This is a genomic window from Paenibacillus sp. Y412MC10, assembly GCF_000024685.1.
Taxonomy (GTDB): Bacteria; Bacillota; Bacilli; order Paenibacillales; family Paenibacillaceae; genus Paenibacillus_AQ; species Paenibacillus_AQ lautus_A.
In genome coordinates this window covers 4665420-4723090 of the sequence record NC_013406.1, presented here as the reverse complement: position 1 = coordinate 4723090, position 57671 = coordinate 4665420, and the positions used below count along the sequence as shown (strand labels likewise).

At 51.5% G+C, this 57671-nt stretch carries 55 protein-coding genes and 1 pseudogene (2 of these 56 cut by a window edge); 53 read left to right on the top strand and 3 right to left on the bottom strand.

Annotated elements, in window-relative coordinates:
- The 19 genes and pseudogenes from infB to GYMC10_RS20375 form a co-directional block, all read left to right on the top strand.
- Positions 1-976: the 3' portion of a translation initiation factor IF-2 gene (gene infB, locus GYMC10_RS20465; protein WP_015736303.1), read on the top strand. It extends 1706 nt beyond the left edge of the window; the window shows 976 of its 2682 coding nt (coding positions 1707-2682); its start codon lies beyond the left edge, outside the window; its stop codon occupies positions 974-976.
- 19 nt (positions 977-995) lie between these two features.
- Entirely contained in the window at positions 996-1349 is a 354-nt protein-coding gene (gene rbfA, locus GYMC10_RS20460) for a 30S ribosome-binding factor RbfA (protein ID WP_009594729.1), read from the top strand.
- 30 nt (positions 1350-1379) lie between these two features.
- Positions 1380-2357: a DHH family phosphoesterase gene (locus GYMC10_RS20455; protein ID WP_015736302.1), complete on the top strand. Its 978-nt coding sequence runs from the start codon at positions 1380-1382 to the stop codon at positions 2355-2357.
- Complete coding sequence (truB, locus tag GYMC10_RS20450; RefSeq protein ID WP_015736301.1) at positions 2354-3265, top strand: tRNA pseudouridine(55) synthase TruB; 912 nt, start codon at positions 2354-2356, stop codon at positions 3263-3265. Before GYMC10_RS20455 ends, truB begins: the two co-directional genes overlap by 4 nt.
- A 35-nt stretch (positions 3266-3300) precedes the next feature.
- Positions 3301-4254, top strand: coding sequence for a bifunctional riboflavin kinase/FAD synthetase (locus GYMC10_RS20445; protein ID WP_015736300.1), 954 nt, complete (start codon positions 3301-3303; stop codon positions 4252-4254).
- A gap of 166 nt (positions 4255-4420) precedes the next feature.
- Positions 4421-4690, top strand: a complete 270-nt coding sequence (rpsO, locus tag GYMC10_RS20440) for a 30S ribosomal protein S15 (protein ID WP_006211281.1) — start codon at positions 4421-4423, stop codon at positions 4688-4690.
- Between the two features lie 405 nt (positions 4691-5095).
- Positions 5096-7201 (top strand): polyribonucleotide nucleotidyltransferase, encoded by a 2106-nt coding sequence (pnp, locus tag GYMC10_RS20435; RefSeq protein ID WP_015736299.1) that lies wholly within the window; start codon positions 5096-5098, stop codon positions 7199-7201.
- A 216-nt stretch (positions 7202-7417) separates the two neighbouring features.
- A complete protein-coding gene (locus GYMC10_RS20430) occupies positions 7418-8410 on the top strand; it encodes a polysaccharide deacetylase family protein (RefSeq protein ID WP_015736298.1) in 993 nt (330 codons plus the stop codon).
- Between the two features lie 94 nt (positions 8411-8504).
- Entirely contained in the window at positions 8505-9773 is a 1269-nt protein-coding gene (locus GYMC10_RS20425) for a M16 family metallopeptidase (protein ID WP_015736297.1), read from the top strand.
- The gene (gene dut / locus GYMC10_RS20420) at positions 9748-10194 is read left to right on the top strand and encodes a dUTP diphosphatase (RefSeq protein WP_015736296.1); all 447 of its coding nucleotides are present in this window, start codon (positions 9748-9750) and stop codon (positions 10192-10194) included. Before GYMC10_RS20425 ends, dut begins: the two co-directional genes overlap by 26 nt.
- Before the next feature lie 246 nt (positions 10195-10440).
- Positions 10441-11337 (top strand): dipicolinate synthase subunit DpsA, encoded by an 897-nt coding sequence (gene dpsA, locus GYMC10_RS20415; protein ID WP_015736295.1) that lies wholly within the window; start codon positions 10441-10443, stop codon positions 11335-11337.
- Complete coding sequence (locus GYMC10_RS20410) at positions 11338-11928, top strand: dipicolinate synthase subunit B (protein WP_009594715.1); 591 nt, start codon at positions 11338-11340, stop codon at positions 11926-11928.
- A pseudogene (locus GYMC10_RS20405) lies at positions 11921-12097 on the top strand (Asd/ArgC dimerization domain-containing protein); the annotation flags it as partial. The gene GYMC10_RS20410 and the pseudogene GYMC10_RS20405, both read left to right, overlap by 8 nt.
- 161 nt (positions 12098-12258) lie before the next feature.
- Complete coding sequence (dapG, locus tag GYMC10_RS20400; RefSeq protein WP_015736294.1) at positions 12259-13473, top strand: aspartate kinase; 1215 nt, start codon at positions 12259-12261, stop codon at positions 13471-13473.
- A 109-nt stretch (positions 13474-13582) separates the two neighbouring features.
- Complete coding sequence (gene dapA / locus GYMC10_RS20395; RefSeq protein ID WP_015736293.1) at positions 13583-14464, top strand: 4-hydroxy-tetrahydrodipicolinate synthase; 882 nt, start codon at positions 13583-13585, stop codon at positions 14462-14464.
- A gap of 225 nt (positions 14465-14689) precedes the next feature.
- Positions 14690-16369 (top strand): ribonuclease J, encoded by a 1680-nt coding sequence (locus GYMC10_RS20390; protein ID WP_009594732.1) that lies wholly within the window; start codon positions 14690-14692, stop codon positions 16367-16369.
- Positions 16370-16638: 269 nt separating this feature from the next.
- Positions 16639-17415, top strand: a complete 777-nt coding sequence (locus tag GYMC10_RS20385; protein WP_015736292.1) for a ClpP family protease — start codon at positions 16639-16641, stop codon at positions 17413-17415.
- Complete coding sequence (locus tag GYMC10_RS20380; RefSeq protein WP_015736291.1) at positions 17412-17654, top strand: YlzJ-like family protein; 243 nt, start codon at positions 17412-17414, stop codon at positions 17652-17654. The genes GYMC10_RS20385 and GYMC10_RS20380 overlap by 4 nt, the downstream gene beginning before the upstream one ends.
- A gap of 61 nt (positions 17655-17715) precedes the next feature.
- A complete protein-coding gene (locus GYMC10_RS20375; protein WP_015736290.1) occupies positions 17716-20361 on the top strand; it encodes an FtsK/SpoIIIE family DNA translocase in 2646 nt (881 codons plus the stop codon).
- Positions 20362-20442: 81 nt separating this feature from the next.
- Here the strand turns inward: GYMC10_RS20375 and GYMC10_RS20370 are convergent, their stop codons facing one another.
- Positions 20443-21306, bottom strand: coding sequence for a helix-turn-helix transcriptional regulator (locus GYMC10_RS20370; RefSeq protein WP_015736289.1), 864 nt, complete (start codon positions 21304-21306; stop codon positions 20443-20445).
- Positions 21307-21496: 190 nt separating this feature from the next.
- On the opposite strand from GYMC10_RS20370, the gene uxaC reads away from it, so the two are divergent.
- The 27 genes from uxaC to GYMC10_RS20240 all read left to right on the top strand — a co-directional run bounded on the left by uxaC (position 21497) and on the right by GYMC10_RS20240 (position 49851).
- On the top strand, positions 21497-22921 hold the full coding sequence (uxaC, locus tag GYMC10_RS20365; protein WP_015736288.1) for a glucuronate isomerase: 1425 nt from the start codon (positions 21497-21499) through the stop codon (positions 22919-22921).
- Between the two features lie 3 nt (positions 22922-22924).
- The gene (locus tag GYMC10_RS20360; RefSeq protein ID WP_015736287.1) at positions 22925-24439 is read left to right on the top strand and encodes a tagaturonate reductase; all 1515 of its coding nucleotides are present in this window, start codon (positions 22925-22927) and stop codon (positions 24437-24439) included.
- Entirely contained in the window at positions 24436-25950 is a 1515-nt protein-coding gene (locus GYMC10_RS20355; RefSeq protein ID WP_015736286.1) for a UxaA family hydrolase, read from the top strand. The genes GYMC10_RS20360 and GYMC10_RS20355 overlap by 4 nt, the downstream gene beginning before the upstream one ends.
- 45 nt (positions 25951-25995) lie before the next feature.
- Positions 25996-27108 (top strand): glycoside hydrolase family 105 protein, encoded by a 1113-nt coding sequence (locus tag GYMC10_RS20350; protein ID WP_015736285.1) that lies wholly within the window; start codon positions 25996-25998, stop codon positions 27106-27108.
- Positions 27109-27301: 193 nt separating this feature from the next.
- Positions 27302-28114, top strand: a complete 813-nt coding sequence (sleB, locus tag GYMC10_RS20345; protein ID WP_009589318.1) for a spore cortex-lytic enzyme — start codon at positions 27302-27304, stop codon at positions 28112-28114.
- A 123-nt stretch (positions 28115-28237) separates the two neighbouring features.
- On the top strand, positions 28238-29518 hold the full coding sequence (yfmF, locus tag GYMC10_RS20340; RefSeq protein WP_015736284.1) for an EF-P 5-aminopentanol modification-associated protein YfmF: 1281 nt from the start codon (positions 28238-28240) through the stop codon (positions 29516-29518).
- Between the two features lie 3 nt (positions 29519-29521).
- On the top strand, positions 29522-30802 hold the full coding sequence (gene yfmH, locus GYMC10_RS20335) for an EF-P 5-aminopentanol modification-associated protein YfmH (RefSeq protein ID WP_015736283.1): 1281 nt from the start codon (positions 29522-29524) through the stop codon (positions 30800-30802).
- Positions 30802-31572, top strand: coding sequence for an elongation factor P 5-aminopentanone reductase (gene ymfI, locus GYMC10_RS20330; RefSeq protein WP_036659259.1), 771 nt, complete (start codon positions 30802-30804; stop codon positions 31570-31572). The genes yfmH and ymfI overlap by 1 nt, the downstream gene beginning before the upstream one ends.
- 108 nt (positions 31573-31680) lie before the next feature.
- A complete protein-coding gene (locus GYMC10_RS20325) occupies positions 31681-31935 on the top strand; it encodes a DUF3243 domain-containing protein (protein WP_009589302.1) in 255 nt (84 codons plus the stop codon).
- Positions 31936-32139: 204 nt separating this feature from the next.
- Positions 32140-32907, top strand: a complete 768-nt coding sequence (locus GYMC10_RS20320; RefSeq protein WP_009589314.1) for a DUF3388 domain-containing protein — start codon at positions 32140-32142, stop codon at positions 32905-32907.
- A 49-nt stretch (positions 32908-32956) separates the two neighbouring features.
- Positions 32957-33979: a helix-turn-helix domain-containing protein gene (locus tag GYMC10_RS20315; RefSeq protein ID WP_015736281.1), complete on the top strand. Its 1023-nt coding sequence runs from the start codon at positions 32957-32959 to the stop codon at positions 33977-33979.
- 76 nt (positions 33980-34055) lie between these two features.
- Complete coding sequence (locus tag GYMC10_RS32600) at positions 34056-34229, top strand: hypothetical protein (RefSeq protein ID WP_009589315.1); 174 nt, start codon at positions 34056-34058, stop codon at positions 34227-34229.
- Positions 34230-34380: 151 nt separating this feature from the next.
- On the top strand, positions 34381-34872 hold the full coding sequence (locus GYMC10_RS20310) for a YajQ family cyclic di-GMP-binding protein (RefSeq protein ID WP_009589306.1): 492 nt from the start codon (positions 34381-34383) through the stop codon (positions 34870-34872).
- A 264-nt stretch (positions 34873-35136) separates the two neighbouring features.
- Positions 35137-35724 carry a CDP-diacylglycerol--glycerol-3-phosphate 3-phosphatidyltransferase gene (pgsA, locus tag GYMC10_RS20305; protein ID WP_009589313.1) on the top strand — a complete coding sequence of 196 codons (588 nt, stop codon included), beginning with the start codon at positions 35137-35139 and terminating at the stop codon, positions 35722-35724.
- A 103-nt stretch (positions 35725-35827) separates the two neighbouring features.
- Positions 35828-37090: a competence/damage-inducible protein A gene (locus tag GYMC10_RS20300; RefSeq protein WP_015736280.1), complete on the top strand. Its 1263-nt coding sequence runs from the start codon at positions 35828-35830 to the stop codon at positions 37088-37090.
- A gap of 288 nt (positions 37091-37378) precedes the next feature.
- Positions 37379-38440 (top strand): recombinase RecA, encoded by a 1062-nt coding sequence (recA, locus tag GYMC10_RS20295; RefSeq protein ID WP_015736279.1) that lies wholly within the window; start codon positions 37379-37381, stop codon positions 38438-38440.
- Positions 38441-38579: 139 nt separating this feature from the next.
- Positions 38580-39317, top strand: a complete 738-nt coding sequence (locus GYMC10_RS20290) for a regulatory protein RecX (protein ID WP_015736278.1) — start codon at positions 38580-38582, stop codon at positions 39315-39317.
- A gap of 365 nt (positions 39318-39682) precedes the next feature.
- The gene (gene rny, locus GYMC10_RS20285; protein WP_009589303.1) at positions 39683-41224 is read left to right on the top strand and encodes a ribonuclease Y; all 1542 of its coding nucleotides are present in this window, start codon (positions 39683-39685) and stop codon (positions 41222-41224) included.
- A 139-nt stretch (positions 41225-41363) separates the two neighbouring features.
- The gene (locus GYMC10_RS20280; protein WP_015736277.1) at positions 41364-42167 is read left to right on the top strand and encodes a TIGR00282 family metallophosphoesterase; all 804 of its coding nucleotides are present in this window, start codon (positions 41364-41366) and stop codon (positions 42165-42167) included.
- 129 nt (positions 42168-42296) lie between these two features.
- A complete protein-coding gene (locus GYMC10_RS20275) occupies positions 42297-42557 on the top strand; it encodes a stage V sporulation protein S (protein ID WP_006211249.1) in 261 nt (86 codons plus the stop codon).
- An 89-nt stretch (positions 42558-42646) separates the two neighbouring features.
- Positions 42647-43618 (top strand): dipeptidase, encoded by a 972-nt coding sequence (locus tag GYMC10_RS20270; protein ID WP_015736276.1) that lies wholly within the window; start codon positions 42647-42649, stop codon positions 43616-43618.
- Positions 43619-43781: 163 nt separating this feature from the next.
- Positions 43782-44354: a phosphate propanoyltransferase gene (gene pduL / locus GYMC10_RS20265; protein ID WP_015736275.1), complete on the top strand. Its 573-nt coding sequence runs from the start codon at positions 43782-43784 to the stop codon at positions 44352-44354.
- Between the two features lie 302 nt (positions 44355-44656).
- Positions 44657-46216 (top strand): tRNA (N6-isopentenyl adenosine(37)-C2)-methylthiotransferase MiaB, encoded by a 1560-nt coding sequence (miaB, locus tag GYMC10_RS20260; protein ID WP_015736274.1) that lies wholly within the window; start codon positions 44657-44659, stop codon positions 46214-46216.
- Positions 46217-46317: 101 nt separating this feature from the next.
- Complete coding sequence (locus tag GYMC10_RS20255; protein WP_015736273.1) at positions 46318-46767, top strand: RicAFT regulatory complex protein RicA family protein; 450 nt, start codon at positions 46318-46320, stop codon at positions 46765-46767.
- Positions 46768-46928: 161 nt separating this feature from the next.
- Positions 46929-47714 carry an NUDIX hydrolase gene (locus GYMC10_RS20250; RefSeq protein WP_015736272.1) on the top strand — a complete coding sequence of 262 codons (786 nt, stop codon included), beginning with the start codon at positions 46929-46931 and terminating at the stop codon, positions 47712-47714.
- A 67-nt stretch (positions 47715-47781) separates the two neighbouring features.
- Entirely contained in the window at positions 47782-48339 is a 558-nt protein-coding gene (locus tag GYMC10_RS20245; protein ID WP_015736271.1) for a cysteine hydrolase family protein, read from the top strand.
- A gap of 57 nt (positions 48340-48396) precedes the next feature.
- Positions 48397-49851 (top strand): nicotinate phosphoribosyltransferase, encoded by a 1455-nt coding sequence (locus GYMC10_RS20240; protein WP_015736270.1) that lies wholly within the window; start codon positions 48397-48399, stop codon positions 49849-49851.
- A 78-nt stretch (positions 49852-49929) separates the two neighbouring features.
- Here GYMC10_RS20240 and GYMC10_RS20235 read toward each other — a convergent pair whose 3' ends face one another.
- Positions 49930-50730, bottom strand: coding sequence for a PepSY domain-containing protein (locus tag GYMC10_RS20235; protein WP_015736269.1), 801 nt, complete (start codon positions 50728-50730; stop codon positions 49930-49932).
- Positions 50731-50942: 212 nt separating this feature from the next.
- Between GYMC10_RS20235 and GYMC10_RS20230 the strand changes: the two genes are divergently transcribed.
- Both GYMC10_RS20230 and GYMC10_RS20225 read left to right on the top strand, forming a co-directional pair.
- Positions 50943-51941 carry an NADPH:quinone oxidoreductase family protein gene (locus GYMC10_RS20230; RefSeq protein ID WP_015736268.1) on the top strand — a complete coding sequence of 333 codons (999 nt, stop codon included), beginning with the start codon at positions 50943-50945 and terminating at the stop codon, positions 51939-51941.
- A gap of 89 nt (positions 51942-52030) precedes the next feature.
- Positions 52031-52558, top strand: a complete 528-nt coding sequence (locus GYMC10_RS20225; protein ID WP_036661614.1) for a hypothetical protein — start codon at positions 52031-52033, stop codon at positions 52556-52558.
- 64 nt (positions 52559-52622) lie between these two features.
- Here GYMC10_RS20225 and GYMC10_RS20220 read toward each other — a convergent pair whose 3' ends face one another.
- Positions 52623-53141: a molybdenum cofactor biosynthesis protein B gene (locus tag GYMC10_RS20220; protein WP_015736266.1), complete on the bottom strand. Its 519-nt coding sequence runs from the start codon at positions 53139-53141 to the stop codon at positions 52623-52625.
- A 108-nt stretch (positions 53142-53249) separates the two neighbouring features.
- Between GYMC10_RS20220 and GYMC10_RS20215 the strand changes: the two genes are divergently transcribed.
- From GYMC10_RS20215 to GYMC10_RS20195, 5 genes are all read left to right on the top strand, one after another.
- Positions 53250-54320: a CobW family GTP-binding protein gene (locus GYMC10_RS20215; protein WP_015736265.1), complete on the top strand. Its 1071-nt coding sequence runs from the start codon at positions 53250-53252 to the stop codon at positions 54318-54320.
- 127 nt (positions 54321-54447) lie between these two features.
- A complete protein-coding gene (locus GYMC10_RS20210) occupies positions 54448-54786 on the top strand; it encodes a four-helix bundle copper-binding protein (RefSeq protein WP_009590455.1) in 339 nt (112 codons plus the stop codon).
- Positions 54787-54954: 168 nt separating this feature from the next.
- Positions 54955-56196 (top strand): ROK family protein, encoded by a 1242-nt coding sequence (locus GYMC10_RS20205; RefSeq protein ID WP_015736264.1) that lies wholly within the window; start codon positions 54955-54957, stop codon positions 56194-56196.
- Positions 56197-56201: 5 nt separating this feature from the next.
- Positions 56202-57092 (top strand): ATP-binding cassette domain-containing protein, encoded by an 891-nt coding sequence (locus GYMC10_RS20200; RefSeq protein ID WP_015736263.1) that lies wholly within the window; start codon positions 56202-56204, stop codon positions 57090-57092.
- On the top strand, positions 57089-57671 hold the 5' portion of the coding sequence (locus GYMC10_RS20195) for a hypothetical protein (RefSeq protein WP_015736262.1). The gene runs 149 nt beyond the window's last position; only the first 583 of its 732 coding nucleotides appear in the window; it begins with the start codon at positions 57089-57091; the stop codon falls past the right edge of the window. Before GYMC10_RS20200 ends, GYMC10_RS20195 begins: the two co-directional genes overlap by 4 nt.

Genomic DNA, 57671 nt, shown 5'->3' with positions numbered 1-57671 from the left:
ACGCGCGCGCGGTACCGTGATTGAAGCTGAGCTTGATAAAGGCAGAGGACCGGTAGCACGCATCCTCGTTCAGCATGGTACGTTGAAAGTGGGCGACGCCTTCGTAGCCGGCAACTGCTTTGGACGTATTCGCGCCATGGTGAACGATAAAGGCCGTCGTTTAAAAGAAGCCGGACCATCAACGCCGGTCGAAATTACCGGTTTGACTGAAGTTCCGGGCGCCGGCGATCCGTTCATGGTGTTTGAGGATGAGCGTAAAGCGCGTAATATCGCGGATAAGCGTGCGATTACCCATCGTCAATCCGAATTGAACACGAATACGCGGGTGACGCTGGATGATCTCTTCCAGCACATTAAAGACGGCGAGATCAAGGATCTTAACGTTATTATCAAAGGTGACGTGCAAGGTTCCGTCGAGGCGCTGAAAGGCTCCTTGAACAAAATCGAAGTGGAAGGCGTTCGTGTCAAGATTATCCATAGCGGTGCCGGTGCCATCACCGAATCCGATATTATTTTGGCAGCTGCCTCCAACGCGATCGTAATCGGGTTTAACGTTCGTCCTGACGTTCAAGCGAAGCAAACCGCCGAGCAGGAGAAGGTTGATATCCGTCTGCACCGTGTAATATATAATGTAATCGAGGAAATTGAGCAAGCTATGAAGGGGATGCTCGATCCGGAGTATAAAGAATCCGTGATCGGTCATGCGGAAGTCCGCAACACCTTTAAAGTGAGCAAAGTGGGTACGATTGCAGGATGTATGGTGACATCCGGTAAAATTACGCGTAACGCAGAAGCTCGCTTGATCCGTGACGGCATTGTCGTTCATGAAGGCAAGATCGATTCCCTCAAGCGCTTTAAAGATGACGCTAAAGAAGTGGCACAGGGTTACGAGTGCGGTATTACCTTGGTAGGCTATAGCGACGTCAAAGAAGGGGACGTAATCGAAGCCTTCATCATGGAGACGGTAGAGCGCTAACGAATGAGGTGATCAGACCATGGCAAAAATCAGAACTGGGCGCGTAGGCGAGCAGATTAAAAAAGAGCTCAGCCAACTGATCCAAACGGAATTGAAAGACCCGAGAATCGGTTTTATTACCGTGACCGGCGTGGATGTAACTAACGATCTGTCCCAAGCGAAGGTATACCTGAGCGTGCTCGGGGACGACGAGCAGAAGGCGGCTTCCTTGAAAGGGCTGGAGAAGGCAAGCGGCTTTCTCCGTTCTGAGCTGGGCAAGCGGATTCGTCTCCGGCATGTTCCGGAGCTGATCTTCAAATTCGACGATTCCATTGCGTATGGCAGCCATATTGAGAAGCTGCTGACCGAAATCGTGGATCGCGAAGAGAAATAGAGTAGTTTTTGTTTATAAAGGAGAGGGCGAATGCAGACCTATGAACAAGAGCTGCAGCAGGTGAAATCGTTTCTGCTGGAGCACGATGATTATTTGGTTGTGTCGCATGTTCAGCCCGATGGAGATGCAGTCAGTTCCACCCTTGCGGTGGGCTGGCTTCTCTCATGTCTGGGCAAGAAATTCACGATGATCAACGAAGGGCCCATCCCGAAGCGTATGAAAAATCTGTGGCATGCAGAAGAGATTCTCAATCTGTCCGAACAGCAGCCGGGAAGGACGTTTTCAAACGTCATTTGCGTGGATTGCGCGGATTTTGCGAGAGTAGGTTATACGCAGCAGGTGTTTGCCGATCATGCAAGCATCGTTAATATTGACCATCATCCAACGAATGATCGTTACGGAGCCGTTAACCTGGTTGTGCCCGAGGCGGCTGCAACCGCAGAAATCCTTTATGATTTGCTGAATTTGTTTGAAATCGATTGGGATGCCGAAATCGCTACTGCGATTTATACCGGATTGTTAACGGATACTGGCGGTTTTCGTTATTCCAATACGTCGCCCAAGGTCATGAGCATGGCTTCCGATCTGTTATCCTATGGTGTGAACGGCCCTGAAATTGCGGAAACGCTGCTGGAGGAAATGACGCTGCCGCAGATGAAGGTGCTGGTTCAGGCGTTAAACACGTTGAGTCTGTCGGATGACGGTAAAATAGCCTGGGTGTACGTAACCCCCGAGCATATGGAACTATGCGGTGCCGTTAGCGAGGATCTTGAAGGGATCGTCAATTATCCCCGAAACATTCAGGGAGTCGAAGTCGGGATTCTGTTCAAATCGCTGAAATCTGGAATGGTCAAGGCGAGTTTGCGTTCAGCCGGCAAAGTGGATGTTGCCGCATTGGCCCAAATTTTTGGCGGCGGTGGCCATGTCCGGGCGGCAGGGTGCAGCATGGAAGGCTCCCTTCAAGACATCATCCCTAAAGTAGTAGAGCAGGTGAGATTAAAGCTATGACGCAATTAGAAGGCATCTTGGCCGTTCACAAACCGGCCGGATGGACCTCCCACGATGTGGTAGCCAAAGTTCGGGGAATGGTTCGTTTGAAGCGGATTGGACATACCGGGACGCTGGACCCTGAAGTGACGGGCGTGCTTCCGTTATGCTTGGGGAGAGCCACGCGGGTCGTCGAATATCTGCAGGAGCTGCCTAAAGAGTATCATGCGGTCCTCCGCCTTGGATACTCGACCGATACCGAGGATATTACCGGGAATGTGGTGGAGACTGCGGATGAAGTCCGCGTGACCAGAGACGAGGCGCTTGAAGCGCTGCAATCTTTTAGAGGCCAGATCTCTCAGGTTCCTCCTATGTACTCCGCCGTCAAAATCAACGGCAAACGATTGTACGAGCTTGCCAGAGAAGGCAAGACGGTGGAGCGCAAAAGCCGTACCGTAACGATTCATGAAATCGAGATGACGGACTTTGATGCGGAAGGGGAGTATACGGAAATTTCTTTCCGTGTACTGTGCTCCAAAGGTACATACATCCGCACGCTTTGTGTGGATATCGGGAGGAAGCTCGGCCTGCCGTCCGTCATGGTTAAGCTGGTACGTACGATATCGGCGGGAATCACCGAGGCGCAGTGCTTGACACTAGAGCAAATTGAGCAGTTCATGAAGGATGAAACGCTGCAAACCCGGCTTATTCCGGTGGATCAGGCGATTCATCATCTAGCAAAGCATACGGTTTCCGAAGAGAAGGCGGAGGCCGCGCTGAAGGGGCAACGTTTGTCCTCCAGGGCGGTAGAACCGGCCGTCGACAGTTCGGAGCCTATCCGTTTGTACGATATAAAGGAAAACTTTCTGGGCATCTATAAGCGTCAGGAAGAGACGGGCGCTATCGTTCCCGTGAAAGTATTTTCCTAAGCATGACTGGATTTAGTGAGTGGAGGTGAGAAATCATGAGGATTGTTTCATTATCTTATCCTGTATCTTCCGACATCGTACGAGAAGCTGCCGAGCCCAAGGTAGCGGCAATCGGCCAGTTCGACGGTCTTCACCTGGGACATGCCAGCGTGCTTTCGACCGCTGTCAACATTGCTCGGGAGAATGGAGTGCCGGCCGCGCTCATTACCTTCTATCCGCATCCGAAGGACGTGATCGGTAAGGGGAGCTATGAAGGCTATCTGACACCCCAGCCTGACAAGCAGCAGCTGCTCGAGCAGATGGGCATCGATATTCTGTACGTCGTCGAGTTCAATAAAGAATTTTCCCAAGTAAGTCCGGAAGCGTTTGTTGAAGAAATGCTCTTTCCCTTAAATCTTCAAACGGCGGTAGTCGGATTTGATTTCCGGTTCGGCCATAAAGGCGCAGGAGACGCAGTTAAACTTCAGGAACTCGGCGAAGGCAAAATGTCGGTCGTTACGGTACCGCCATTCCTGGTCGATGGCGAGAAGGTAGGAAGTTCATCCATACGGATTGCCTTAAAAACTGGACAGCTGTCGGACGCAAACCGCTGGCTCGGACGGAATTACCACATCCGGGGTACGGTCGTTCACGGGGAGAAGCGGGGAAGAAAGATCGGTTTCCCTACCGCGAACCTGGAATTGACGGACCCGTTCGTGGCGCCTGCATTGGGCGTCTATGCCGTCCGTGCCCGCACGGATAAGCATTACGACTGGATACCGGGCGTCATGAACGTCGGCGTGAAGCCGACGTTCCACGAAGGGATTACTGAACCGATCTTCGAGGTCCATCTGTTTGATTTCGAAGGGGATCTGTACGACCAGATCATGACGGTGGATATCGTTCAATATATCCGCAAGGAGCATAAATTCGAATCGGTTCAGGAGCTTGTGGAATGGATTCAGCGGGATGCCGTCGAGGCCCGCAAAATATTGAATGTCAGCGAATAAAACGTTTTGGGACAAATTGTTCGCAAACGGATTTTCTTTTTCAGGTAAAGTATGCTATACTCTTAGAGGTTGCCCGAGGATCGGGCAATTCTAACCTTGGCTTGGATGTTCGATCTCACCGTCGGTACCTGGGCCAACGGCGATTATAATGAGGGAGGTGAACAGGATGGCATTGACTCAAGAACGTAAACAACAACTGATTGACGAGCACAAAACTCATGAGTCCGATACAGGATCCCCAGAGGTGCAAATCGCTATCCTAACGGAAAACATTACGAACTTGACTGACCACTTGCGTACGCACAAGAAGGATCATCATTCCCGTCGCGGATTGTTGAAAATGGTCGGCCAACGCCGTAAGTTGCTTGCATACTTGAAAAACAAGGATGTTAAACGTTACAGTGCTTTGATCGAGAAGCTTGGATTGCGTCGCTAATCATCCATAAGATGTGCCGAAAACAGCCTGGTTGTCCACTGTCCTTCTTGGAACGACAGCGGCACAGCCGGGCTCTTTTCTAAGTATTGTACAATTTACCGTTACGAAAGCTTCCCCACAAAGTACTGCGTACGCTTCATAGCCTAAACTCCACTTTGTGGGGTTATCTTAATATAGATTCTTGATAGATGGTAGGCGTGGTCTGTTCGCTAATTTTCACTTCATGGTATAACCGGGGCAATCTATACGGAGAATGTTTTCTATACGGTTCGGGTTGTTCCTGTACATAGGTTCGTGATATTCGACCGCTTCGATGACTCTGGTTAGGAAATGTGGACAGCGTTTGGCAAAAACATGCTGATGATTAGGATTTCAAAAAAATTTATCCCCATGAGGAGGGATTACATGGAAACACGTGTTGAAATGCAGCTTGGCGGAAGACCCCTCGTGTTCGAAACAGGGCGCCTTGCGAAGCAGGCTAATGCGGCTGTTATGGTTCGTTACGGCGAAACGGCAGTCCTGTGTACGGTGACGGCTTCCAGTGAACCGAAGGATCTGGATTTCTTTCCATTGACGGTCAACTATGAGGAGCGCTTGTACGCAGTCGGTAAAATTCCGGGTGGATTCATCAAACGCGAAGGCAGACCAAGCGAGAAGGCGATTCTTGCCAGCCGTCTGACAGACCGTCCGATTCGTCCGCTGTTTCCGGAAGGATTCCGGAATGACGTTCAAGTTCTGAATCTGGTGATGAGCGTTGATCAGGATTGCGAGCCGGAAATTGCGGCCATGATCGGTACCTCCGCTGCCTTGAGCATCTCGGACGTGCCTTTTAACGGTCCGATCGGCGGCGTCGCGGTGGGTCGCGTTGACGGCAACTTTGTCGTGAACCCGAACATTGCGGAACAGGAAGCAAGCGATATTTATCTGGTCGTCGCCGGCACCAAAGATGCGATCATGATGGTCGAGGCCGAAGCGAACGAAGTTCCTGAGGAAGTCATGCTGGAAGCGATCATGTTCGGGCATGAGGAAATCAAGAAAATCGTAGCCAAGATCGAAGAGCTGGTGGCAGCTTGCGGCAAAGAGAAAATGGCGGTTAAGCTTCATGCGGTCAATGAAACCGTGAATCGCGAAGTGCGCGAATTTGCGGAAGCCCGTCTTGTTGAAGCCGTTCGCATTGAGGAGAAACACGCTCGCCAAGATGCGATTGACGCTATCAACGACGAAGCATACACCGTGTTCGAAGAGAAATACATCGAGACACCCGAGTTGTTGAAGGATGTTAAAGAGGTCCTTCACGATATCGTGAAAGAAGAAGTTCGCCGTTTGATCACGCACGATAAAGTTCGTCCGGACGGCCGCGGTCTGTCTGAGATCCGTCCTATCGATTGCGATACCAGCCTGCTGCCTAGAACGCATGGCTCCGGTCTGTTTACGCGTGGACAAACCCAGGCTCTTAGCGTATGTACACTAGGTGCTCTAGGCGATGTACAGATTCTCGATGGAATCGATCTGGAAGAGACCAAGCGCTTCATGCACCATTATAACTTCCCGCCGTTCAGCGTTGGGGAAGCGCGTCCGCTTCGCGCTCCGGGCCGTCGTGAAATCGGTCACGGTGCACTGGGTGAACGTGCATTGTCGAAGGTCATTCCGAATGAAGTGGATTTCCCGTACACGATTCGCCTCGTGTCCGAGGTGATTGAATCGAACGGTTCGACATCCCAAGCTAGCATTTGCGCAAGCACGCTTGCCATGATGGACGCAGGGGTGCCGATCAAAGCGCCTGTAGCCGGCGTGGCGATGGGCTTGATTAAAGACGGAGACCACGTTTCCATCTTGACGGACATTCAAGGGATGGAAGACCATCTCGGCGACATGGACTTCAAAGTGGCAGGTACGCCTGACGGGGTTACCGCCATTCAGATGGATATCAAGATCGACGGCATCGACCGCGCGATTTTGCAGGAAGCGCTGCAGCAGGCAAAAGAAGGACGCATGCACATCCTTGGAAAAATGGCGGAAGCCATTCAAAAACCAAGAGAAACGCTGTCCCAATATGCGCCTAAGATCATTACGATGCAGATCAACCCGGATAAAATCCGCGATGTTATCGGGGCCGGCGGCAAAATCATCAACAAAATCATCGAAGAGACCGGCGTGAAGATCGATATCGAACAAGACGGCCGCGTATTCATCGCATCGTCCAACGATGAGATGAACAAGAAGGCTCTTTCGATTATCGAAGGCATCGTGCGTGAGGTGGCTGTTGGCGAAATCTATACAGGTACTGTAAAACGGATTGAGAAATTCGGTGCATTTGTTGAAATCCTGCCTAACAAAGACGGGCTTGTGCATATCTCCCAACTCTCGACTGAGCGCGTAGCGAAGGTAGAGGACGTGGTTGCAATCGGTGACGTCATTACCGTGAAAGTTACCGAAATCGACCAGCAGGGACGGATTAACCTGTCTCGCAAAGCCGTGTTGACAACCGAAGCCAGCAAGAGCGGATCTTAATTCGCGCTTGCAGGTTTAACCGCATATCGATAGAAGGAAAAGAGGCAGAACCTATCATTCTGGCTCTTTTTTGCTCATCAGACGCCGGACTTCCTATGTTCTTGCTTCGGAATAAGCATCGGGTCAGGCTTTCACGGCTTAAGGCCTCATGTTTCGGTACATATTTCCGTCAGATCGCACATAAAATGGGACAAAGCTTCTCTAGGGAGGATGGATATGCCCATGAATGGAAAAAAGATGGCCGTGCTGCTGACCGGTGCCGCAATGGTGTCGGCTGTTGCTGTGTTCAGCGGGGCTTGGAAATACGTATCGGGGCTGGAGAACAAACCGGAGGCGCATCTCGTCAGTGGTTCAGAGACGGCAGTGGATCTGGATTTATTGGGTCAAATTGAAGCCGCTGCGGCTAAATCGCGTATCGAGCCGGTGGATGCCAGGGTGGACTCGGTGTGGAAAGCGATTCCCGGATACAATGGACTCGAAGTCGATATCGAAGCTACATATCAAGCAGCATCGTCGAAGAAACGTAAAGCCGGCGATGCCATTCCCTATGTTTACCGGCAGATACCGGCTAAAGTCACGCTCGATGATCTGGGGGAACAACCGATCTATCGAGGGAACCCCAACAAGCCGATGGTATCGATGATGATTAACGTGGCGTGGGGGAATGAATTTCTGGTGCCGATGCTGAATACGCTCGATGCGGAGAAGGTGAAAACTACGTTTTTCCTGGATGGCAGCTGGCTGAAGAAAAACCCGGAGCTGGCCGCCGAGATCGTGAAACGAGGCCATGAGGTGGAGAATCATGCCTTTACGCATCCGAACATGAGCCGTCTCAGCAGGGAACGGGCGGAGATGGAAATCGCAAAGACGCAGGATCTGCTTAAAGAAAGCCTGGGCGTAGTAAATAAGTGGTTTGCACCGCCTTCCGGCGATTTCAATCAGCAGACCGTATCCATCGCGCATGCAAGAGGATTGAAGACGGTGCTGTGGACGCTTGACACGGTCGACTGGAAGCATCCGGCGCCGGATGCCGTCGTCCAGAAAATTACGTCGAAGGTGGAGCCGGGATTTTTGATATTGATGCATCCAACGGACTCCTCTTCCCAAGCATTAAAAGGAATGATTGACGGAATACGGGCCAAGGGACTGGAGATCGGGACCGTCAGCCAGACGCTTTCACCGGAGCGAATCATGCCAAAGGGAAGTTGAGCCGCATGGTAAAGTTTGATAGAATGAATGGATGGCATGAGGCTGATTGTCAGCCGAAGTGAGCCTTTGATGGAACAGTTAGGGGGGCCTATTCGTGAAAAAAATACAATTGTCTAACGGCCTGAGAGTGGTTATGGAGCAAATCCCGACAAGTCGTTCGGTTTCATTCGGCATTTGGGTGAAAACCGGATCCCGCAATGAATCGGAAGACATCAACGGGATTACGCATTTTATAGAGCATATGATGTTCAAAGGGACGGAGCGCTTTGACGCCCGTGCCATTGCTGAAGAATTTGATGCCATCGGCGGTAACGTCAACGCTTTTACGTCCAAGGAATATACGTGTTATTATGCCAAGGTGCTGGATGAGCATTTTCCTATTGCCGTTGACGTGCTGTCCGATATGTTCTTCAATTCGAAGCTGGATCCGGGCGAGTTAGCCAAGGAGAAGAATGTCATTCTTGAAGAGATTGCGATGTATGAAGATACGCCGGATGATCTGGTTCATGATCTAATGTCGTTGTCAGTGTACGGTGACCACCCGCTTGCTTATCCGATTCTCGGCACGAAGGAGCGGCTGGAATCGATGGATTCGCAAGCGCTGAGATCCTACATGGACCGGCACTATACCATTGAGAATACGGTGATTGCCCTGGCCGGCAACATCAATGATGAAGTGATTGCGTTATTGGAGCGCCATTTTGGCGGCTTTGCTAACCATGGAACGTCAGAGCCGCTGGCGGTACCGGCCTTTTTGGACGGCGTGCAGTTCCGCAAGAAGAAAACGGAGCAGAATCATATCTGCATGTCGTTTCCCGGCTGCTCGATCGGCGACGAGCTTCAGTATGCGATGGTTTTGCTGAATAACGCCATTGGCGGCGGCATGAGCTCACGCTTGTTTCAGGAAATTCGGGAGAAGCGCGGGCTGGCGTACTCGGTATATTCATACCACAGTTCCCACGCGGATAACGGCATGTTTACCATCTATGCAGGCACTGCGCCCAAACAGACAAAAGAAGTGCTTCAGCTGACCACGGAAATGCTTCATGATTTGGCACAGAACGGGATGACGGAGGAAGAGCTGCGCAAAGGAAAGGAACAATTGAAGGGCAGTCTCATCCTAAGTCTGGAGAGCACGAGCAGCCGCATGAATCGCTTGGGCAAGAACGAATTGATGCTGGGCCGCCATTTCAGTCTGGACGAGATCATTAAACGGATCGAACAGGTCGACATGAAGGATGTCAACGCCGTTCTTGACCGTATGTTTGGGACTCCATATGCACTAGCGATGGTAGGAACTTCGGATAAAGCACTGAATGTACTTAGGAGGAATGAATTTGTTGCACTACGTTCAAATCAATAGATTGCCAGGAAATGAAGATGTGAAACTTCCGGTGAAAATGTCCGAGCTGGCCGCGGGTTTCGACCTGCACGCTGCCGTTCAAGAGCCGGTGGTGCTAAACCCGGGTGAACGCAAATTAATCCCGACCGGTTTTGCGATTGCCATGCCGGCCGAGCTTGAGGCGCAAATCCGTCCGCGCAGCGGTCTTGCCTACAAACATGGCATTACTTGCCTGAATGCTCCGGGTACGATTGACGCCGATTATCGCGGGGAAGTCAAGGTGCTGCTTGTCAATTTGGGACAGGAGCCTTTTGCGATTGAGCGTAATGAGCGGATTGCCCAAATGGTGTTCAAATCCGTGCCTGCCGTAGAATTTACGGAAGTTGACGAACTGTCCGATACGGTACGCGGGGCGGGCGGATTCGGTCATACCGGCAAATAAACCATACCATGGAAGCTTAAAGGTATCATCAGGATCATGATATCAGCATGAACACCGCTCCGGTTGAAACGGAGCGGTGTTTTTTTTCGTTGGTCTTCAAGCAGGATGGACATGGAGCCGGACTTATCTCTCCTAACGTTATTTACTGCGTTAAGGCGGTAGTTTAAGGGAAATGCGCTCACCTCCCCATAGGCGGCAGCATAAGATGCTTTATACGTTGGTTTGAAGAAAGGAGCGAGGCCTTCCATGCTGACTGGAGTCCGGACCGTCTTTGTTGGAGGAGACGCAAGGCAAATTGAAGTGATTCGCAAATGCGCTGAGATGGATGCCTCCGTCATGATCGCCGGGTTTGAGAAACTGCAGGATTCTTTTCAGGGAGTGACTCGCGAGCCGCTTACGCCAGAGCTGTTATCGGACGCCGATGCTCTGATCCTGCCTGTAGTGGGATGTGATGATGAGGGACGTGTCAGCGCGCTATTCTCGGAAGGGCCGCTGCGACTGCAGGAAGAACATATCGCGGCGATGCCCGGACATGGAGTGATCTATACAGGCATGGCGAAACCCTATTTGCGCTCGCTATGTGACAAATATAAGATCAAGCTGGTAGAGATATTGGAGAGGGACGATGTGGCTATTTATAATTCCATTCCGACCGCCGAAGGCGCACTCATGATGGCGATCCAAAACACGGATTTTACGATCCACGGATCTACAAGCATGGTGCTCGGCATGGGACGGACCGGATTTACAATGGCTCGCAGCCTGCAGGGACTGGGTGCCAAAATTCGGATGGGGGTACGTAAATCGGAGCACTACGCAAGAGCTGAGGAAATGGGCTGGAAGCCCTTCCTGGTAAGGGATCTGGGTTCTTATGTGTCGGATATTGACTTGCTTTTTAACACGATTCCAACTATGATAGTCACAGCACAAATCATCTCGAAAATGCCTCGGGAGGCTGTCATTATTGACCTTGCCTCCGCACCCGGCGGATGCGATTTTCGCTATGCCGAGAAACGGGGTATCAAAGCCATGCTCGCACCCGGACTACCCGGAATCGTGGCTCCAAAAACAGCCGGCATCATCATGGCCAACACGCTGGTGGAGCTGATTTCTGAAGAAATCAAGATTCGGGGGGATGCGTAAATGAATTGGAATGGAATTACAGTGGGTTATGCCCTGACAGGATCGCACTGCACACTCGAAGAAGTGATGCCGCAGATCCAGCGATTCAAAGACGGGGGAGCGAATGTGGTGCCGATTGTATCGAGCACCATTATGACGACCGATACCCGATTCGGCACATCGGAAAATTGGCAGAAACAGTTGAAAGATATAACCGGGAATGATATTATTTCTACAATTGTGGAGGCGGAACCGCTGGGCCCATCCAAGCTGCTTGACGTCCTGGTTATCGCCCCTTGCACGGGAAACACGACCAGTAAGCTGGCCAACGCGATGACTGACAGTCCTGTCTTAATGGCAGCCAAGGCGCAGATGAGAAATTGCAGACCGCTGGTGCTGGCGATCTCAACGAATGACGGCCTTGGACTGAATGCGGCCAATATCGCGAAGCTGCTGGTTACCAAAAACATATATTTCGTCCCTTACGGACAGGATAATCCGCAGCAGAAACCGAACTCGCTGGTCGCCAAAATGAATCTGATTCCGGAAGCTTGTTATGCGGCATTGGAAGGGAAACAGCTCCAGCCGATGATCGTTGAATATTCTCGATAAATTTACAGAGAACGGTTATACCCTGGAAGAAATGAAGATGGTCCGCGAGACCAAAAAAATGATGGGCGACGAATCCATTGAAGTGACGGCTGCTAGTGTACGCATCCCGGTCGTTAACGGGCATTCGAAATCCATGTACGTTGAATTCAAGAAGGACTATGATCTGGAGTTCATCGCTAGATCATCTTCTGAAGGGTGCAGCATGGAAATGCTGTGCTAATCGCAGAAATCATCATCAACAACGGAACGGCCAGGCTTAATAGCCGGCCGTTTCAGTCGGTCGGCCCGCAATTTACGTCTCCTGGGCATATATAAACGGAGGAATATTTTATGCGCATCTTAGTTCAAAAATTCGGCGGCACCTCATTGTCTACACCGCAAGCAAGAACCCATGTTATTGGGCACATCCAGCGTGAACTGGCCAATCACTACCAATTGGTCGTGGTCGTATCGGCTATGGGACGCAGAGGGGAGCCTTATGCGACAGACACGCTCCTGGACTGGATCGGGCATAACGGAAACGCGCTTCCAGACAGAGAACGGGATCTGCTGCTCTGCTGCGGTGAAATTATCTCGGCTTCAACGCTGTGCAGTCTCCTTCAGCATGAGGGGATAACCGCAACGGTGCTGACGGGTGCACAAGCCGGATTTCTCACAGACGATCACTTCGGAAATGCACGTATCAAGGACGTAAAACCTGAACGGGTTTTGAAAGAGTTGGAGAGTCATCAGGTTGTCATCGTAACCGGCTTTCAGGGGCAGACCGATTCCGGCGACTTTACCACGCTGGGCAGAGGCGGAAGCGATACTTCGGCTACAGCGCTCGGTGCCGCGCTTCGCGCGGAAATGGTAGATATCTACACGGATGTCAACGGCATTCTAACGGCGGATCCCCGCATCGTCGAGGATGCGAAGCCGCTTAGTTACGTGAGTTACACGGAGATTTGCAACATGGCTCATCAAGGGGCAAAGGTCATTCATCCTAGAGCGGTTGAGATTGCCATGCAATCCCAAATTCCGGTCAGAGTGCGGTCGACCTTCTCGGATAATGAGGGCACGCTGGTAACCCAGCCTGAAGGCTTCAGAGATATTCAATCCGGAATCGTGGACCGCTTTGTGACGGGAGTTGCCTATGTAAGCAACATAACGCAAATCTCGGTGGAATGCGATCGCACGGAAGGTCTTCAACTGAAGGTATTTAAATCGATGGCCGAGCATTCCATCAGCGTGGACTTTATTAATGTTACCCCTACCGGAGTGCTTTATACGGTGTTTGACAGCGATTCGGAGAAGGCGATCGAAGTTCTGCAGAGCCTGGACCTGAAACCGAAAAGCTTATCCGGCTGTGCCAAAGTGTCCGTCATTGGCGGCGGCATCAACGGCGTTCCGGGCATCATGGCCAAAATCGTGGAATCCTTGAGCGAGCACGACATTCCGATTCTGCAATCCGCGGATTCGAATACGACGATATGGGTACTGGTTAAAAAAGAGGATATGGCTCAAGCGCTGCGCGCACTTCATCATAAATTTGAGCTTCACCGATAAAGTTACTAAAGACGGATATTCCCTTAAAACGTTTGATAGGAAATAATATAGATAAGATTACTTACGAAGGAAGCATTCCCGCGCGGGAATGCTTTAAGGAGGAATCATTGTGGATTTCGGAAGACTGATTACGGCTATGGTAACCCCTTTTGATCAGAACGGCCAGATCAATTGGGACGAGACTGCGAGATTGATTGAGCACCTGATTGTGAAACAGAAGTCGGATTCCCTGGTCATTGCTGGAACGACCGGCGAATCGCCAACGCTTAGCGAAGACGAAAAGCTTGAATTGTTTAAGTTCGCTGTGAAACAGGCGGGCGGACGGAGCAAGATCATCGCAGGCACCGGCAGCAACAATACGTCACATTCTGCAGAATTGACGAAAAAAGCCGAAAGCTGCGGCGTTGACGGCATTTTGCTTGTTGCACCCTACTACAACAAGCCGAACCAGGAAGGACTCTACCAGCATTTTAAGGCGATTGCCGAGGCAACCTCCTTGCCCGTCATGCTGTATAATGTGCCTGGAAGAACGGGCATCAGCCTAAGCACGTCCACCACTTTAAGGCTGGCACGAATTCCGAACATCGTTGCGACCAAGGAATGCGCTTCGATTGACCAGGTTACCGGCATTGCCGCAGGTGCTCCCGAAGGATTCATTGTATATTCCGGCGACGATTCCGCGGCATTGCCTGCATTGTCGGTAGGTGCTTATGGGATCGTAAGCGTGGCCAGCCATATTGCAGGTGCCCGCATGAAGGACATGATCGAAGCCTACGTGGAGGGGAACGTGAAGGAAGCTGCCAAGCTTCATCAATCCTTATTCCCGCTGTTCAAAGGCCTCTTTGAATGTCCTGACCCGCTTCCGAATCCTGCGGCGGTAAAATTCGCTTTGAACGAACGCGGCTATCAAGTCGGCGGGGTTCGCCTGCCGCTCGTTGCTCCAAGCGAGAACGAGGCTGCTTTTATCCGTAATATGCTGTCTTCCTTGTAAGCTGCCGCTTACCTATTTTCAGAGCCACTGCCTTCATCGAAGGCGGTGGCTTTCTTCGTTTTAAACCCTTCTGATTCTGGGCATCCTATGGCTCACGAAGGTGGCTGACTTGTGTTTTCACTTTTTCATCATGTATAATGAATTCAAGTGACTGGGTGCGGTATTTTTTTGAAATTTAATATAACAATGGTACGACGTCCAAAACTATAGGAGGGTTAGATACATTTGTCTAAGAAAATAAGCAGCGATAAACTATCGATTTTTGCCTTGGGCGGCGTCGGTGAAATCGGGAAGAACATGTATGTCATCCAGTATGCAGGCGACATCGTTGTCGTGGATGCGGGATTGAAGTTCCCAGAAGAAGATATGCTTGGGATTGATATTGTTATTCCTGATATTAGCTATTTAACGGAAAATCGCGACAAAGTGAGAGGGATTTTGCTGACTCACGGTCACGAGGACCATATCGGCGGCCTCCCTTACGTATTGAAACACCTGAACGTTCCTGTATACGGAACGAAATTGACGCTCGGATTGGTGGAAAACAAGCTCAGAGAAGCGAATTTGCTTGGTGAGACGAAACGGATTCTGATCCATGCGGATTCGGAAGTTCAACTCGGAAACACATTGAAAGCGACCTTCTTCAAAACCAATCACAGCATTCCGGATTCCGTGGGGATCTGTATCGAAACGCCGGAAGGCAATGTGGTGCACACGGGTGACTTTAAGTTTGACCATACTCCGGTCAATGACCAGTATGCGGATCTGCAGCGTATGGCTGAGATCGGAAGCAAGGGAGTATTGGCACTTCTGTCGGACAGTACAAACGCAGAGCGCCCCGGCTTTACGCCTTCCGAGAAAAACGTAGGCATCGTGCTGGAAGACATCTTCCGCAAAGCCGAACAGCGGGTTGTAGTTGCAACGTTTGCATCGAACGTGCACCGTATTCAACAGGTTGTCAACGCAGCCGAGTCCACCGGCCGCAAAATCACGGTAATCGGCAGAAGCATGGTTAACGTTGTGTCCATTGCCGCAGAGCTTGGATACCTGCACATTCCGGACGGCATGCTGATCGAACCCGAAGAGGTTAACAAAATGGCAGCGGACCGCGTTGTCGTATTGTGTACAGGCAGTCAGGGAGAACCGATGTCAGCGCTCACGCGCATGGCTCGTTCCACTCACCGCAAGGTGGACATTCTGCCGGGAGATACGGTCATCATTGCAGCGACTCCGGTGCCGGGTAATGAGAAGTACGTGGGTCGTACGATCGATGAGTTGTTCCGTCTTGGAGCAGACGTCATTTACAGCGGATCCAATTCGGGCGTCCACGTGTCGGGTCACGGAAGCCAGGAAGAGCTTAAGCTGATGCTGAATCTGATGAAACCGCAATTTTTCATCCCTGTCCATGGCGAGTACCGGATGCAGCGCCGTCACGCCCTGCTTGCGGAATCCGTTGGCGTGGATCCGGACAACATTTTTATTACCGATATCGGAGAAATTGTGGAGATTCAAGGCGGCTCGGCCCGCAAAGCCGGCAAAGTGACCGCCGGCAATGTGCTGATTGACGGACTTGGCGTCGGGGACGTAGGGAACATCGTACTGCGCGACCGCAAGCTTCTGTCCCAGGACGGAATTCTGGTCGTTGTCGTTACGTTGAGCAAACAAAACGGCTCCATCGTTTCCGGTCCCGATATTATTTCCCGTGGATTCGTATACGTACGAGAATCCGAAGGGCTTCTGGATGAAGCCAACCGTATCGTTTCCAGCACGCTTCAGAAGCTGATGAGCGAAAACGTGAATGAATGGGCGTCACTGAAGACCAGCGTGAAAGACGCTTTGGGACGCTTCTTGTATGAACAAACACGTCGCAGACCGATGATCTTGCCGATCATCATGGAAGTCTGATACGAGACAATACAATAAATCAGGCACACAGTCGCCCCTTTTTCGCAGGTAATAATTGGACGGTTTCCGCGAAAGAGGGGCTTTTTATATGGAAATCATGAAACTTCTCCCGATTGGTTCGGCAGGAGTTTTTTTGTTTGTTATGGGCAAGGCCTAATGCCGAATGCTCTGCACAAGCATAAAAAAGCCGCGTCATTTGCCATACTAAGGGTTAGCTATGTGTTTGTTGCAGCAGCTAGACATTAAGAATAAAAAGGCAGGGATGCGCGATGGACAACGATCAACGGATGACGGGCAACAAAAAAGCGGGGTGGACCGGCGAGACGGAGGCGCCTCCGGTCGTTCCGACCGAGGAAGGCAAGAAAGCGGCCGTGACGGAAACCATTCAGCAGCTGGGACAGACGGGGCTTCCGACCGGCGGAGAATCCAACGTCTTTTGCATGACGATTATTGGGCAAATCGAGGGTCATCTCGTGCTGCCGCCGCAAAATAAAACGACCAAATACGAGCATATGATTCCACAGCTAGTGGCAGCCGAGCAAAATCCGCGAATCGAAGGACTCTTGATCATTCTGAATACCGTTGGCGGCGATGTGGAAGCAGGGCTTGCCATTGCCGAAATGATTGCATCGCTCAGCAAACCGACGGTAACGGTTGTCATAGGAGGGGGTCATAGCATCGGCGTGCCTATCGCTGTTGCCGCAGACCATTCGATTATCGCAGAGAGCGCAACGATGACGATTCACCCGATTCGCATGAGCGGGTTAGTCATTGGCGTGCCGCAAACCTTCGAATACATGGAGAAAATGCAGGAACGCGTCGTGCGCTTTGTGACGAGCCACTCGGGGATCACGGAGGAACAGTTCAAGGATCTGATGTTCAAGACCGGCGAATTGAACAGGGATATCGGTACTGCGGTTTCGGGTGCAGACGCCGTAAAGTATGGCCTTATGAACGAAGTGGGTGGAATCGGACAGGCATTAAGCCGATTGAACAGCATGATCGCCGAGCGTAAAACGATTCAGCCCGGGGGGATTACGCAATGACTTGGTACAGCGTCATGCCCTTGGATCCGACCATCGGGATGCTTCAAGTGGAGCCGGAGGTCATGTCCAGGGAAGTTCGAGTCGATGGCATTTTGATGGAAGTGAAGCCAGTAACGGAAGATCAGGTGAAAATCGTTCGTTTATTGGACTGCGGGCTTCATGATTACTTGAACCCGCGCTACGCGCCAGGGATCATGATTCGCTATATTCCGACCGTCGAAAATGAGGCTAAAGGCTGAAAACAGAACATAGGTACGCCACCGAATATTATGCTATAATATGGATTCGGGGGTGACACATTTGGCAAAGCGGAAAAGAAAGAAGAAGGCAGCCTTTGCAGCCGTATTGAAATATGAAATTTATGGAATTGTATTGATGACACTCTCGGTCATCGCGTTATCCGGAGAAGCACCGGTGGGGCGTTCCCTGTCCAAGATGTCGGGATATCTGCTGGGTAAGTATTATTTTATCATCCCCCTAATCGGCATTTATTACGGGTTAATGGTGATGATTCACCGGAAATGGCCCAAACGGTGGAACAGCAGGCGTACCGGTGTCCTTCTCCTGGTATTATCGCTCACCTTAATGAGCAGTATTGCAGGTCTGGAGTCCAAATTGGCTCCGATCGGTCAATTGAATGCATCGAGTGCGATGAGCCAGATACATAGTGATTTGCAGGGCGAGCTCCTTCATGCCGGGGCGGATGACGGACGTCATCCCGTCATGGGCCGGGATATCAGCGGGGGTTATGTTGGAGCCTTGCAGTTTGCCCTCTTGTTGATGCTGTTCGGCAGCATCGGGGCAAAGTTGATTGTGATTGTCATGCTGTTTATCAGCTTCATGCTGATTACGAATCTGTCCTATGTTGATTTAATGCGGATGTTCCGCGTCAGGGTTGTGAAAGCCGGGGAACGAATCCAAAAGAAAATGAACAGCCAGCAGACGAAATCAAAGGCGGCGGCGAAGGCAAGCGCCAAGGAGCAACGCATACAGCTGCCGGAGGATCTGGATGAAGACGATGACCTCGACGATATGGAAGGCATGCGGCTGCCGAAGCGTAAAGCGCCGCAATTCTTCCAACTGTTTGGTTCCAAGGGCAACAAGCGGAACGAAGCCGCAGAAGAGGCAGAGGATGTTATGGATGAGTCGGCTCCGCTATTTACGGTTGGCAACGGACATGGTGAGCATGATGAGGGCGAGGTCGTCCTGTTCAGCCGAGCGGATCAATCGGAGGAGGGGACGGATGCTGCATTTTCTGCACCGGATCCTGTGCCTTCTTCGCCGATTATTCGCGATTTCTTTGAGCAGGTGAAGCAAGAAGGTCGATTGGATGACGATCAAGACGATCACGAAGCGGTGATGCCTCCGGCACATGAGGACCCTTCGGGGAACGCGGCATCAAGTTCGAATGCCATGGTTGACCCAGAGACGCTGAACGGCGGGACGAATTCAGCTGTTATGGCGGATACTGGGGGGCAAGAAGGATCGGCACCGGCAGCGCCTCCGGCTCCGCCGCCCAAGCCGTACAAGCTGCCTCCGTTCCGGCTGCTGTCCAAACCGAACAACGGCGGCAAGGGTGGAGACCAGAACGATTACATGCAGACAGCGCGAAAGCTGGAGGCCACGCTGGAAAGCTTTGGCGTTCGGGCCAAGGTTCTGGAGGTTGTCCGGGGTCCGTCGGTAACCCGCTATGAAATTCAGCCGGACATCGGCGTCAAGGTCAGCCGGATCGTGAATCTGACCGATGATATCGCACTCGCGCTTGCGGCCAAGGATATTCGGATGGAGGCGCCGATTCCAGGCAAGTCCGCCATCGGGATCGAAGTGCCGAACAATGAAGTTTCGCTCGTCACCATGCGAGAGGTTATGGAAACGCCGACGTTCCAGGACGCGGAATCGAAGCTGTCGATTGCGTTCGGCCGCGATATTTCGGGCCAGACGATTGTCGGTAATTTGGCACGGATGCCCCATCTCCTGGTTGCAGGCGCCACGGGTTCCGGTAAATCCGTATGCATCAACGGCATTATTACCAGCATCCTGTATAAAGCGAAGCCGGATGAGGTTAAGTTCCTGATGGTTGATCCGAAGATGGTCGAACTCAATGTCTATAACGGGATTCCGCATTTGATGGCGCCGGTGGTAACCGACCCGAAGCGGGCCTCCTTAGCGCTTAAGAAAATCGTCGTGGAGATGGAGAAGCGGTATGAGCTGTTCTCCAAGTCGGGAACGCGGAATATTGAGGGCTACAACAATCTGATGAAGGATAATCTGCCTGCGGTATTGCCGTATATCGTTGTCATCGTGGACGAGTTGGCCGATTTGATGATGGTTGCAGCCAACGACGTGGAGGATGCGATTACGCGATTGGCCCAGATGGCGCGTGCAGCCGGTATCCATCTGATTATCGCGACGCAGCGTCCGTCGGTCGACGTTATCACCGGGGTCATTAAAGCGAACATCCCGTCGCGTATTGCCTTTGGCGTGTCTTCGCAGGTCGATTCCCGAACCATTCTGGATATGGCGGGCGCCGAGAAGCTGCTAGGCCGCGGGGACATGCTGTTTATGCCGATGGGCTCCTCCAAGCCGATCCGCGTTCAGGGAGCCTTTATGAGTGATCATGAGGTTGAGAACATCGTGGATTTCGTCCGGGATCAAGGACAGGCGGAGTATGACGAGTCGTTGGTGCCTGAAATCGAGGAATCTGCAGGCGCGGACGAAGAAGAATTGGATGAGTTGTATGAACAGGCGGTGACCATCGTATTGGAAGCTAAGCAGGCATCCGTATCGCTGCTGCAGCGGAGAATGCGTGTAGGCTACACCCGCGCCGCCCGCCTCATCGATTCCATGGAAGCGCGCGGGGTGATCGGTCCTTATGAGGGCAGCAAGCCGCGGGAAGTGCTGATGTCCATTGAGCAATATCAGCAGCAGCAGAATCGAATCAGCTAAGCGGCTCATTGTATGATCACCAACTAAAAAAGGAAGCGAACAACCCTGGACTCCTGGTGGCTCGCTTCCTTTTTTGCATGTTCAGGGGACGCTGTTGATTTTGCGATATTGGCTTGCCGTCATGTTCATGATTTTTTTGAAGGTCCGGTCAAAATGGGTGAGGCTTTCGAAGCCGATCGATTCGGCGATGTCCACGATTTTCAGATCCGTATCCGTCAGAAGGCGCTGCGCCTCGCGAATCCGGGTGAGGTTGAGGTAATTAATGATGGTAAATCCCGTAATCTCTTTGAAGATCCGGGACAGGTAGAACGGACTGATGTAGAAGGTTTCGGATAATCCCTGCAGCGTGATTTTGTCTGCGTAGTGGACGTGAATAAACTTCACCACGTCCGTGATTTTCTGATGGAGCGGATTCATGGAGACGTTGGCAGGCAGCGAGGCGGAATGGGTTAATCGATAGGTTTTGATTAATAACTCCGTAAGCAGCACCTGCAGCATATGCTCATACGAAGCGGAGCGTTCCCGGATCTCATCGGCCATTTTATTCAGAATTTGCATGATGATGGCCTGCTCCGGCACGGTTAAACGCAGCAGCGGCCGATCCTGGTTAAACATGCCGAGCAATCCCGATGCCAGCAAGGGATGGCCTTTGCCGAGAAAGGAATCGCTGAAATTAATGACGATACGCTCATGCTCCGGGTCTCCATGGCCCGAGGTTTTATGGACATCGAATTTATTGATGAGAATCAGATCCCCCGCCCGTATGGAGTACAGCTTCTCTTTGATAAAATAATGGCGTTCTCCCGAAACCAAATAGTAGATTTCGTAAGTTCCGTGATAATGGTTATTCCGTTCAAAGGGCTTCGTGCGGTGAATGCGATGATAGTAAAATTCTCCTTCTTCTTCTCCGTAGGATACGGTGTGGGTTTCGCTGGATATGACAATCGCCCCCGCTTCGTTCAGATCATAACATTTTGGAGCTATTCCAATATATACAGCTATATTGTATCAACTTCTTCTTGCTAAACAAAGCAAGATATGTTGATTAATCCTCTATATTCGCAATAAACGTGAAGAAATCCAACTGATGATGCCGTAACATAGTAGATAATCTACAGAAACGGACGGTGAAATCATGAGACCTTTTATGGATGAACATTTTTTGCTTCATAACGAGACTGCTCGCATCTTATACCACGATTATGCTAAAGCCATGCCAATCATCGACTACCACTGTCATTTGAGTCCGCAAATGATCGTTGACAATCACCGGTTCGAGAACTTAACGGAAGCCTGGATCAACGGTGACCACTATAAATGGCGGGCGATGCGTGCTGCAGGCGTGGAAGAGGCCTACATCACGGGAGGGCCGGGCGTGAACGATTATGACCGCTTCTTGGCTTGGACCCGCACCGTGCCGATGACGATTGGCAACCCCTTATTCCATTGGTCGCATTTGGAGCTGCAAAGGCTGTTCGGCATATCGGATATCATTCAGGAAAAGACTGCTCCGCGAATTTGGGAGGCGGCAAACAAGCGTCTCCAGGAACATGATTTTACGACCAGGGGGTTGATTACGTCAAGCAACGTGAAGGTCGTGTGTACGACGGATGACCCGGCGGATAGCCTGGAATATCATATCAAGCTGGCAGAGGAAGGCGATGCCGGATTTCAGATGCTCCCGTCGTTCCGTCCGGACAAGGGGCTGGAGATTAACCGGGAGACGTTCGTTCCTTGGGTGAAGTTGCTCGCCGAGCGAAGCCGGATCGAGATAGCGGATTATCCGGCATTTCTGGCAGCGCTGGAGCAGCGGGCGGAATTTTTCCATTCGGTTGGCGGCAGGGTATCCGATCATGCGCTGGATTACGTGCCTTATCGAGAGGTCAGCGAGGCGCAGGCGGGCGACATTTTCATGAAAGCGCTTCAAGGGGAGAGGGTTTCCCGGGAAGAAGAGGAACAGTTCAAGACGCATACGCTGCTTCATCTCGGCCGTGTCTACGCCAGGCTCGGCTGGGTCATGCAGTTCCATATCAATGCCCAACGCAACAACAACACAAGGATGTTCCGACAATTGGGTCCGGATACCGGTTATGATTCGATTCACGATAGTCCGATCGCCGTACCGCTCGTTAAGCTGATGGATCGGCTCGATCAAGAGTCAGCGCTTCCGAGAACGATACTCTATTCGCTCAACCCCAGCGATAACGATATCCTAGCTGCACTAATCGGGAGTTTTCAAGGGGACGGCATTCCGGGCAAAATCCAGTTCGGCTCGGCGTGGTGGTTCAACGACACCAAAGACGGCATGGTCGAGCAGATGAGCAAACTCGGCAATATGGGCCTGTTGAGCCAATTCGTCGGGATGCTGACCGATTCCAGAAGTTTTTTGTCTTACACCCGGCATGAGTATTTCCGCCGTATTCTTTGCAATCTTCTCGGCGAGTGGGTTACGCGGGGCGAAGCGCCGGATGATCTTCCGTGGCTCGGAGGCATCGTACAGGATATTTGTTACAACAACGCCGAGCGTTATTTCCGGTTTGGCCAGACGGAAGGGAGATAAACCATGAGTACGAGCACGGACCGAAGCGGGTCGTTGAAGTTGGTCGGACGGGAGTTTCTCCAGCAGCAGGATATACGCCAGGACTCGGAGATGTTGGACTTCCCCGTGAAGGTGCTGCAAATCGGCGAAGGTAATTTTCTCAGGGGCTTTTTCGATTGGATGATCTATGAATGCAACCGGCAGGGGCTGTTTCAAGGGAGCGTCGCGGTCAGTCAGCCAAGACCCGGCGGAAGGCCCAAGCTGGAGCAGCTGCGGGACCAGGAAGGGATATACGGCCTGCTGACCCGAGGTCTGCAGGATGGACGAAAAGTTGAGGAGGAGCAGTGGATTCCGGTGTTCTCGAAGATCGTGGATCCCTATGCGGAATGGGAGAACTTCTTAAGGATCGCCGAGTTGGATTCCCTGGACATCATCGTTTCCAATACCACCGAGGCGGGCCTCGATTATCAGCGCAGTGAATGGAATCCGGACGAACCGGTGTTGTCGTATCCCGGCAAGCTGACCATGCTGCTGTACCGGCGTTATAAGCATTATGAGGGCTCGCCGGACAAGGGCTTGATGATATTGCCCTGCGAGCTTCTGGAGCGAAACGGGGACATCTTGCGATCCATTGTTTTGCGGCATGCCCAGGATTGGGGGCTTTCGCCCGCCTTTCAGAGCTGGGTGGCGGAGCATAATCTGTTTCTGAACTCTCTTGTAGACCGGATCGTAACCGGTTATCCGGAAGAAGCGGAGCGTTATTTTGACAAATGGGGTCATCAAGACCGATTGCTCAACACGGCCGAGCCCTATTATTTCTGGGCGATTGAGGGCGATCCGTCACTGGAGTCCAGACTGCCTCTACGGTCGGCGGGCCTTCAGGTAAGCTGGGTATCCGATCTGACTCCGTATCAGGTTAGAAAAGTAAGGATCTTGAATGGAACGCATACCCTTATGGCTTCGATAGGCCTGCTCCATGGCTTGAACGAAGTGAAGGAGATGACGGAAAGTCCTGAATGGGGTGATCTCATCCGAAACGCGATGCTCGAGGAAATCGTCCCGGGGGTGCCCCTCCCGCCGGAAGAGGTTGCAGCATATGCCGAAACCGTGTGGGAGCGGTTCGGCAACCCCTTCATTCGGCACAGGCTGCAGGACATCGCCATGAACAGCATGTCCAAATTTAGGGTTCGGGTTCTGCCGAGCTTAAAGGAATATATCAGAATGCATAATGAGCTGCCAAGCACCATTACTCTTGGATTGGCTTCCTTGATCCGTCTGTATCATATCGGCACAAAAGAGGGGCAATGGTACGGCACGCGACTTGATGGTGAAGAGCTGCCGTTAAGAGATGATCCGGATAACCTGATGACACTGCAGCAAGCTTGGCAAAAGGTAGACGGCGGGGAGTGGACTATACGTCAGCTTGTGGCCTCCATTCTTGGTAACCAGAGGATATGGGGCGAGGATCTGAACCGAATTCCCGCTCTTCATGAAACGGTAAGCAGCTATATCGAAGAAATGGAGCTGAACAACACATGAGTGACATCGTCATACTTCACAGCAAGGATGATGTCGGCATTGCGCTTCGTCCTTTGTCGGCAGGAGAACATGCCATCGGGATCTTGAACGGGAAGGAGCATGCCATCGAATTAACGGAGGACGTCCCGAAGGGTCATAAGGTGGCTCTGCGGTGGATTGAGGCGGGTAGCCATGTTTTCAAATTCGGTTATTCGATCGGTCTGGCGAAGGAAGCCATTTTGCCGGGGACCTGGATTCATACCCACAATTTGAAAACAGGTCTCTCCGGTGAAGTGGAGTATCAGTATAAGCCAAACGCGAATCAAGGGCTTGAGCCTTCAGCTGCCAGCCACGGCTCGTCAACTTTCCAAGGATATGTCAGACCGAACGGCGAGGTTGGAATCCGCAACGAAATCTGGATCATCAACACCGTCGGCTGCATTAATAAAACCTGCGAGCTGCTGGCACGAATGGCAGGTCAGCAGTTTCAAGGGAGAGGGATTGATGGGATTTATCATTTTCCGCATCCTTACGGCTGCTCACAGCTCGGAGATGATCTGAGCCATACCCAGCGCCTATTATCCTCCCTGGCTCAGCATGGCAATGCCGCAGGCGTGCTCATTATCGGGCTCGGCTGCGAGAACAATCAGATCGATCAAATGCAGGCCATGATCGGGGAGCAGGACGGGAATAGGATCAAATATATGCGTGCCCAGGACATGGAGGACGAATTGGAGGAAGGGTTGTCCCTTATATCCGAGCTCGTGGAATATGCGGAGACTTTCAAACGAACGGAGGTTCCTCTCTCCAAACTGAAGATCGGGCTGAAATGCGGCGGGTCGGACGGACTTTCGGGCATTACAGCCAATCCGCTGGCGGGCCGCATCGCGGATACGATTACCGCCTATGGAGGCACCGCTCTTCTAACGGAGGTGCCGGAGATGTTCGGAGCCGAAACGATCCTGATGGATCGGGCTGCCGACGAGCAGGTGTTCCAGGATATCACCTTGCTCATCAACAACTTTAAACAATATTTCGTCTCGCATGGACAGGAAATCTATGAAAATCCGTCTCCCGGGAATAAAGACGGCGGCATCACGACCTTAGAGGAGAAATCGCTGGGATGCACCCAAAAAGGGGGGACTGCAACCGTATCCGATGTGCTCCGTTACGGCGTAAGAACTACGAAGCCGGGACTGAACCTGATCGAGGGGCCGGGCAATGACCTCGTATCGGTTACGGCACTCGCTGCAGCCGGCGCCCACCTCGTGCTGTTCACGACCGGAAGGGGGACGCCGTTTGGGGGGCCTGTACCAACCGTCAAAATCGCGACCAATTCCGAGCTGGCCAAACGTAAAAAGCATTGGATCGATTATAATGCGGGAGCTCTGCTGGAGGGCAAAAGCATGGATGAGCTTCATGCGGAACTTTTGGAGGTCATCGTTCATTTGGCCTCAGGCGTTGAGAAGACGCAAAATGAACGGAACGGCTTCCGGGAAATATCCATTTTCAAGGATGGCGTTATTTTATAAATTCAATCGCTTTTTAGTAATTGATTAGAAAGAGGAGGAGCACGTATGTCCAATCCCGTACAGCAGCAGGCACAGTCCGCTTTGTCACCAATAGAACTCGCCGCCAAGGCGTGCCAATCGATCATGGAAACGTATTTGCCCGAGCAGCTTCCGCCTGCAGGCAGGTGGCATTACCATCAGGGCGTATTTTTGGTTGGGTTGTCTCAATTGTGGAAATTTAACGGGGACAGCAAGCTTTTGAGTTATATCAAAGGCTATGTTGATCATCTGGTGGACGCTAACGGCAACCTGCTGCTGGAGCGGGGGGAGCTGGATTCCGTTCAAGCGGGCCTGCTCCTGATGGAATTGGATGCTGTGTTTCCCGAATACCGCTACAGGACCGCAGCGGATAAACTGCTCCGCTTGCTGTCCACGCTGAACCGGACCACCGAAGGCGGCTATTGGCATAAGGACCGGTATCCATACCAGATGTGGCTGGACGGACTGTATATGGGCGGCGTATTTACGATGAACTATGCGAGGCAGTATAACGAGCCGCATTTATTTGACGAGGTATTGTTCCAGGAGAAGCTGATGCGCTCCCATACCAAGGATGAGGCTACCGGTTTGTATTATCATGCTTGGGACGAGAGCCGAACGATGCCCTGGGCGGATCCGGTCAGCGGGCAATCTCCGGAATTTTGGGGACGCGCCATAGGCTGGTATGCGCTGTCGCTTGTCGAGTTCCTCGATTTACTGCCTGAGCATCATTCGGCGAGGGAAGAGCTGGCTGCCGCGCTACGTGAACTAAGCGAAGCGCTGGTGCGTTATCAGGATCCGGCTACCGGTCTGTGGCATCAGGTTGTGGACAAAGGGGGGCGGGAGGACAATTGGCTCGAAACCTCCTGCTCCAGTCTTTTCACCTATACCTTGGCAAAAGGAGTCCGTCTGGGTTATCTGGATCCTTCTTTTATGACGTATGCAAGACAGGGATATCAAGGCCTGGTCCAATCCGTATATCGCAATGACAAGGGACATTTGGTCATGCCCCAAATCTGCATCGGCACGGGAGTAGGCGATTACAAGCATTATGTGGAAAGGCAGCAATGCGAAAATGACCTTCATGGCGTCGGAGCGTTGGTCATGGCGTGCGTAGAGCTAGGCAGAAGCGACGGATGAAAGCGTGTTTGAACGCTGCAACTGATACAGAACATTTAAGGAGCTGTTCCCTCATAGGAGCAGCTCTCTTTGCGCTTATAGGAACTTCTGCGCTCATGCCGTCCTCAGGGAATAGGTGCATAGGATATTGGCAGGCTTGTCATAATAACGGTAGCGAGGCTTGTTAAACCACAAGAGAAAGGTAGAGCGCAGCATGAAAAACTCAAGAATCTGGATTCTGATCAGCATTGCGATATTGTTATCTGCCGTCGTCTTCGCCCAGGGAAGGCTGAAAGCGGATCACAGTTCGAGTCTACAGGAAGCTTTGCCGACCTTTAGCCAGCAGACCATCAAATTCGGTTCCACCGGCGAAGACGTGTATGAGCTGCAAGGGCGACTGAAGTACCTAGGCTTTTATCATGGCAAAATCGACAGCGTGTTCGGTTCCAAGACCCAAGGCGCCGTCAAGTGGTTCCAATCCGAGTTCGGCATGAAGGTGGACGGCATCGTGGGGCCGAAGGTCAAATTGAAACTGTATAACGCCACCAAGGATTTCCGTCCCACCGCTCCGAAGCTTCATGAAGGCGGAGGTGCAGCGGCCGGTGCTGGCGGAAACGGCGGCGGTACTAATCAAGGGAATAACAACTTAGCCTCATCGAATACTATGGGCCTGTCCGACAATGATTTGAGAATCATGGCGAATGCCGTTTACGGCGAAGCGCGCGGAGAGCCGTTTGAAGGACAGGTCGCCGTAGCGGCCGTTATTCTCAACCGGGTGAAATCGCCAAGCTTCCCGAACACGCCGCATGGAGTTATATTCGAGCCGAGAGCATTTACCGCGGTCGCTGACGGCCAAATATGGCTGGAGCCGAACGCCCAGGCTCGAAAAGCGGTGGAGCAGGCGCTGAACGGATGGGATCCTACAGGAGGATGCTTGTACTACTTCAATCCGAAAACAGCCACCTCGCCATGGATTTGGACGCGTCCTCAAGTCAAAACCATCGGTCAACATATCTTCTGTATGTAGCTCAACCAACGGCAACCGGGGCCTGTCTTCGGTTGCTTCTTCACTTTGCGATGGGTTAGAATGTAAGTTATCTATGAAGTAAATTATGGCAACGACAATCCATGATGTAAGGGGATATGGACCTTGACGAAAACGGAATTTGAACACGGTACTGCCGGAGGGATACGGATTCACGTGTTGCCGACAAACCGATTCAAGACATTTGCGATATCGCTTTACGCCGGAAGCCCGTTAGCGGAGGAAACCGTGACCTCGACCGCGCTTACGCCTTTTGTACTGCGCAGAGGGACGGTTTCTTACCCGGAAACCAGAGCATTCCGCGAGCAGCTGGAGCAGCTGTACGGCGCCGGGTTTGGCTTTGACGTGTATAAGCGCGGCGATTATCAGATCGTGCACTTCCGCATGGACACGATCAATGACTCTTTTGTTAAGAGCCCTGAGAGCCTGCTACGCTCCTCATTTGCTTTTCTGGGCGAGGCATTCACCCAGCCCGTGCTGGAGAATGGCGCATTCCGCAAATCTTACGTGCAGACCGAGCGCGACACGGTCCGCAAGAAGCTGGAGTCTATCGTAAACGATAAGATCCGTTATGCCGCCGAGCGCTGCATTGAGGTTATGTGCAAGAACGAGCCGTACCGATTGCATCCGCTCGGAGAGCGGAAGGACCTTGACGGCATCACGCCGGAGGACTTGTATGAGTCTTATCAGAAATGGCTCCAAGAGTCCGTTTTGGATTTGTACGTGGTTGGCGATACGAGTCTGGATGAGGTGAAGACGCTCGTCGAGGAGCATTTTAAACTGAATCGGACGGAAAGCCGGGATTATGTTCCTTCGATCACGCGGACGGCCGCTAACGAGACGCAGACGGTCGTGGAGAAGCTGGACATCAATCAAGGCAAACTCAACATGGGCCTTCGAAGCACGATTACGTACGGAGATGATGAATATGCCGCTGCGCTCCTGTATAACGGGATTTTGGGAGGGTATCCGCATTCGAAGCTGTTTGTTAACGTGAGGGAGAAGGAAAGCCTGGCGTATTACGCTTCCTCCCGATATGACGGTCATAAAGGGATTGCTACCATCCAGTCCGGGATCGAGGTTCAAAATTTCGAGAAGGCGGTCGACATCATTCGCCAACAGCTCGATGACATGGCCAAGGGTGCCATCTCGGACATCGAAATGACCCAGACGAAAGCCATGATCCGTAACGTGATCAAAGAAATGCAGGATTCGGCCTTCGAGATGATTGCGTATGATTTTAACCGCACGCTGTCGGGACGGGAACGTACGCCGGATGAGCTGCTGAAGCAGGTCGAGGGCATTGCAGTGGACGATGTGAAGCAGGCGGCTTCGGCATTTTCCCTGGATACGATCTATTTCCTGAAAGGTCAAAAGGAGGAATAGCCGGTGGAGAGCATTCATTATGACAACCTGCAGGAAACGCTGTATTACGAAGTGATGGATAACGGTTTGCACGTGTATGTGCTGCCTAAACCCGGCTTCCAGAAAACCTATGCGACCTTTGCAACCAAGTACGGTTCGGTCGATAACCATTTCAAGGTCCAAGGCGAGTCCGAGACCCGGGTTCCGGACGGAATTGCGCATTTTCTCGAGCACAAAATGTTTGAGGAGCCGGAAGGCGACATTTTTGCCAAGTTTGCTTCCAATGGCGCCTCGGCGAACGCCTTTACCAGTTTTGACCAGACCGTGTACCTCTTCTCGGCCACGGAGAACATTCATGAAAATTTGGAGACGCTGATCGATTTCGTGCAGAATCCTTATTTTACCGACCAGAACGTGGAGAAAGAAAAAGGGATCATCGGCCAGGAAATCAACATGTATCAAGACAACCCGGATTGGCGCGTGTACTTCGGACTGATCGAAGCGATGTATAAGGTGCATCCGGTGCATATCGACATCGCCGGCACGGTGGAATCCATCGGGACGATTACGAAGGAAGATCTGTATACGTGCTACAATGCGTTCTATCACCCGAGCAACATGCTGCTGTTCGTGGTGGGCGGCGTCGATCCCGAGGAAACGATGAACCTGATCCGATCGAACCAAGCCCGAAAATCGTACGACAAACAAGGTTCCATTGAGCGTTTATTCGATCCGGAGCCGCAGGGAGTCGAAGAGAAGCGGAGGGAGAGCCGCCTGGCCGTATCGCTGCCGAAATGCCTGTTCGGCTTCAAGGAGAAGCAGGTGGGTTTATCGGCCGATGAGCAGCTGCGCCGCGACCTGACGACCAAGCTGATGATGGATCTCCTGTTTGGCTCCAGTACGGAGTTGTATCAGAAGCTGTACGATGAGGATTTGATCTCCGACAGCTTCGGTCATGAATATAACAGCTCGCCCCAGTATGCGTTCTCCGCGGTTGGCGGGGACACGAAGGATCCGGATCAACTGCTGGAGCGCATCCGTACCGAGGTGGATAAGCTAAAGGCAGCCGGATTCCAAGCCTCGGACTTTGAACGGGCCCGCAAGAAGAAAATGGGCGGATACTTGCGTATGCTCAATTCCCCGGAAAACATTGCCCATGAATTTACTCGCTATCAGTTCCGCGGCGCCGATTTTTTCAACGTTTTGCCGGTTTATGAATCCATCACCCTGGAGGATGTCAACCGCCGCCTGCAGGAGCATGTCGATTGGAACCAGCTGGCTGTATCGATCGTTGTGAGTCCGTAATGAAGCAAGGCATGGGAAGAGAATTGAAGCCGATCGGGGAAATGACGGTATTGATTACGGGTGCGAGCAGAGGCATAGGGGCGGCTGTCGCCGAACGCTTTGCCTCGGTCCGCATGAATGTGGTCATCCACTACATGAATTCGCACGAAGCGGCCAACGAAGTAGCCCGCCGCTGCATGGCTTATGGAGCCAAGGTATTAACCGTATCCGCCGACCTGCGCGACAAAGAGCAGATATTACGGATGAAAGAGAAACTGCAGAGTCATGGTATGGAGCCGGATATTCTGGTTAACAACGCGGGCGTGTCCCATTACGGGCTTTTGTCCGACGTGACGGAAGAGCAGTGGGATACTTTGATGTCCATTAACCTGCGCGGGATGTTTCTGTGTTCCCAGGCTTTTATGGGGCGCATGGTTTCCCAGCGCTTTGGCAGGATCATCAATGTATCCTCGATCTGGGGGTTATCCGGAGCCTCCTGCGAGGTATTGTATTCAACAAGCAAAGGCGGCGTTAACGCCTTTACGAAGGCTCTCGCGAAGGAGCTTGCCCCGTCAGGCGTAACGGTGAACGCCGTGGCGCCCGGTGCGGTCGATACGTCCATGCTGGGGCATCTGGAGTCGGATGAAATTCGCATGCTGGAGGATGAAATTCCGGTCGGCCGATTGGCGCAGCCGGATGAGATTTCGTCGCTGGTGTATTTTTTGGCGCTGCCCGAGTCGGGCTACATTACCGGGCAAGTGATCAGCCCGAACGGAGGATGGGTGACCTAGATCTCGTTCGTGGTGCAATTCACCACTCATAAGGTATTGGTTACGGGGACATATTACTATTGTTACTTTAAATCTGAATTGCCACCACGCAAAAGGAGGATTTAATTCATGTCATCCGTAATCAAAAACTTTGATTCCTGGAAGAAATTCCTGGGCGAGCGCGTCGTTCAAGCCGAGAAAGCGGGTATGAGTGAAGACACCATTTCCCAGCTGGCTTATGAGATCGGTGATTTCCTCGACGAGAAGGTTGATCCCCAAAACTCATCCAACCGCGCACTGAAAGAATTGTGGGATGTAGGTAACGAGGAAGAACGCCACGTTATCGCGCGTCTGATGGTGAAATTGGCCAAGAACAACGCATAATCCATTAACAAAAAGCCCCCCGACAATGGGGGCTTTTTGTCAAGAAAAAAGAATGTAATTTTCATGTCACCGTTAATACTTGCCTTTCATTTTTATTTTATATATCATTAACGTGACCCATTTTTCATTTGACCTGTTTTTGCGTGCAATTTTCGCTGGAATTTGTCGAATATTGATGGAAAAGAAGTGCAAAGAGGTGTCTTTGTGGAATCGAATCAATGGTACATGGAATATAAGATACATAAGAACCGGCCCGGTTTGCTCGGTGACATTGCATCCGTGCTGGGTATGCTCGAAGTGAACATACTGACCATTAACGGCGTGGAAGGCCAAACCCGCGGAATGCTGCTCGAGACGGATGACGAAGAAAAAATTGTTCTGATGGGTAAAATGTTAAACAAAATGAAAAATATTACGGTATCAGCCTTGAGGCCCCCGAAACTGGTGGATATTCTGGCTGTCCGTCATGGACGATATATCGACCGGGACTCGGATGATCGTAAAACGTTTCGTTTTACGCGTGATGAGCTCGGTTTACTTGTTGATTTTTTGGGTGAATTGTTCAAAAGGGAAGGTAATCAGGTCATCGGCCTCCGCGGAATGCCCCGCGTGGGCAAAACCGAGTCCATTATCGCCGGCAGCGTCTGCGCGATGAAGCGCTGGACCTTCGTTTCCTCTACGCTGCTCCGTCAAACCATTCGCAGTCAACTCTCCGAGGACGAGATGAATACGAACAACATTTTTATCATTGACGGCATTGTGAGCACGATTCGATCCAATGAACGCCACTATCAGCTCCTGCAGGATATCATGGGAATGGAGAGCACGAAGGTGATCGAGCATCCCGATATCTTTGTTCGCGAATCCGAATATTCCTACGATGATTTCGACATTATCATCGAATTGCGAAACAATCCGGAAGAGGAAATCGTTTATGATACGTTCACGGGTTCTTATAGTGACGATTTGTAATATTTTTGTTTGACTTTGACCACGAAATTCTAAAGTAGGAGGTGATGGCATGTCCGAACTGGGACAGCAATTAAGGGAGGCGCGTCTGCAAAAAGGGATGAGCCTTGATGATGTGCAGGAAATGACTAAAATACGCAAGCGATACTTGGAAGCCATCGAGGCAGGGGATTACAAAGTACTTCCCGGCAGTTTTTACGTGCGGGCATTCATCAAAACCTATGCGGAAGCGGTGGGGATTGACCCGGACGAACTGCTTGAAGGGCATAAACAGGATGTGCCTAAATCCGAACCGGAAGCGACCATGGAGCCGGTTATTCAAAAGCGCGCCAGCAGACCGACAGCCGAACGGAACATGAAATGGCTGCCTACGCTGCTGATGTGGACATTCCCGATCCTGATCGTTGTTGTCATATATTTGGTGGCCATCAATTCGAATGAGCCTAAGGACGAACCGCCGGTCAGCAACAATGATCAGACGCAGACCGATCAGGCGCAGAACCCGCAAACTCCGGATAACACGGATCCCGTGACGCCAGGCGACGGAGCGCAGGGCGGCGAAAACACCCCGGACGGCACGGTAAACGAAGGCACGGACGGAGAAGGAACTGATACCCCGGACGGAACAGAAGGCACAGACGGAACGGATGGAACGGACATCGATGAACCGGGTGATTCAACGCCTGGAGCGGCTACGGTGACGCAGGACCGGACGGAAGGCAAGAACACCGTATTTAAGGTATCGGGCTCGTCCGTGAAGGTTGAGATTGTGGCAATCAGTGACGGTAAAAGTTGGGTCGAAGTATATCGTGGCAACAATGCTTCCGGGGAGAAGCTGGCTTTCCAAATGCTCGAGAACGGTGCTTCGCTGAGCTTTGACATGGACAGCCAGGGGCTGTACGTGAAGTCGGCCAATTCTGCTGCAACGACCATTACGGTTGGCGGCCAGCCCGTAACGGATGGGAAGTCCACGTCGCGCATCGTGTTGGAGCCGGCTGATGGTTCCGCAAGCACGATGGACAACACGGGTACCGGGGATACTACGGATACATCGGATACCACCGACTTCGAATAATTGCCTGTCCTCCAGGCCATCATAACAGCATGCAGCTGCATGCTGTTATTTCACTTCCCGAAAGAGGTGATGCTCTGTGACGGTCAATTGGATTATATTCGGATTAGGCGTTATCGTCAGCCTCTTGGGCTATTATTTGATCCCAAGCAGCTGGGGGTATGGCATATTAGGCTTTGGGCTGGCACATATTTTACTCGGCATACTGAGTATGTTCCGCCGTCCGGTGCATGATGAGAAAGCTAGCAGTTGAGGGAGCGGGCTTCGTTTTCGCCGGATGATGTTGGCGATAAGCGGAGTCTTTTTCGTTCCTGATCCATCGCGGATTCCTTACAGGATTAGACTTGTCTCTCGGTTTTACCTATAATAGAAGCATTATCGCCAAATGAAAGGAAGGATTCACCATGGCTTCAGAAAGCTCATTTGATATCGTATCCAAAATGGATATGCAGGAACTTACCAATGCGGTTAATCAAGCGGAGCGCGAGATCGAAAACCGTTTTGACTTCAAGGGCAGCAAGAGCAGCTTGAAGCTGGACAAGGACGCGCTGGTCATTGCCTCCGATGACGAGTACAAACTCAACGCCGTTATCGATATTTTGCAGACCAAGATGGTGAAGCGGGGCTTGTCGCTTAAAAATGTGGAGTACGGTAAGATCGAGCCGGCTTCCATGGGTACCGTCCGTCAGCGTCTGACCTTGAAGCAAGGAATCGACCAGGAAAATTCCAAAAAGATCAATATTTTGATCCGTGATTCCAAGCTGAAGGTCAAGAGCCAGATTCAAGGAGACCAGATTCGGGTAACCGGAAAAAGCAAGGATGATCTTCAGCAGATCATGCAGCTGCTTCGCAAAGCGGACCTTTCCTTGGATCTGCAATTCACCAATTTTAAATAAACGCTCCTCTCCCTTTAAGCAATAAGGGGTGGGTTCGGCTGGTTTGTTTCTTTTGACAGGGCGTCAACGGAAATATTATACTAAAAAACGATATATAAGGATTAACGTATACATAGATTACTGGGGGATGAAAATGACAGACAGCGATGCACGCTTCAAACCCTTTAGGCTCTTGGGAAGAGCGACCCTGATGACATGCAGAAGGATAACCGCTGCAGGGTCTGCCGAGTTAACAAGACAACCCGTTGCAAGGGAGGTTGCCCCATGAATTTACCCAATCGTATCACGTTGGCCCGCATTTGCTTGATCCCTGTCATGATGATTTTCCTGCTGGTGGATTTTGATTTTTATCCGGATCCCATTGTGTGGAATGATTTTGTCCTGCCCTATAACCAATTGATTGCGGCACTGATATTCATACTTGCTGCAAGCACGGACGGCATTGACGGGTATCTGGCCCGGAAAAACAATATGGTGACGAATCTGGGTAAACTTCTGGATCCGCTGGCGGACAAACTGCTGGTTGCGGCCATACTCATATCGCTTGTAGAGATGGGAAAATGCGAATCCTGGATTGCTGTTGTCATCATCAGCAGGGAATTTGCGGTGACTGGCTTGAGACAAATTGCGCTTCTGGAAGGTTCGGTAGTCGCAGCAGGTCAATCCGGAAAAATCAAGACGGTGATTCAGATCGTGGCGATTGTCGCGCTTCTGATCAACAATTTCCCGTTTGTATTTTTGGGGATTCCGTTTGATGTCATTGCGATCTGGGCTGCCGCGCTGATTACGATCTATTCGGGAATCGAATATTTTGTCCAAAACAGGCACCTTCTCAAAGGTACCGGGGCATAACGGCAATAGGAGCCATCCTATTGCTTTTTTCTTCCGCCGGGTAAGAAAATAACGAAGGCAGCTACTAACGAAGAGATAGAAGATACGGGAGGATCGATGAATCATGAAAGCAGAAATCATTGCAGTTGGAACAGAACTTCTCCTCGGACAGATCGTGAATACCAACGCACAGTATTTGTCCAGACAGCTTGCTTCAATGGGGATCGACGTGTACTATCAAACCGTTGTCGGGGACAACCTGGAGAGGCTCAAGGAGGCCTTGCGCCTGTCCAGCAGCAGAGCCGATATTGTACTCCTGTCCGGCGGTCTCGGTCCCACGCAGGACGATCTGACGAAGGATGCGCTGGCTTCCTTTCTAAATCGTTCCTTGCATATCGACCGGATGGCCATGGACCGGATTGAACGCTTCTTTCATGAGCGGGGATCCGTCATGACCGAGAACAATCGGCGCCAGGCTCTCGCCATCGAGGGAGGCACCCCGCTTCCGAACGAGACAGGCCTCGCCGTTGGGAACGCGGTATCCTATGAAGGCACTCATTATATCGTTTTGCCGGGGCCGCCCAAAGAATTGATGCCGATGTTTGAGCAGGAGGCCAAGCCTTGGCTTCTGCAGCATGTGCTCACGGATGAGCTTCCCATCTATTCGAAGATGCTTAAATTCGCGGGCATTGGGGAGTCCGCGCTGGATCAGCGTCTGGAGGACCTGATTACGGCCCAGACCGATCCGACGATTGCTTTGTATGCCAAGGACGGGGAGGTCACCGTCCGCATCTCCACGAAGGCCTCCAGCGAGTCTGAGGCGATGGTCCGACTGAATGAACTGGAAGCCAGGATCCAGGAGAGAGGGCCTGAATTTATGTATGCCAACGAGGATGTGCCTATCGAAAAGGTCATCGTGGACATGATGGCAGATCGAAGCTGGACCCTGAGCGCGGCGGAGAGCTGCACGGGAGGACTTGTAGCGGAGACCCTGACCTCCATTCCCGGAAGCGCATCGATGTTTCTTGGGGGGATCATCTGTTACACCAACCAGATCAAGGAGAAGCTTGTGCATATCCCGCATGCGCTGCTGGAGGGCGACGATGCGCCGGGGGCCGTCAGTGCGGAGGTTGCAGAAGCGCTTGCGGATCATGTCCGGATGGTAACCGACAGCGACTTCGGTTTATCGGTGACAGGCGTGGCAGGTCCGGGTTACGCGGAACGCAAGCCTATAGGGCTGGTCTACATCGGATTGTCCCAAAGGGGCAAAGAAACGGAAGTGCATGAGCTGAACCTCCAAGGCAACCGCGAAACGATCCGGCTCCGCGCAACCAAAGCGCTGCTATACCGGCTTTGGCAGCGTCTCGTAGCGTCTGAGCAGGCTTAGGCTTCGTGGAGAAAAAGGGACCGAGCATTTGGAAAAGTAAAAAATTTACACCTTGCTAAATAGCTGTTCTTGAATTTAGGAACCGTTCCAAGTATAATGGGAAATACGGAAGAACCGTGGCATATCGATTGATGTTGCCACGGTTCTTGTTCTTTATACATAGGGTTCGGAGCATGAACGGGAAGGGGAGTTGAATAAAAAAAACGAATGTATGTTCGAAAAAAAGCTTGGCAAACGTGTCAAAACAAGGTATGATAAGACTATCAACAGTGAAGGGTTGTGGAACAATTGTCAGATCGTCGTGCTGCGCTGGAAATGGCGCTTCGTCAGATAGAGAAACAGTTCGGAAAAGGTTCCATCATGAAACTGGGTGAATCCACCCATATGCAAGTTGAGATTGTGCCAAGCGGATCGTTGGCATTGGATATAGCTTTAGGAACCGGCGGCTTGCCTAGAGGCCGGATTATCGAAGTGTACGGCCCGGAATCCTCCGGTAAAACAACAGTAGCCCTGCATGCCATCGCAGAGGTTCAGAAGGCTGGCGGACAAGCTGCATTTATCGATGCCGAGCATGCTCTGGATCCATCGTATGCAAACAAACTGGGCGTTAATATTGATGAATTGCTGCTCTCCCAACCGGATACGGGCGAGCAGGCGCTGGAAATTGCGGAAGCTCTGGTACGGAGTGGAGCCGTCGATGTCATCGTTATTGACTCGGTTGCCGCGCTTGTACCGAAAGCCGAGATCGAAGGCGACATGGGTGATTCCCACGTAGGTCTGCAAGCCCGTCTGATGTCCCAGGCTCTTCGTAAATTGTCGGGTGCCATCAATAAGTCGAAAACGATTGCCATCTTTATCAACCAGCTTCGCGAGAAGGTTGGCGTTATGTTCGGTAACCCTGAAACAACCCCAGGCGGACGTGCTCTGAAGTTCTATTCCACGGTTCGTTTGGACGTGCGTCGAATTGAGAGCATCAAAATGGGCAACGATGTGGTGGGTAACCGCACACGGATTAAGGTTGTTAAGAACAAGGTAGCTCCACCTTTCAAACAGGCCGAGCTTGATATTATGTACGGCGAAGGCATCTCTAGAGAGGGAAGCCTGATCGATATCGGTACGGAGCTGGATATCGTGGATAAAAGCGGAGCATGGTATTCTTATGCCGGTGACCGTCTTGGTCAAGGCCGCGAGAATGCGAAGCAGTTCTTGAAGGAGAATCCGGAGATCGCAAGCGTGATCGAGAACAAGATCCGTGAAGCGAGTAATCTGACGACGGCTGTTCCTGAGCCTTCCGACAAGGAGAAGGAACAAGAGCAATTGGAAGAGCAAGAGTTGTTTAAGGTAGAGTAATAAATCGCTGGTTAACGATGACAGTGTTTGGGACCGTCCGGTGTGGGTAACGCCAGACGGTCTTCTTTGCATTTATTTCTGCCGAATCATTGGTCTTGACGATGTGTCGAGAAGCGTGCAGCAGTGAAGGGAGCGTCGTATGGATATAGAGAATAAAGAAATGTCGGGGCAGGCGGATTCCTCGGGAATTGGACATTTTCCGGAAGACGAGGATCTGGTCATAACTTCTGTCGAAATGCTGAAAAAGCCCAAACACCGGTATCAAATCGCGTTCGGTCCGTACCTTATGACCGTTCATGAAGACGTGATGCTTAAATATCGCATGTTAAAGGGAAATGTTTTTCGCAAGGAAGAGCTGCAGGAGATTGTCGTGGCAGATGAGCGGCAGCGGGCTTACGTGGAAGCGCTGAATCATTTGGCTCGGAAACCTAGGACGACTCAGGAGATCACGCAGCGTTTGCAGCAAAAGGGGTTCGAGCCCAGCAGCGTGGAGACGACGCTAGAACGCCTCGAGAAGGACAAGCTGTTGGATGACGCGCTGTACGCTAAGATGTGGGCAGAGCAGCGCATGACCAGCCATAAAAAGGGACGGCTGTGGGTTAAGCAGGAGCTGAGGCAGAAGGGGATCGGCACCGAGCTGATTTCGGAGGCTTTGGGCGAGATCAGCGCAGAATCGGAATTGGAGAGCTGCTTGGCCGTGGGACGAAAAAAATGGCAGCAAACCCAGGGGGAGCTGCTGGATCGCAAACGTAAAACCGGAGCATATTTAATGCGTAGGGGGTTTGGGGGAGAGCCTGTGCGCCAGGCACTCAAACTTTTGATTGAAGAGGAGCAGGAGAAAGGCGAATGGGACGAAGAGCCGTATGATTTTGAATAAAGCACAAGCAGGTGTGCATTTTTTCGCTAAAGAAATGGTTTCGCTGGATGAAACTGACGTTTACCCATTGCTTTCCCTTGACAATATCTTTTTATAAATACTAAAATAAATATGAATCTTTTTATCATAAATTAGAATCCTTTTTCCTTCCAAAAAAGTGACTACTTTGTGAAAGATTCTTAAATCGCCAATTCATAGTGAAATGTATTCCGCTGGCTAAGGCGGGATTTGCGTACGGTCATTATGGCGTGCGCAGTATGGACGGCAGCTTCCACTGCCGGAAAATTTTATGTATGAATGAGTAACCTGACAATTGCACATTTTCCCAAGGAATGCCTTGGAGGAAACAACGAGGAGGTGAACAGATGGAAACTTGGATCTGGATCATAATCGTTCTCGCTGTAGCCGCTATATTCTTTGGGTTCGGTTATTTTATTCGCAAATCCCTTGCAGAAGCTAAAATTTCCAGTGCCGAGCATGCCGCTTTGCAGATCGTCGAAAGTGCGAAGAAGGAAGCAGAAGCATTGAAGAAAGAAACGGTTCTCGAAGCTAAAGACGAAGTTCATAAAATCAGAGCCGAAGCTGAAAAAGACACTCGCGAGCGCCGGAATGAAATTCAACGGCAGGAGCGCAGATTGTTGCAAAAGGAAGAGTCGCTGGATAAAAAAATAGAATCTTTGGAACGTAAAGAAGAACAAGTGGCGAACAAAGAGAAACGAATAGAGGAAACCCAGCAGCAAATCGATGCAATTTACAAGAAGCAAACGACGGAACTGGAGCGCATCTCCAACCTGACGATGGAGGATGCCCGCAGCATCATTCTCAGCAATGTCGAGCAAGAAGTTCGTCATGAAACCGCTCAGATGATCAAAGAAATCGAGCAGCAGGCGAAGGAAGAAGCAGATAAGAAATCACGCGAGATCATCACGCTGGCTATTCAACGCTGTGCGGCTGATCACGTAGCTGAGACCACGGTTTCTGTTGTCACCTTGCCGAACGAAGAAATGAAAGGCCGGATTATCGGACGTGAAGGCCGAAACATTCGTGCGCTTGAGACCCTTACAGGGATTGACCTTATTATCGATGATACTCCGGAAGCTGTCATTCTGTCCGGATTTGATCCGATTCGCCGTGAAATTGCCCGTACGGCTTTGGAAAAGCTCGTGGCGGACGGACGGATTCATCCGGCTCGTATCGAAGAAATGGTGGAGAAATCCCGCAAGGAAGTGGACGAACGCATTCGCGAGTATGGAGAACAAGCCACTTTCGAGGTTGGCGTACACGGTTTGCATCCGGATTTGATCAAAATTCTGGGTCGACTGAAATTCCGTACGAGCTATGGACAAAATGTGTTGAAACACTCCATGGAAGTGGCCTATTTGACTGGCCTGATGGCCGGCGAACTGGGCGAAGACATCGTGCTTGCGAAACGGGCAGGACTGTTGCATGACATCGGTAAAGCGCTGGATCATGAAGTGGAAGGATCGCACGTTGAAATCGGCGTGGAGCTGGCGAAGAAGTATAAGGAACATCCGGTGGTTATCAACAGCATTGCCTCTCATCACGGTGACTGCGAAGCAACTTCGGTTATCGCCATGCTGGTGGGCGCAGCCGACGCATTGTCCGCTGCCAGACCGGGAGCTCGTAGAGAGACGCTTGAGACGTACATCCGTCGTCTTGAGAAGCTCGAGGAAATTTCCGAATCCTTTGAAGGCGTTGAGAAATCCTACGCCATTCAAGCAGGACGTGAAGTTCGCGTCATGGTACAGCCGGAAAAAATCGACGATGCCGAAGCATTCCGCTTGGCACGCGACATTACCAAAACGATTGAAAATGAACTGGACTATCCGGGTCATATTAAAGTCACCGTTATCCGGGAAACCCGTGCGGTCGATTACGCGAAATAGAGTTTGGACCTTAAAAAGTGGCCGCATTCCGGCCACTTTTTATCTTTAAGATATCCGAAAATACATATCGGACTATCCATGAATCGGGAACCGACCTGCCTGGGATCAAGTCAGGACAGGACAGGCTCCCCCTGAAGGAGTGATTGACATCAAAGTATTATTCATCGGAGACATTGTCGGCAGCACAGGACGCAAGGCGCTGAAAGCTTCCCTTCCGGAGCTGAAGTCCAAATATAATCCGCACATCATTATTGCCAATGGGGAGAACGCGGCTTCAGGACGCGGCATCACCTCGGCCATCGCCAATGAATTTTTCAATTGGGGCATTCATGGCATCACCTTGGGAAACCACACGTGGGATAACAAGGATATATTTGAATTTATCGACGACGAACCCCGCATGGTTCGCCCGGCGAACTTTCCGCCCGGCACGCCCGGCCGCGGATACACCGTCATTAAAGCGAACGGCAAACAGCTGGCGATCGTGAATCTGCAGGGACGGACATTCCTGCCAGCCATCGATTGCCCGTTCCGGGCCGCCGATGACATCGTGGATACACTGCGCCAGAAGCACAAATGCATCCTTGTGGATTTTCATGCTGAAGCGACCTCGGAGAAAATTGCCATGGGATGGCATCTGGAAGGCCGTGCCTCGATGGTGGTCGGCACGCACACCCACGTGCAGAGCAATGACGATTCCATACTCCCGGGAGGAACGGCATACATTACGGATACCGGCATGGTGGGCTCCAAGGAAGGCATCCTCGGCATGCAGCGCGATGCGGTCATGTATAAATTCAAGACCCAGCTTCCTGCCCGTTTCCAGGTCGACGAAGGCAAATGGCAGTTCCATGCCGTATGCGTAGACATGGATGAGGAGACGGGAAAAGCCCGGAAGATCCAAAAAATCCGCATGTACGAAGATGAATGGCGGATGGATTAAAAACGTCAAAATCCGTTTAATTAAATTAGGTACGGATGGTAAAAAGCAGGAATTTTTTCCCCTCTCACGAATAACATCTAGTAAGCGGAAGCAAACCATCACTCAACATTCCCAGGGGAGGTACTTACCATGGAAGTATTAAAAGTTTCAGCAAAATCCAATCCTAATTCGGTTGCAGGGGCGCTCGCTGGAGTTCTTCGGGAGCGGGGCGGAGCGGAACTGCAAGCGATTGGGGCGGGAGCACTGAACCAGGCCATTAAAGCGGTAGCGATTGCCCGGGGATTTGTAGCACCGAGCGGGGTGGATTTGATATGCATCCCTGCTTTTACGGATATTGTGATTGATGGCGAAGACCGGACGGCAATTAAATTGATCGTGGAACCTAGATAAATTTCGAATGTTGAGGATGAGCCTGTTTACTCTGCTAAGCGTAAACAGGCTTTTTGCTGTGACAGGCCAGAAGGGGGATGAGCGCCGCGATGCGGACGGTTGATTTTCACTGCGATGTTTTGAGCAAAATGTGGGAAGATCCCAAAGCCTCTTTTGTGGACGGCCCGCATTTGGATGTAACGATGCAGCGTTTGGAGCACGGGGATCTGGCGCTTCAGGTGTTCGCTGTGTTCTTGTCGGAGAAATTCGGGAGGCCCTCCTTTGAGCGCGTACTGGCCCAATTGGATGTATACCGAAGCCGCATCGTGAACGCGGGTCATCTGAAGCCCCTGCTCTGGCGGGAACAAGTCCGGGAGATGAGACAACGCAAAACGGAGCGGTACGGCGTCCTGTCGCTGGAAGGCGTTGACGGGCTGGAGGGCAATCTGTATTACGTTCAGCTTTTATTTGATATGGGCGTACGATTGATGGGAGTTACCTGGAATTATGCCAACTGGGCAGCGGATGGCGTGCTGGAGCAGCGAAACGGCGGGTTTACGGAACGGGGACGTCAGCTGATCGAGCAATGTCATAGAACAGGCATCATTCTGGATGTGTCCCATCTGTCCCAGGCCGGTTTCTGGGAACTGGCGGAGCTGACTCAGCGGCCCGTCATTGCTTCGCATTCCAATGCCTACTCCATTTGCCCGCATCCCCGGAATTTGAGCGATGAACAGATACGGGCACTGATAGCGTTAAACGGCATGATCGGCATCACGTTTGTGCCCTGGTTTATCCGCAGCGGTGTCCAGCGGGTGACGCCGGAGGACGTCCTGCCACACATCGAAAAGATTTGTGAGCTGGGCGGAGAGAAGCACATCATGTTCGGGTCGGATTTCGACGGGATCGATCAGTGGATCGAAGGGCTGGAGCATCCTGGCCGGTATCCGGATTTTCAAGAGCTGCTGCTCAAGTTTTATCCCGAATCGACGGTCAAGGGCTGGATGTCGGATAATCCGCTGCGTTTTCTTGAACAGCATTTGCCTTCATCGCCGGTTCAAGAAGATGAACATGATGCATAACATCCCGGATTTGAGGATAACTATGACAATCCTGTTGCAGATCGTGCAAGAAACGAAAGAAGGCGACCTGAAACACGCGGGTTGCCTTTTTATTTTTGGGTAATAGAGAGTATAATAGGTGATGGCATGTACAGCATATAGAGAAAAACAAGGAGTGAGACAGATGAGTAAAACTGTACCTGTGGGTGTATCCGCCCGCCATATTCATTTAACCCAAGAGCATATTGAGGCATTGTTCGGCCCTGGATATCAACTTACAGAGTTCAAACCTTTGTCCCAGCCAGGACAATTCGCGGCCAACGAAACGGTAGCGGTCATTGGAACGAAGGGACAATTCGATAAAGTAAGAATTTTGGGACCTGCGCGTCCTGCAACCCAACTGGAAATTTCCCGTACGGATTCCTTTGCCATCGGCGTGAAAGCACCCGTGCGCGAATCCGGTAACATTGCCGGAACCCCGGGAATCACGATTAAAGGCCCGGCAGGTGAAGTAACGGTAAACGAAGGCGTCATCGTGGCCGCTCGTCATATTCACTTCCATACATCCGATGCGGAGCAGTGGGGCATCAAGGACAAGGACCTGCTCAAAGTGCGCCTAGGCGGCGAACGCGGCCTCGTGCTGGAGAACGTCATTGCCCGCGTATCCGACAATTTTGCGCTCGACATGCACATCGACACCGATGAGGCCAACGCGGCCGGCGCCAAAAACGGAGACACTGCTGAAATTATTGATTAATCCGCGGCTTTAGAAAGCCATAAGAACATACTGTATGTGTCACGCATGCGCAACTTTTACAAGTTCGCAGTCAAGAAGAGCCTGGATCGATTCATCGATGCCAGGCTCTTTTTTGGGAATTCCAAGTTTAGGGTCGGCGTGCTGCCGAACATGTGGAAGAAGAAATCAACGGCCAAGGAACGCTCTAATAGCACCAGGGTGGTAGCTTAGGCATAAAGATCATGATATAATTTAAAACAGTGCCTATTAAGCAATATTGTCATGTAAACCAGAGATTTTGCGGATCTAAGGAGTGACCTAGCATGTCGAAAGAAAGTAAGGACTACTCCAAGTATTTTGATTTTTCAGGAGCCAAAGTTCTCTCGGAAGACGAACACGGGAAGAGAATTCGCATCAATGGCCGGGAAATCAACATTCTTTCGGAGCCTAATCATAGACAGGAAAAACAACGCGGCAAACAGAGTGTCGAAGTCCTGTACGATACCGAGCTGCCTGAGGAGTTCCGAAGCATAGGGGCTGGCAAGCATTACATCGTGTATACGTACGGATGCCAGATGAATGAGCATGATTCCGAGACGATTAAGGGATTGCTGGAGCAGATGGGCTACCGGGCAACCGAGGATCGCAAGCAGGCGGACATCATTTTGCTCAACACATGTGCCATTCGTGAGAATGCGGAGGACAAGGTGTTTGGCGAACTCGGCCACCTGAAGCATCTGAAGACGGAAAAGCCGGATATGCTGCTTGGGGTTTGCGGCTGCATGTCGCAGGAAGAATCGGTCGTGAATCGAATTCTCCAAAAACATGGCTTCGTGGATCTGATCTTCGGCACGCATAACGTACATCGTCTGCCTCACTTGATTCAGGAAGCGCTCTTCAGCAAGGAAATGGTGGTTGAAGTGTGGTCCAAGGAAGGCGACATTGTCGAGAATCTTCCGAAGAAAAGGGAAGGTCTCCGCGGCTGGGTCAACATTATGTACGGCTGTGATAAATTCTGTACATACTGCATCGTCCCTTACACTCGCGGCAAGGAACGCAGCCGGCGTCCGGAGGACGTCATTGCCGAGGTTCGCGAATTGGCCCGTCAAGGGTATAAGGAAATTACGCTGCTCGGTCAAAACGTGAATGCATACGGCAAAGATTTTGAAGATATACAGTATCGCTTCGGCGATCTGATGGATGATATTCACAAAATCGATATCCCGCGCGTTCGCTTCACGACATCCCATCCAAGGGACTTCGACGATCATCTGATCGAGGTGCTGGCGAAGGGCGGCAACCTGGTGGAGCATATTCATCTGCCGGTGCAGTCGGGAAGCTCGCAAGTGCTCAAGAAAATGAGCCGGAAATATACCCGCGAGACGTATTTGGAACTGGCCCATAAGATTAAGAAGGCGATTCCCAATGTAGCGTTCACCACCGACATCATTGTCGGTTTCCCCGGCGAAACCGATGAGCAGTTTGAGGAGACGCTGTCCCTGGTACGGGAAGTAGGTTATGACTCTGCGTATACCTTTATTTATTCTCCGCGCGAAGGAACGCCGGCAGCGGTGATGGAGGATAACGTGCCGATGGAGGTTAAGAGCGAGCGTCTGCAGCGCTTGAACGCCGCCATTAATGAATACAGCCGCAAGAGCAACGACAGGCTGCTTGGATCTACGGTGGAGGTCCTGGTAGAAGGAGTCAGCAAGAACAATGATTCCATGCTGTCCGGACGCACGCGCACGAACAAGCTGGTGCATTTTGAAGGCTCAACGGAACTCGTAGGCAGCTTCGTGAATGTACGGATCACGGATACGAAGACCTGGTATATCAAAGGGGATATGATCCCGGACGCGATTCCTGCCTCAGATGCGGTATAATGGAGGGGCAAGAAGCATGCCAATGCAGCATAGACCGTTACCGCAATGGATCCATGCCTGCATATACCCATATAGATGATGAAGAATTGGAGCGATGAACCTTGGCACATGATCATGTTCGTACCAACACCTACGGTATGTCCACTTACAATACGCGTGAATTGATTATACGCGACGATATTCTGGCGAAAGCCGGCGAGCTGGCGAATTTAATATCCACAAGCGAAGAAGTTCAGATGTTTAAGCAAGCTGAAGAGAAGATCCAGAATCACGAACGGGTCCAAAACCTGATCAAAACCATTAAGAAAAAGCAAAAAGAAATCGTAGCTTTTGAAACGTTCCAGAACAAGGACATGGTAGCAAAAATCGAACGCGAGATCGAAGAGCTGCAGGAGGAGATTGACAGCATTCCGCTCGTGATGGAGTTCCAGCAAAGTCAGAGCGACATTAATTATCTCCTTCAGCTGGTCGTGTCCGTGATTCACGATACCGTTTCGGAAAAAGTGAACGTGGAAACAGGTAAAGATACGCCGCCAAGCAGCTGCGGATAGAGGAAACGAGGTGCGGAATGGTTCCGCACCTTTTCTGTTCTTGTTAAGGCATGCACAGAATGAGAATGTATAGGGCATAGTAAACTTATATAGAGATTGGGCTAGGAAATCCTTGACATCATTTTTAAATATGTCATAATGAAATTATCAAATTAATAGTTATGGTGATGGAAATGACGGATCGCGAACAGGCGCCAAAGAGCAGTGCCAAGAAATACAGAACACCGGACGGTGTGCCCGCCGATATCGTGATGTTTACCCTGACGAAGCGGGAACGGAAGACCTTTACTAAGACACTGCCCATTCGGGAGCTTAAGGTGATGCTGATCCGGCGCAGGTCATGGCCTTGTGCCGGCATGTGGGCGCTTCCCGGCGGTTTTTGCCGTGAAAGCGAGTCGATTTACGATGCCGCCAAACGGGAGCTGAAGGAAGAGACCGGGGTGGACGGCGGACACTTGGAGTACTTGGGCGTGTATAGCGCGCCGGGACGTGATCCAAGGGGTTGGATTATCAGCCATGCCTTCTATGCGCTCGTAGAGGAGTGGATGCTGGAGCACCGCCAGGCTGCCGATGACGCGGAAGAGGTTGGCCTGTTTACGGTCGCGGAAGCTCTGGAGGAGCTGGAGCTTGCTTTTGACCACAGGGATATTATTATGGATGCTTACCGCAAGATTCAGCTGCAAATGCTGCAAACGACGATTGCCAGGCAGTTTTTGCCGGAGCATTTTACGCTGAGCGAGTTATACCAGGTCATCCAGACGGTTGTGCCCGAGTTCAACGAACCCAACTTTATCCGTAAAATCACATCGACCCGCAGCAGACAGGGGATACTGGAAGAAGCGCGGGATGAGAACGGCAAGCCGCTAAGCTCCAACCAATATTCGCAGCGTCCGGCCCAATTGTACCGATTTACGGATCATGCGCCGCTGCTATCGATTTATACGTAGCAGGTCTATGATTCAACCGCTGTTATTTTATCGATCACATTAATCATATCGTAGAGGAGTGTGTCAGATGAAAGCCTTAATCGTGATAGATTTCACGAATGATTTCGTGGATGGTAATCTGCCGGTAGGGAAGCCCGCCATCGACATTCAGAAGACCATTGCAGAGTTGACCCGGTTATACAGCGATCGCGGAGATTTTGTCGTCATGGCCGTGGACCTGCATGAGCAGGACGATGCTTTTCACCCCGAAACCAAGCTGTTTCCTCCGCATAACATCCGGGGAACCCGGGGGCGGGAATTATACGGCGAGTTGCAGCAGGTCTATGAGGATCGCAAGGATACGATCTATTGGATGGATAAAACAAGATACAGCGCATTTTGCGGTACGGATCTGAACCAGAAGCTGCGGGAACGCGGGATTACCGAAGTCGATCTTGTAGGGGTATGCACCGACATCTGCGTGCTGCATACTGCCGTGGATGCGTATAACTACGGGTACAAAATAACGGTCTATGAGGATGGCGTTGCCAGCTTCAATCCGGAGGGGCATAAGTGGGCGTTAAGCCACTTTCAGGGCAGTCTCGGGGCAGCCGTTGTGCGAAGCGAAGAATTTCTTAATCGATAGACAGCTCGAACTACCCGGAAGCATGGATGAACCGGGTCATACTGGAGGATGATCGTGATGCTGACAGCAGGATTAGCACTACATACGGACAAATACCAGATCAACATGATGTATGCGCATTGGATTAACGGCTCTCATCGTACGCGTGCGGTGTTTGAGGGATATTTCCGCAAGCTGCCGTTCGGTAACGGGTACGCCGTTTTTGCCGGACTGGAAAGGATCGTGCATTATATCGAGTCCTTGCGATTCTCGGATGAGGATATCGCATATCTGGCCAAACAGGAAGAGAAGTATAAGCCTGAATTTCTGGAGGAGCTTCGCCGCTTCCGGTTTCAAGGGAATATTCATTCCATGAAGGAGGGGGCGCTGGTATTTCCGAACGAACCGCTCATTCGGGTGGAAGGCACCATTTTCGAGACGCAGCTGGTCGAAACCGCGCTCCTGAACTTCATGAACTTTCAGACCTTGATCGCGACCAAGGCCTCCCGCATCCGTCAGGTGGCCGGCGGCGATACCTTGCTGGAGTTTGGCACAAGACGCGCGCAGGAAGCGGATGCGGCCGTGTGGGGAGCCCGTGCAGCGTATCTGGCCGGCTTCCATGCTACTTCGAATATGCTCGCCGGCGAGAAATTCGGTATTCCGACCAAAGGCACGCATGCGCATTCCTGGGTGCAGACCTTCCGGAGCGAGCAGGAGGCATTTGATATTTTTGCCGAGGTCATGCCGGATCAAGTGACGCTGCTGGTGGATACCTTCGATACGTTAAAGAGCGGGATTCCCCACGCCATCGCAACGGCGAAGAAGCTGGAGGCCCAAGGAAAGCGGATGAATGCCATTCGTCTGGACAGCGGGGATTTGGCTTACCTGTCGATTCAGGCAAGGAAGATGCTGGATGAGGCCGGTCTTCACTATGTAGGCATCGTAGCTTCCAACGATCTGGATGAGGGTACGATTCTGGATCTCAAGGCACAGGGTGCCAAGGTCGATACTTGGGGCGTCGGTACCCAGCTGATCACGGCGGCCGACCAGCCTGCGCTCGGAGGGGTCTACAAGCTGGTGGAGCGGGAGGTTGACGGGAAAATGGTACCGACCATCAAAATCTCGGGCAACCCTGAAAAAGTGTCCACCCCCGGCAAAAAGGACGTGTACCGCATCATATCCAAGGGCAGCGGCAAAGCAATCGCCGATTACATCTGTTTCCCGGAAGAGGAGATGCCGCCGGAAAGCGGTAAGCTGAAGCTGTTTAATCCGCTGCATCCTTACATGCGCAAAAACGTGAAGAACTTTGAAGCGGTGTCCATGCTGGAACCGATATTCCAGCATGGCGAATTGGTGTATGAACTGCCGGAGCTGGAGGAAATCCGCAGCTATCATGACGCACAGCTGGGACAGTTCTGGCCCGAGTATTTGCGTAAGCTGAATCCGGAGATATACCGCGTGAACCTGAGCGAAGAGGTCTGGGAAGTGAAACAGCGGATGATGGCCGAGTTCATGGAACAGCATGAAGATTAGAATATACACACCAATGAAAAAGACGCTTCCCCAATCTTGCCGCTTGGCAGGAGAAGGGAGCGTCTTTTTGTACTTGGCCTATAGGTCAAGTCGATCCACTATACTTCCGTTGACGTCACGCGCGGTGAGATGAACCTTGTCCTTGTTCTCAAGCATGTCGGGCTGGCGTTCGTAATACCACATGTACAAATCTTCACTGACATCCGGCCTCAGTTGTTGGTAGGGTAAGGTATGTGCCGGCTGACCATTTACATGAATCCGAATGGGTTCTGTGCTTCTATATAGGCCAAAGACGAGTGATGAATCCATGCTTGTCTCCGAGAATACAGGCGGAGAAGAGGGATTCTCGGCAGAAGGGTATAATATAGATACGGCGGACATCTTCCATCCGAACCATCCTTTGGTATAGGTGGATAATTGTAGTCCCGATCTCGATGTCACCACGAAAGAATAGGCCTTTTCAGGGATTATTTCGGATTGTATGATTTCAGCATGATTAATGCTGAAAGGTGCTTCAAGAAAAGGATGTTTCTCCTTGAATACCGCCGCTTCGATCGAGCGGTGTGTGCTTGTGTATTCGTAGATCCCTGTCATTAAAATGAAGAGGAGGCCGATTAGTACGTACACTTTGAGACCAGGCCAGGTAATTAAAGGGAAAACCCAGAAGACTAGTCTAAACAGCGTTAGAACGAGACCCAAGCTTAGAAAGAAAACGAGAAACGAGCCGGCAATGCCCCCTGATTGTGTATGTATACCAAGGAATTCAAGAATCTGGTTGATCGGTTTATGGACGACCGGTAACAGAAACAGTGTCACCAGAGTGAGCAAGAACGAGAAGCGGAAGGATCTACGTTTAGATCCATAATCAAAATGAGTCATAACGTGGATTTCAACTCCAGCTGATCATTTTTTTATAAAAGTATTCTCTTTCCATAATAACACAATTCTGATTATAAAAGACGAAACTGGATCATTTCTCGGGAAAGCGCATAAGTCGCCATATTCCGAGAGCATGCATAAAGCTTCGACATATTCTTCGTGCAAATCCAGATTGCTTTGCAGCACTTAAACTAACCCAAGGAGTGATATGTGTGGACAACGAAACCGAATTTCAAGCCTATGTGCTTCGTCAAGATGAGCAAGGGGTTCGCGGCAGCGTGGAGAACATGAGGTTGGATCAGCTGCCCGAAGGCGACGTTATTGTGCGGGTGTTATACAGCGGGGTTAACTATAAAGACGGGCTGGCCAGCATACCGGGTGGAAAAATCGTTCGCAGGTATCCGTTCATACCAGGCATTGACCTGGCAGGGACGGTCGTGCATTCCGCTCATGCGGATTACAAGGAAGGGGATTCCGTCCTCTGTACCGGTTATGAGTTAGGGGTATCCCATGAAGGCGGGTTCAGCCAATATGCACGGGTTAAGGGAGAATGGCTCGTTCCCTTGCCGCAGGGTTTGTCTCCGCGCGATGCGATGGCCATCGGTACCGCAGGGTTCACGGCAGCATTATCGATCGAGGCTTTATTGCGGAATGGGTTGCGGCAGGAGCAGGGTTCCGTCCTGGTTACGGGCGCGACCGGGGGAGTGGGCAGCTTCGCGGTATCCATTCTTAACCAGTTAGGTTATCGGGTAACGGCATCGACAGGCAAATCCAGCCAAACCGACTGGCTCTTGAAGCTGGGAGCCCATGAGGTGATCTCCAGAGAAGAAGCTGCAGCAGCCTCCAAGGGGGCCATCTCCGCCGAGAAATGGGCAGCCGTGGTAGATCCCGTCGGTGGTGATCACTTGGGCGCCATCCTGAAAAGCGTACAATACGGCGGAAGCGTCGCCGTTTCCGGCATGACGGGCGGCGGTGCGTTTGAAACGACGGTGTTTCCGTTCATACTGAGGGGAATCAATCTCCTTGGCATCGACTCGGTGTACTGCCCCATGGCCTACCGCCGAGCGTTATGGACCAAGCTGGCGAATGAATGGAAGCCGACATCCGTGCTTCAAGAAGGAATCGGCGAATACGGATTGACCGATTTGCCCGAAGTGCTGAATACCATCCTGCAGGGCGGGGCGGTAGGACGAAGCGTCATCGCCTTATAATATTTGGCCGTTTTTATCGAATAATGTTCCTCTCCCACAGGCATTCTAAGGGAAGGTAGCCTTTGACACCTTAGGAAGGGGGAGTGAACATGAAATACCGCAAAATCGTTACCGTGTTATTGCTCTGTTCCATTCTTGCCATATCGGTCGGTTGCTCCAGGCAGGTGGCCAGGGACGAGATGCGCCTATATAACATGAGGGCTTACGAGGAAGGCTCCAGAGAGGCCCGGATATCAGGCCGGGGCATGAACGGAAAATTCCTTGAGGATCTCCAAGCCTCGTTCAACCAGGCCGATATGCCGTTGACCAACGAAACCTATGTAGAGGACAACGTCGGCAATATCACATATCAATACCGGATCAATTATGATGCAAGCCAGTTTATTACCGTGTACGTCTATCAAAATCAAGCGGCAAGGGAAAAAGGCCTCAAGGAAATCTATGGCGTAACGGAAGGGGATGCCAATGCGGCCGGCGGGCATAATCTGATCATAAGTGACAAGGAAACGTCCATCGTCTATACGTCGACAGGCGACAAAACGGATAATTATTATGACCAGGTCAAAAAAATAGCGCCCTCCCTGCTTGCCAAACATCAACGACGCGCCAGCAGTTAGGATACAGCTAAGGCCGGATGCCCATATGCATCCGGCCTTTTGCATGGTGCCCGGCGTTAGTTGGTTATGATCGGTGTTTATCCAGCTCATATTTGACGTGCCGCAGCTCAGGCAGGAGGATACGGTTCATGGCAAGTTTTACGGCACCGCTGGAACCCGGCATCGAGAAAACGGCCGTGTGGCTTATCGTGCCGCCGATCGCGCGGCTTAAAATAGCCGCAGACCCGATATCTTCGGTGAAGCTAAGGAAGCGGAAGATTTCTCCGAATCCCGGGAGTTCTTTATCCAGCAGCGAAGAGACCGCTTCATAGGTGGTATCCCGGCTCGAGATGCCTGTTCCGCCGGTTAGTAACACGATATCGATCTCCGGAGCGCTGGCCGCGGAATAAATCGTTTCACGGATCGTTTCGTAGTCGTCTGGAACAATGCTGTATGCCACGACGGCATGTCCGGCTTCTTCAAGCAAGCCGATCATCAGTTTGCCGCTCTTGTCCGTGTCCTTCGTCCGCGTGTCCGAAACCGTAATCACCATACAGTTCACGGAAGCGGGGGATTGCTGTTTATGTTCTTGCGTTGAATTCATGCGTTATGACAACTCCTGTTCAGTTAATGGCGGGACGCTTGCGGTAGACGGATGAAATGTAGTACACTCGCTAGCATAATAAACAATGTGCGCAAAGGAGTATGGAACGTGGAGCACGTAACACCCATTTATATTTTATCAGGTTTTCTCGGCAGTGGAAAAACGACATTGCTTAGCCGCCTCATTGCCTCCTTCAAGCAGCAGGGATTGCGGCCGGCCATTGTCATGAACGAGATCGGCGAGGTTAACATTGAAGGGCTGGCAGCCGATGAAGCGGTGCCGACGGCAGAGATGCTTAGCGGTTGCATCTGTTGCACCATTCGTTCCGATTTATCATCCGAAATCGCGATGCTGATTCAGCGGGAGCGGCCGGATGTCATCGTTATTGAAGCGACGGGAATCGCCAATCCGATGGAAATTCTGGACGCGACAGCGGAAGCCTCATTATATATGAGAATTGACGTGAAAAAACTGATCACTGTCGTGGATGCCGCGCATCTGCTGCATTTGAACATAGAGCAGAAGGGAAAGACCTACCGGTTGATGCAGGAGCAGATTCGCGCAGCCTCCGCGCTCGTCCTTAATAAAATGGACCTGGTCGAGGACCGGGACAGAGAGACGATTCGAGAGTTGGTGAAGCGGTGGAATCCACATGCCTCGATTGTTCCTTCGGTGCGATGCGACTTGAATGTTGAAGATTTGCTGCAGAGCGATCCCGGGGATCGGAATGAGCATTCGATTGTACATCATCGAGAGGCCGGGGATGCCCATGAGCACAGAGACAAAAACAAGCAAGCCAACAGCCATGAGCATGACCACAGCCACAGCCACGAGCATGACCACAACCACAACCACGACCACGACCAAACACATGATCATGGCTCCCATGATCATGTAATGTCGTACACATACTACTTCAGCCATCCGGTAAACAGCGTGGAGTTCGAACGATTGATAGCCGGGCTGCCAAGGGATGTATACCGGGCGAAGGGCATTCTCACTTTCAGCGATACGAACAGCCGTTTTTTGTTCCAGTACGCGTTTCGCGAATCCGATTTTATGAAGATAACGCCCCAGGGCCAAGTGCCGGATGTGGTGGTGTTTATCGGGGAGCATTTTCAGAGATCGCTGCTAAGGGAGCAGCTTGAACAGCTGGAGGGGAAGACAAGCCGGGCATAAGTCAACCATTTGCCTGGTCATTCTGGGCAATTGTACCTTGGGACTTTCTAGCCAGCGTTTGATTCAGAGGGCAGTCGAACGTTTAATACAAAGGCATAGCGTAATAACTACAAGGAGGACCAATCCAATGTTAAATGAACTCAAATATAAAGAATGCATCGAAGCATGTCTCCAATGTATGAACGCTTGCAATGTATGCTATGTATCCTGCCTGAAAGAATATGAACTGGCCATGCTTCGCGATTGTATTACACTCGATAGAGAGTGTGCGGATATTTGCGCTTTTGCGGCTCAAGCCATGTCCCGCAAAAGCCCTTACGTTAAGGAGATTTGCGAGCTGTGCATCAAGGCATGCCTGGCTTGCGCGGAAGAGTGCGAGAAGCATGATCATGAGCATTGCAAACAATGTGCGGAAGCATGCCGGAAATGTGCCGAAGCATGCCGCGAGATGCTGAGCCACGTTTAATCTAACAAGTTTCTATTGTGTGATATAACCAGGCCTGATTTCCGAATAGGAGGTCAGGCTTTTCATTTGCAGTTCGTTGAGTAATGGATTTTACTAACTCCGAATTTTCCCCTATGATAGATGTGTGAGAGGGAAGAACAATATGGGTAAAAAGAATGAGGTTGTAAGATGAACAGTTCCGTTGGCAAGAACAATCGGCATGTCAAAAACCTGAATCGTATCGGCATTATCGCGCTGCTCCGCGACTACGGCAGTTTGACGAAGGCGGAAATCGCAGCCAAGATGAATTTGACGTTTACCGCCGTGAACAATTTGACGGATGAGCTGATGAAGGATCGATTGATTGCTGAAGCCGGGTTTTATGACGAGTCCAGCAGGGGCAGGAAGCCCAAACTCCTCTCCTTGAATTCCGGTGATATTTACACGGTTGGCGTTCATATCAGCGCCTCCTCCGTAAGAGCGGCAGTCATTAATTTGCAGGGGAAAGCGATGATGGATAAATATTCCCCCTTTGAAGATAACGCCAATCGCGGCAGCGTGGTGAATGTCATAATCTCCACGATCCAAGCCGTATTGGACGAGTCGGGCCTGAAGTCCCGAATCATCGGCATAGGGGTGGGAGCTCCGGGACCGCTAGATCCGGTCCAAGGCAAGATCCTGTCTCCGCCGAACCTTCCCGGGCTGCATCAGGTACGGTTAAAGGGACTGATCGAGGAGAATACGGAGCTTCCGACCCAAATCGAGAAGGACGCTAACGTGATGGCACTCGGTGAGTTATGGTATGGAAACGGCAGGCATTTCAACCATTTGGTATACGTGGATGCGGATATCGGGATCGGGAGCGGATTGATCTTCAACCAGAAAATATATCAGGGTTGCCCTTTTGGAGCCGGTGAGATCGGACACTGCACGATCGATATTGACGGTCCGCGCTGCAATTGCGGCAATACCGGCTGCCTGGAAGCGATCGCATCCGGTATGGCCATCGTCCGCAGGGTCGGAGAAGAGCTGCGGCGCGGAGCTGGCAGTTCTCTTCAATCCTCGTTCGATGGCAATGATCACGGATTGGACATCACCGATGTGATCACAGCCGGTGTGGACGGAGATCCATTGGCTGCCAATATGCTGAACGAATCGGCTCGTTATGTCGGTATATCCCTGGCTAATGTCATTAACCTGCTAACCCCGGAAACGATTATCATCGGTGGAGTCCTTGCGAACCGGTACCCGGATTACTTCACATATGTAAGAGAAACATCATATAACAGAAGCTTGTCCAGCTTTCATGATAAAATCATGCTTCAGCCATCCGAGTTGGGAGAGTACGCGGGCGTCATAGGCGCCGGCACGATCGTGTTCGAAAAATACCTGAACGAAATACAAACACCAGAATATGTGAACAGGAGTTGAAGGGTTTGCAGGAGCTGCTGGAATTGAACGGAGTACATAAGCGTTTCGGCAAGTATGCCGTCCTGCATAACATCACCTGGAGCATCTCCTGCGCTGAGTGCGTTGCGATAACGGGAAGCAATGGCGCAGGCAAGAGCACCATGCTGCATGTGATAGCGGGGCTTGCTAACCCGTCGGAAGGGTCCAGGATCGAATATGGAACATCGCTGCGCGTCGGCTATGTACCGGAACGTTTTCCTGCGCTGCGGTTTCGCCCTTCCGAATATTTGCGCCATATGGCCGGCATTCAGGGCATGGACAAACAAGAAGCCGCGAAGCGGATCGATGCCATGCTGAATGTGTTTCAATTGCAGGACATGAAGATGACGCTATGCTCCAAGGGAATGCTGCAAAAGGTCAATATCATGCAGGCCTTGCTTAGCCAGCCCGATCTGCTGCTTCTGGATGAGCCGCTTTCGGGATTGGACGAGTCCTCCCAGATGGAGATGATCGGCATTCTGACCGAGATCAAAAGACAAGGAACGGCTATCGTGATGTCCGTTCACGAGCCGCTGCTTATTGCATCGCTGGCTGATCGGGAGACGCGGCTGCGGCAGGGGCGGATCGAGCGGGACGGATTGCTTGAAAGGAGTCCGCATTTAGAGCGGATGAAGCTGGAATTCACGCATGTTTCGCCAGACAACATGCTGGAGCTTGAACGCCGCCCCGGGTTTCTCTATTGGATATCCAGAGGCAACCCGGCATCGATGATGGTTACGCGGCAGGCAACGGACGACATGCTGCTGGATATTTTGCAGTCTGGCGGTTCGCTGATACGGCTTGAGCCTTGGCGCGGGGAGATGAAAGAGCCCGAGCGCCCGGGTTCGGGCCAGCCTATGGAGGGGGAGGGAGCATGATGGGATCCCTGATCCGTTACTTGCTTGCCAGTTACACAAGATCATATCGATACTTCGCTCCGATTGCATTCATGCTGATCTCGGTGGTGTTCCTCTACTCCTACCGGCCTAACCCGATCATGGACAGTTATGCCGTGACGGCAGCCTTTCTGTTTGTCGGCTCAGCTTGGCTGGGGTTGAATTTCCACAATCACGATCAAGGGCGTCAAACGATGCTCCTGATTGTTCATAGCGGCAAGGCCCTACGGTTTTATGCCGCCCAATATATCACGGTAAGTCTTCTATCCATCCTATTCAGTGCATTCGCTGTCCTTTATCCCGTCATGTTCGGGATGTTCGATAAGCCGATTACATTCTACGAGTTTGCACTTGGTTATGTGGGACATGTCGCAATGTCCTTGCTGGGCATTTCGCTGTCCGTTTTCTTTCAGTTCGGCTTCATGGAGAACCAGGGAAGAGCGGCAGGGTTACTATTCATCGTGATCATTGTTTCCTTGGCCGGTCAATCCATTGTCCAGTTCGATCATGCTTATTGGGGAATCATCCCTTACTTGCTGCCGCCTGTCTCCGTCATGATGG

Coding starts and splice junctions, on each gene's coding strand:
- rbfA (WP_009594729.1), top strand. CDS start 996: ATGGCAAAAATCAGAACTGGGCGCGTAGGCGAGCAGATTAAAAAAGAG.
- GYMC10_RS20455 (WP_015736302.1), top strand. CDS start 1,380: ATGCAGACCTATGAACAAGAGCTGCAGCAGGTGAAATCGTTTCTGCTG.
- truB (WP_015736301.1), top strand. CDS start 2,354: ATGACGCAATTAGAAGGCATCTTGGCCGTTCACAAACCGGCCGGATGG.
- GYMC10_RS20445 (WP_015736300.1), top strand. CDS start 3,301: ATGAGGATTGTTTCATTATCTTATCCTGTATCTTCCGACATCGTACGA.
- rpsO (WP_006211281.1), top strand. CDS start 4,421: ATGGCATTGACTCAAGAACGTAAACAACAACTGATTGACGAGCACAAA.
- pnp (WP_015736299.1), top strand. CDS start 5,096: ATGGAAACACGTGTTGAAATGCAGCTTGGCGGAAGACCCCTCGTGTTC.
- GYMC10_RS20430 (WP_015736298.1), top strand. CDS start 7,418: ATGCCCATGAATGGAAAAAAGATGGCCGTGCTGCTGACCGGTGCCGCA.
- dpsA (WP_015736295.1), top strand. CDS start 10,441: ATGCTGACTGGAGTCCGGACCGTCTTTGTTGGAGGAGACGCAAGGCAA.
- GYMC10_RS20410 (WP_009594715.1), top strand. CDS start 11,338: ATGAATTGGAATGGAATTACAGTGGGTTATGCCCTGACAGGATCGCAC.
- dapG (WP_015736294.1), top strand. CDS start 12,259: ATGCGCATCTTAGTTCAAAAATTCGGCGGCACCTCATTGTCTACACCG.
- GYMC10_RS20385 (WP_015736292.1), top strand. CDS start 16,639: ATGGACAACGATCAACGGATGACGGGCAACAAAAAAGCGGGGTGGACC.
- GYMC10_RS20380 (WP_015736291.1), top strand. CDS start 17,412: ATGACTTGGTACAGCGTCATGCCCTTGGATCCGACCATCGGGATGCTT.
- uxaC (WP_015736288.1), top strand. CDS start 21,497: ATGAGACCTTTTATGGATGAACATTTTTTGCTTCATAACGAGACTGCT.
- GYMC10_RS20360 (WP_015736287.1), top strand. CDS start 22,925: ATGAGTACGAGCACGGACCGAAGCGGGTCGTTGAAGTTGGTCGGACGG.
- GYMC10_RS20355 (WP_015736286.1), top strand. CDS start 24,436: ATGAGTGACATCGTCATACTTCACAGCAAGGATGATGTCGGCATTGCG.
- GYMC10_RS20350 (WP_015736285.1), top strand. CDS start 25,996: ATGTCCAATCCCGTACAGCAGCAGGCACAGTCCGCTTTGTCACCAATA.
- sleB (WP_009589318.1), top strand. CDS start 27,302: ATGAAAAACTCAAGAATCTGGATTCTGATCAGCATTGCGATATTGTTA.
- ymfI (WP_036659259.1), top strand. CDS start 30,802: ATGAAGCAAGGCATGGGAAGAGAATTGAAGCCGATCGGGGAAATGACG.
- GYMC10_RS20325 (WP_009589302.1), top strand. CDS start 31,681: ATGTCATCCGTAATCAAAAACTTTGATTCCTGGAAGAAATTCCTGGGC.
- GYMC10_RS20315 (WP_015736281.1), top strand. CDS start 32,957: ATGTCCGAACTGGGACAGCAATTAAGGGAGGCGCGTCTGCAAAAAGGG.
- GYMC10_RS20310 (WP_009589306.1), top strand. CDS start 34,381: ATGGCTTCAGAAAGCTCATTTGATATCGTATCCAAAATGGATATGCAG.
- pgsA (WP_009589313.1), top strand. CDS start 35,137: ATGAATTTACCCAATCGTATCACGTTGGCCCGCATTTGCTTGATCCCT.
- GYMC10_RS20300 (WP_015736280.1), top strand. CDS start 35,828: ATGAAAGCAGAAATCATTGCAGTTGGAACAGAACTTCTCCTCGGACAG.
- GYMC10_RS20290 (WP_015736278.1), top strand. CDS start 38,580: ATGGATATAGAGAATAAAGAAATGTCGGGGCAGGCGGATTCCTCGGGA.
- rny (WP_009589303.1), top strand. CDS start 39,683: ATGGAAACTTGGATCTGGATCATAATCGTTCTCGCTGTAGCCGCTATA.
- GYMC10_RS20275 (WP_006211249.1), top strand. CDS start 42,297: ATGGAAGTATTAAAAGTTTCAGCAAAATCCAATCCTAATTCGGTTGCA.
- GYMC10_RS20270 (WP_015736276.1), top strand. CDS start 42,647: ATGCGGACGGTTGATTTTCACTGCGATGTTTTGAGCAAAATGTGGGAA.
- pduL (WP_015736275.1), top strand. CDS start 43,782: ATGAGTAAAACTGTACCTGTGGGTGTATCCGCCCGCCATATTCATTTA.
- miaB (WP_015736274.1), top strand. CDS start 44,657: ATGTCGAAAGAAAGTAAGGACTACTCCAAGTATTTTGATTTTTCAGGA.
- GYMC10_RS20250 (WP_015736272.1), top strand. CDS start 46,929: ATGGTGATGGAAATGACGGATCGCGAACAGGCGCCAAAGAGCAGTGCC.
- GYMC10_RS20245 (WP_015736271.1), top strand. CDS start 47,782: ATGAAAGCCTTAATCGTGATAGATTTCACGAATGATTTCGTGGATGGT.
- GYMC10_RS20240 (WP_015736270.1), top strand. CDS start 48,397: ATGCTGACAGCAGGATTAGCACTACATACGGACAAATACCAGATCAAC.
- GYMC10_RS20235 (WP_015736269.1), bottom strand. CDS start 50,730: ATGACTCATTTTGATTATGGATCTAAACGTAGATCCTTCCGCTTCTCG.
- GYMC10_RS20225 (WP_036661614.1), top strand. CDS start 52,031: ATGAAATACCGCAAAATCGTTACCGTGTTATTGCTCTGTTCCATTCTT.
- GYMC10_RS20220 (WP_015736266.1), bottom strand. CDS start 53,141: ATGAATTCAACGCAAGAACATAAACAGCAATCCCCCGCTTCCGTGAAC.
- GYMC10_RS20210 (WP_009590455.1), top strand. CDS start 54,448: ATGTTAAATGAACTCAAATATAAAGAATGCATCGAAGCATGTCTCCAA.
- GYMC10_RS20205 (WP_015736264.1), top strand. CDS start 54,955: ATGAACAGTTCCGTTGGCAAGAACAATCGGCATGTCAAAAACCTGAAT.